We start from the raw sequence: 57,671 nt of genomic DNA on the forward strand, positions 1-57,671 counted from the left end.
GGCGCTTCCCGCAACAAATGCGCTGCGGCCCGAAGGCCGCAACAGCCGCCATTTTGCGCCCCCTCGCAAGGTCCAGGGAAGACCTGGGGTTTGAACCGCTCTGCATCAACGGCCTTTTCCGGGCGCGAGGGTGCCATTTTCAGATTTCTCCTAGCCACCCGCTGCTGCATTCAGCTGCCGGCCAGCACCCCGCGCGCAATGATGCTGCGCTGCACTTCGGACGAGCCCTCGTAGATGCGCAGGATGCGCGCATCGCGCACCAGGCGCTCCAGCGGCATTTCGCGCGTGTAGCCGTAGCCGCCGTGGATCTGCAGGGCCTCGTCGGTGACGAAGCCCACCATTTCCGAGGCATGCAGCTTGGCCATGGCCGAGTGCTGGGTGAAGGGCTGGCCTGCCTGGCGCAAGGCCAGGGCCTGCATGGTCAGCGCCCATGAGGACTCCAGCCGCAGCTTCATGTCTGCCAGCTTCCACTGGATGCCCTGTTTCGTGGCCAGCGGCTCGCCGCCGACCAGGCGCTGATTGGCCCATTGCGCGGCGGCGGCCAGGGCGGCCTCGGCCACGCCCAGGGCGGTGGCCGCCACGTCCAGGCGGCTGTTGTCCAGCACCTTCATGGCCGTCTTGAAGCCCGTGCCCTCGGCGCCCAGCCGGTGGCTGGCAGGCACGCGCACGCCGTCCAGCGAGACCTCGAAGGCATGGCCGCCGCGGATGCCCATGAGTTTTTCGGGCGCCGAGACCTGGATGCCGGGCAGGTCACGCGGCACGATGAAGGCGCTGACGCCGCGTGCACCGGCCTCCATGTCGGTCTTGGCGAAGACCACCATGAAGCGCGCCTCGGCGGCGTTGGAGATGAAGTGCTTGACGCCCGTGATCAGATAGTCGTCCCCATCGCGCACGGCGCGCGTGCGCATGTCGGCCGGGTGGGAGCCGCCGCGCGGCTCGCTCAGCGCAAAGGCCGCCAGCCATTGGCCGCTGGCGCAGCGCGGCAGCCACTGCTGGCGCTGGGCGTCGTCGCCGCCGATGAGCACGGCGTCCGTGCCCAGGTAGTGGGCGCCGATCATGGACGAGGTGGCCGCGCAGGCGCGCGAGATGGCCACCAGGGACAGCAGCATGGCCGTGGGCGTGACGCCGGGGCCGCCCAGGGCCTCGGGCAGATTCATGCCCATCACGCCCAGGGCCGACAGGCCCGGCACATGGCAGGTGGCGGACAGCGCCTCTTCGTCCATGCGCTGCGCCAGCGGGGCGAGTGCGTCGTCGGCAAAGCGGGCCACGGCATCGGCAATGGCGTGGTCGTCGGCGGTGGTGCCCAGTCGTTGGAAGTTCATGTCGGTTGCTCAATGTGATGGGGAAGAGGGGGCTGCGCCTGCGGTGCCCAGGGCACCGGATGCGCGCAGCGCGGCAATCGCTTCGGCACCCCGGCCCAGCCACTGCGAGAGCAGGGCCTCGGTGTGCTCGCCCAGGGCCGGTGCGCGCTCGGCGCGGTTGGGTGCGGCGCCGCTGAAATGCACGGGCTGGGTGGGCAGGCGCAGGCCGGGCAGGCGCGGGTCCTGCACCGCGCCGAGCAGGCCGCGCGCCTGGCTCTGGGGCGACTCCAGCGCCTGGGCAATGTTCCAGATGGGGGCGGCGGGCACGCCGGCCGCATCCAGCGCGGCCACCACCTGCGCCACTTCATGCCGGCCGGCCCAGGCCTCGATGGCCTCGCGCAGCGCGGGTTCGTGGGCCGAGCGTGATTCGTCGCTGGCAAAGCGCGGGTCGCCGGCCAGGCTGCCCAGCTCCATGGCCTGCAGGGCGGCAGCGAACAGCTTGTTGTTGAGCACGGCCAGCGCGAAGTGGCCATCGCCTGCGCGGTACACGCCGAAGGGGGCCGACAGCGGATGGCGGTTGCCCACGCGGCGCGCGGGCCGGCCCGTGAACAGGTAGCGCGCCACCGAGGTGGCCAGAAAGCTCAGCGTGGTGTCGAACATGGCCACGTCCACCTGCTGGCCCTGCCCGGTGGCGCGGGCCTGCAGCAGCGCGGCCAGCGTGGCCCAGGAGGCGAACAGGCCGGCCACCACGTCGCTGACGGCCTCGCCCACGACGGTGGGCGCGCCATCGGGCTCGCCCGTGGCCTCCATGAGGCCGCTCATGGCCTGCACGATGATGTCGTAGGCCGGCCGGTGGGCCAGCGGCCCGGTCTGGCCGAAGCCCGAGACGCTGACATAGACCAGGCGCGGATTGAGCGCCCGCAACTGGCTTGCCCCGATGCCCAGGCGCTCGGCCACGCCGGGCCGGAAGTTCTCCACCACCACGTCGGCCTGGGCCGCCATCTCGTGGACCAGGGCCACGGCCTCGGGGTGCTTGAGGTCCAGCACCAGGCTTTGCTTGTTGCGGTTCATCACCGTGAACAGCGCGCTTTCGCCGTTGTTCATGGGGCCGATGGCGCGGTAGTCGTCGCCCTGCGGCGGCTCGATCTTGACGACCTCGGCGCCCAGGTCGGCCAGCAGGGCCGTGGACAGCGGCCCGGCCAGCACGCGCGTGAAGTCGAGAATGCGCACGCCGTCCAGCGGGCGGGCGGTACTGGCAGGGGCGGGGGGCGAGGCGGATTCGGTCATTGATGCAGCCATGGACAGGTGGTGGATGGCTGCATGCTGGCCCGCAATTGAATCAATGGAAAATATTCAATCCTGATGCAATGCATTCAAAAAGATGATCCATATCAACCTCCGGCAGCTTGAGTACTTCGTGGCCGCTGCACGCCATGGCAGTGCGGCGCGCGCGGCAGAAGCCATCGGCGTGTCCCAGCCGTCCATCTCCAAGGCGATTGCCGACCTGGAGGCGCTGTGGGGCGAGGCGCTGTTCGTGCGCCGCCATGCCAGGGGGCTGGATCTCACGGCGGCCGGCGCGGTGCGCAGCCGCGAGGCCCAGGCGCTGCTGGACGGCGCACGCAGCCTGCAGGGGCCGCGCACGGCGGCGATGGCGGGTGTGCTGCGCCTGGGTTTTCTGAGCACGCTGGGCGCGCGCTGGGTGCCGGCCCTGCTGGCGCAGATGCAGCGCCGCCATCCCGGCATTGCACTGGAGCTGGTGGAGGGCGATATCGCCTCGCTCACGCAGCAGGTGGAGCGCGGCGAGCTCGATGCGGCCCTGCAGTACAACACGGGCCTGGCGCGTCCCCGCATGGAGCTGCTGCCCGTGGCGGCGTTGCCGCCCTATGTGCTGCTGCCGCATCGCCATGCGCTGGCGGCCAGGACCAGCGTGAGCCTGGCCGAAGTGGCGGACCACCCGCTGGTGCTGATCAACCTGCCGCACAGCCGCGAGTATTTCCTGTCGCTGTTCCGCGAGGCCGGCGTGACGCCGCTGGTGGCCCATGAGTTCGCCTCCATCGAGATGCTGCGTTCCATGGTGGCCAATGGCCACGGCCTGAGCGTGCTGACCACGCGACCGATGGTGGACCGCGCCCACGATGGCCAGCGCCTGGCCTGCCGCCGCATCCGGGGCCGCGTGGCCCCCCAGCCCGTGGTGCTGGCTGTGCCGGCGGGCAATGCCTCGCCGCTGATTGCACCTTTTTTGAAGGTGGCGCGGGCTGTGATTGCACCGTAGCGGCGCGCCGTGCGGTGGCCTGCACCACGGTGGTGAATCGCGACCAGGGACTTTCCCCAGCTTGTATGGACAAGATGGGTTGGCACGGTGCTTGCTCTCGCTCTCTGTGTTGACCGCAGATGGATGCAGGTTTCCGCCCTTGCCAGGTTTGCCGGGTAATCCTGTATATACATGTTTGGTCGGCAAAAACACACTTCGGGCTTCCGCACCGGTCTGCCCGCGGACCCCGAAACTGCCATTGCCAACTTGCTTTCCCGACCGAGGAGTGCCACATGAGTTCGATCCCCACGTTCCGCCGCCTGCCCCTGGGGCCGCTGGCCGCCGCCCTCTGCCTTGCCGCCGCACTGCAGCCCGCTGCCGCGCAGGAGACCAAGATCACCCTGGGCATGTCGGGCTGGACAGGCTTCGCGCCGCTGACCCTGGCCGACAAGGCCGGCATCTTCAAGAAGAACGGCCTGGCGGTGGACCTGAAGATGATTCCACAGAAGGACCGCCACCTGGCCCTGGCCTCGGGCGCCATCCAGTGCGCGGCCACCACCATCGAGACGCATGTGGCCTGGAACACCAACGGCGTGCCCATCGTGCAGATCTTCCAGATGGACAAGTCCTATGGCGCCGACGGCATCGCCGTGCGCAATGACGTCAAGGGCTTTGCCGACCTCAAGGGCAAGACCGTGGCCGTGAGCGCGCCGGGCACGGCGCCGTACTTCGGCCTGGCCTGGATGCTGCACAAGAACGGCATGACCATGAAGGATGTGAAGACCGTCTCCCTGGAGCCCCAGCCTGCGGCCCAGGCCTTCGTGGCCGGCCAGAACGATGCGGCCATGAGCTACGAGCCCTACCTGTCCACCATCCGCGCCAACCCGGCGGCGGGCAAGATCCTGGCCACCACCATCGACTACCCCATGGTCATGGACACCGTGGGCTGCGATCCCAAGTGGCTCAAGGCCAACGCCGCCGCCGCCAAGGCCCTGGCCCAGTCGTATTTCGATGCGGTGGCCATGATCGAGGCCGACAAGACCAAGTCCTTCGAGATCATGGGCACGGCCGTCAAGCAAAGCGGCGAGCAGTTCGGCAAGTCGGCCTCCTACCTCAAGTGGTCCGACAAGGAAGCCAACCAGAAATTCTTCGCCAACGAGCTGGTGCCGTTCATGAAGGAATCGGCCGTGATCCTCAAGGAGGCCGGCATCATCCGCTCCATCCCCGAGAACTATGGCGTGATGTACGACGCCAGCTTCATCCAGTAAGCCCGCCAGGGGATGACCATGCAAGCCGCATCCACTTCCGCAGTCCAGCCGGCTAACAAGCCCATGACCCACGCCACACCGCACGCTCCCGCGCCCGCCGCGGCGCCAGCCCCCGTCCGCCGCCGCCGCATGGCGCCGCTGGAGCCCGTCAGCCCCACGGCCAAGTGGGTGCTGGGTGTGGCCTTCTTCGTGCTGTTCTTTCTCGTCTGGGCGGCTGTGACGCTGGGCGGCTTCGTCTCCCCGACCTTCCTGGCCAGCCCCATGACCATGGCGCGCGAGGGCGTGCTGCTGTTCACCGAGTACGGCTTCCTGCACGACATCGGCATGACGGTCTGGCGCGTGATGGGCGGCTTCATCCTGGCCTCGGTCGTGGCCGTGCCCCTGGGCATCGCCATGGGCGCCTGGAAGCCGGTCGAGGCCTTCTTCGAGCCCTTTGTCTCGTTCTGCCGCTACCTGCCGGCCTCGGCCTTCATCCCGCTGCTGATCCTGTGGGCCGGCGTGGGCGAGACGCAGAAGCTGCTGGTCATCTTCATCGGCTCGGTGTTCCAGATCACGCTGATGGTGGCCGTCACCGTGGGCGGCGCACGCAAGGACCTGGTGGAGGCCGCCTACACGCTGGGCGCCTCCAACACCGGCGTGGTGCGCCGCGTGCTGATTCCGGGCGCCGCGCCCGGCATTGCCGAGACGCTGCGCCTGGTGCTGGGCTGGGCCTGGACCTATGTGATCGTGGCCGAGCTGATCGGCTCGTCCTCGGGCATCGGCCACATGATCACCGACAGCCAGGCGCTGCTGAACACGGGCCAGATCATCTTCGGCATCATCGTGATCGGCCTCATCGGCCTGGTGTCCGATTTCATCTTCAAATCGCTGAACCGTCGCATGTTCGAGTGGAGCACCCTGTGATGAATCTGCTGTCCATTCAAGGTGTTTCGCGCACCTTCACCAGCCACAAGGGCACGAGCACGCAGGCCTTGCTGCCTGTGGATTTCGAGGTCCGCGAGAACGACTTCGTCACCATCCTCGGCCCCTCGGGCTGCGGCAAGTCCACCATGCTGCGCATTGCGGCGGGGCTGGATTTCCCGACCACGGGCCAGGTGCTGCTGGACGGCCGCGCCGTGGACGGGCCGGGCGCCGACCGGGGCATGGTGTTCCAGAGCTACACGTTGTTCCCGTGGCTGACGGTGGCCCAGAACATCCGCTTCGGCCTGCGCGAGAAGGGCGTGAGCGAGGCGCTGCAAAAGGAGCGCAGCGACTACTTCATCGCCAAGGTGGGGCTGCGCGGCTTCGAGAACCACTTTCCCAAGCAGCTGTCGGGCGGCATGCAGCAGCGCACGGCCATTGCGCGCGCGCTGGCCAACGATCCCAAGATCCTGCTCATGGACGAGCCCTTCGGCGCACTCGACAACCAGACCCGCGTGCTCATGCAGGAGCTGCTGCTGGGCATCTGGGAGGCCGAGCGCAAGACCGTGATGTTCGTCACCCACGACATCGACGAGGCCATCTTCATGGCCAACCGCGTGGCCGTGTTCAGCGCGCGGCCGGGCCGCATCAAGGCCGACATTCCCGTGAACCTGCCGCATCCGCGCCACTACACGGTCAAGACATCGCCCGAGTTCATGGAGCTGAAAGCCCGGCTGACCGAAGAGATTCGCGCAGAGTCGCTGGCTGCTGCTGCACACTGACGCTTTTCATGACCACTGCCCACACCATGTCTTCCCGCTCCACGGCTTCTCGTCTTTCCGCAACGACGGCGGAGGTGCCCATGGCCCTGTACCAGCAGGTCAAGGACCATGTGATGCGCAAGATCGCCGATGGCTCGCTGTCGGCCGGCGAGCGCGTGCCGTCCGAGCAGGAGCTGGTGCAGGAGTTCGGCGTGGCCCGCATGACGGCCAACCGCGCGCTGCGCGAGCTGGCCGAGCAGGGCGTGATCGTGCGGGTGGCGGGCGTGGGCTCGTTCGTGGCCGAGGAAAAGCCGCAGTCCACGCTGCTGCGCATCGCCAACATCGCCGAGGAAATCCGCCAGCGCGGCCATGACCACCGCTTCGAGCTGATCAGCGTGCGCCGCGAGTCGGCCTCGCCCGAGGCGGCGGCTTCGCTGCAGCTGTCCGCCGGCAGCTCGGTGTTCCACCTGCAGGGCGTGCATTTCGAGAACGACGTGCCCGTGCAGCTGGAAGACCGCCATGTGAACCCGCGCATGGCGCCGGACTTCATGGAGCAGGACTTCTCGCTGATCCAGCCTTCGGTGTATCTGGTGCGCAACGTGCCCTTCGACCAGATCGAGCATGTGGTGGACGCCATGCTGCCCACGCCCGAGCAGGCGCGCTGGCTGCAGATGGACGCCGACCAGCCCTGCCTGACGCTGACGCGCCGCACCTGGTACCTGGGCACGCCCGTGACCTGGGTGCACTGCGTGCATCCGGGCATGCGCTACCGGCTGGGCAGCCGCTTTCGCACAGACGGCGGATCGCACGACGGCTGAGGCCGGAAAGGCGGGGTTCCCGCTCTTGCGCTGTTCCGCTTCGATTGATATTGTATAGACAGGCATAGACATCCATCCTGGCACATCCTTCCAGACACCGACAGGGCATCACCATGAACACCATCACGACTCCCGGCCTCACCTCCCGTCCCGGCACCGCGCTGACGCTGCAGCCCGGCCAGGTCACCCTGGCCCAGCTGCGGGCCATCCAGCAGCGCGGCGTGCGCCTGTCCATGGCGGCGCCCGCCTACGAGCGCATGCGCGCCGCCCAGGCCCATGTGCAGCACATCGTGGATGAGGACCAGGTCGTCTATGGCATCAACACCGGCTTCGGCAAGCTGGCCTCCACCAAGATCGCCCATGACCGCCTGGCCGAGCTGCAGCGCAACCTGGTGCTGTCGCACAGCGTGGGCACGGGCGAGCCGCTGCCCGACGCCGTGGTGCGCCTGGTGCTGGCCACCAAGGCCGTGAGCCTGGCGCGCGGCCACTCGGGCGTGCGCCCCGAGCTGGTCGATGCGCTGCTGGCCCTGGCCAATGCCGACGTGCTGCCCGTGATCCCCGGCAAGGGCTCGGTGGGCGCCTCGGGCGACCTGGCGCCGCTGTCGCACCTGGCCTGCGTGCTGATCGGCGAAGGCCAGGCCAAGATCGACGGACAGGTGGTGTCCGGCGCCGAGGCCATGCGCCACGTGGGCCTGGAGCCCTTCGTGCTCGGCCCCAAGGAAGGGCTGGCCCTGCTCAACGGCACCCAGGTGTCCACGGCCCTGGCCCTGGTGGGCCTGTTCCAGGGCGAGAGCGTGTTCGCGGCCGGCCTGGTGGCGGGCTGCCTGACGCTGGAGGCCATCAAGGGCTCGGTCAAGCCGTTTGACGCCCGCATCCACGAGGCGCGCGGCCAGCTTGGCCAGATCGCCGTGGCCGCCGCCGTGCGCGAACTGCTGGACGGCAGCGCCATCGACACCTCCCACCCCCATTGCGGCCGCGTGCAGGACCCGTACTCCATCCGCTGCGTGCCCCAGGTCATGGGCGCCTGCCTGGACAACCTCAGCCATGCGGCCCGCGTGCTGGTGATCGAGGCCAATGCCGCCTCGGACAACCCGCTGGTCTTCGACAACGGCGACGTGATCTCGGGCGGCAACTTCCACGCCGAGCCCGTGGCCTTCGCGGCCGACATCATCGCCCTGGCCCTGGCCGAGATCGGCGCCATCTCCGAGCGCCGCATGGCCCTGCTGCTGGACACCGGCCTGTCGGGCCTGCCGGCCTTCCTGATCGCCGACAGCGGCGTGAACTCGGGCTTCATGATCGCCCAGGTCACGGCCGCCGCCCTGGCTGCCGAGAACCAGTGCCTGGCCCACCCCAGCAGCGTCACCAGCCTGCCCACCTCGGCCAACCAGGAAGACCATGTCTCCATGGCCACCTACGGCGCGCGGCGCCTGGGCGAGATGGCGCGCAACACCGCCGTCATCGTGGGCGTGGAAGCCATGGCCGCCGCCCAGGGCATGGACTTCGACCGCAGCCTGAGCAGCTCCGAGCTGATCGAGGCGCAGTACGCGCTGATCCGCAGCCAGGTTCCCCATCTCGACCGTGACCGCTACCTGGCACCCGACATCGAAACCATGCGCCAGTGGGCGCTTGCCACGGACTGGCCCCAGGCCATCGTCCGCCACCTGCCCAGCCACCAGGCTGCCTGAACCCCGCAACCGCTCACCCCTCGCATCCAGGAGATCGCCATGAACGCCAACGACGCCATCCTCAACGCCAACGCTGCCACGGCTGCCACCAATCCCCGCTATGACGCCAGCCGCGTCATCCGCGCCCCGCGCGGTAGCGAACTGCACTGCAAGAACTGGCTGGCCGAGGCTGCCTACCGCATGCTGCAGAACAACCTGGACCCCGACGTGGCCGAGAACCCCAAGGCCCTGGTGGTCTACGGCGGCATCGGCCGCGCGGCGCGCAACTGGGAGTGCTATGACCAGATCCTGGAGTCGCTGAAAAAGCTGGAGGCCGACGAGTCCCTGCTGATCCAGTCGGGCAAGCCCGTGGGCGTGTTCAAGACGCACGAGAACGCACCGCGCGTGCTGCTGGCCAACTCCAACCTCGTGCCCCAGTGGGCCAACTGGGAGCACTTCAACGAGCTGGACCAGAATGGCCTGTTCATGTACGGCCAGATGACGGCCGGCAGCTGGATCTACATCGGCGCCCAGGGCATCGTGCAGGGCACGTTCGAGACCTTCGTCGAGGCCGGCCGCCAGCACTACAACAACGACCTCACGGGCAAGTGGATCCTCACGGCGGGCCTGGGCGGCATGGGCGGTGCCCAGCCCCTGGCCGGCGTGCTGGCCGGTGCCTGCGTGCTGGCCATCGAATGCCAGCAAAGCAGCATCGACTTCCGCCTGCGCACGCGCTACCTGGACAAGCAGGCGCGCGACATCGACCACGCGCTGGAGCTCATCGCCCAGCACACGGCCGCGGGCGAGGCCATCTCCATCGGCCTGCTGGGCAATGCCGCCGAAATCCTGCCCGAGCTGGTGCGCCGCGCAAAGGCCGGCGGCGCCCGCCCCGACATCGTGACCGACCAGACCTCCGCCCATGACCTGATCAACGGCTACCTGCCCGTGGGCTGGACCGTGGACGAGTGGCGTGCCGCCGCGGCAGACCCGTCGCGCCATGCCCAGCTCAAGGCCGCCGCCGCCCAGGGCTGCGCCCAGCACGTGCAGGCCATGCTGGACTTCCAGGCCATGGGCATTCCCACGGTGGACTACGGCAACAACATCCGCCAGGTGGCCCTGGACCAGGGCGTGAAGAACGCCTTCGACTTCCCCGGCTTCGTGCCCGCCTACATCCGGCCGCTGTTTTGCGAGGGCAAGGGCCCGTTCCGCTGGGTGGCCCTGTCAGGCGACCCCGAGGACATCTACAAGACCGACGCCAAGATCAAGGAACTGTTCCCCGACAACAAGCACACCCACCGCTGGCTGGACATGGCGCGCGAGCGCATCAGCTTCCAGGGCCTGCCCGCGCGCATCTGCTGGCTGGGCCTGGGCGAGCGCCACAAGGCGGCCCTGGCCTTCAACGAGATGGTGAAGAACGGCGAACTCAAGGCCCCCATCGTGATCGGCCGCGACCACCTGGACTGCGGCTCGGTGGCCAGCCCCAACCGCGAGACCGAATCCATGAAGGACGGCACGGACGCCGTCAGCGACTGGCCGCTGCTCAACGCCCTGCTCAACACCGCAGGCGGCGCCACCTGGGTCAGCCTGCACCACGGCGGCGGCGTGGGCATGGGCTACTCCCAGCATGCGGGCGTGGTCATCGTGGCCGACGGTACGGACGAGGCCGCCGCCCGCCTGGGCCGCGTGCTCTGGAACGATCCGGCCACCGGCGTGATGCGCCATGCGGATGCGGGCTACGACATTGCCGTGGCGGCCGCCAAGCGCCATCAGCTGAACCTGCCCATGGTCAAGTGAGCCGCTTGCAGGACACCACGGCCATGCAGCGTTTCGACCTGAACCAGATCGCCGCCAGCCCCTGGAAGAACGGGGGCGGCAGCACGCGCGAGATCGCCTGCTGGCCGCCCGGGGCCGGCATGGAGGCCTTTGGCTGGCGCATCAGCGTGGCCACCATTGACCAGCCCGGCCCGTTCTCGGCCTTTGCGGGCGTGGACCGGCAGATCATGCTGCTCGATGGCGACGGCGTGCACCTGCGCGGCGAAGGCATCGACCATGTGCTGGACGCGCGCTGGCAGCCGTTTGCGTTCTCCGGCGATGTGGCGCTGGGCTGCTCGCTGCTGGGCGGCACTTCCACCGACTTCAACGTGATGGCGCGGCGCGGCCGGTGGCGGGCGCAGGTCCAGGTGCTGGACAGCGCTGCCGACGCCGGCCGCGCCGACGCCGGCCTGTGCATGGTGCTGCAGGGCGACTGGCAGGCGGATGGCGCTGCGCTCATCCCCGGCCAGGGCCTGTGGTGGAGCGCGCCGCAGCCCGACCCGCAGCAGCTGGTGCCGCAGACCGACGACGCGCGGCTGGTGCAGGTGCTGCTGCAAGCCTGCTGACGACCCACGACATCCAAGGACTCACCCCATGACCGAGCCCCACGCACCCGCTTCTGCACCTGCTTCCGCACTCGCTCCATCCTCTTCGGCCGACGGCTGCTGGCAGAACCTGCGCCTGGCGCCTGACATGTTCGAGGCCGGCCAGGCCGTGGGTGACGGGGAGGATGCCTGCATCGTGGTGCAGCAGGGCCGCGTGGCCTGGGTGGGGCCGCAGCAGGCCCTGCCGCCCGCATATGCGTCCCTGCCGCGCCATGACGGCCAGGGCATGCTGGCCACGCCGGGCCTGGTCGATTGCCACACCCACCTGGTCTATGGCGGCGAGCGCGCCAACGAATTCGCCATGCGCCTGGACGGCGCCAGCTACGAGGAAGTGGCACGCGCCGGCGGCGGCATCGTCTCCAGCGTGCGTGCCACGCGCGAGGCCAGCGAGGACGACCTGTTCGCCCAGGCCCTGCCGCGCCTGCAGCAGCTGCTGGACGAGGGCGTCTGCGCCATCGAGATCAAGTCGGGCTACGGCCTGGCGCTGGAGCACGAGCGCAAGCAGCTGCGCGTGGCCCGGCGCCTGGGCCAGGCCCTGGGCGTGACCGTGCGCACCACCTTCCTGGGCGCGCATGCGCTGCCGCCCGAGTACGCAGGGCGCAGCCAGGACTACATCGACCTCGTCGCCGGCACCATGCTGCCCGCGCTGGCGGCCGAGGGCCTGGTCGATGCGGTCGATGTGTTCTGCGAGCGCATCGCCTTCTCGCTGGCCGAGACCGAGCAGGTCTTCCAGGCCGCACGCGGCCTGGGCCTGCCCGTCAAGCTGCATGCCGAGCAGCTGTCGAACATGGAGGGGGCGGCCCTCGCGGCCCGCTATGGCGCGCTGTCGTGCGACCACATCGAGCACCTGTCCGAATCCGGCATTGCCGCCATGCGCGACGCGGGTTCCGTGGCCGTGCTGCTGCCCGGCGCCTACTACACGCTGCGTGACACCCACATGCCGCCCATCGCGGGCCTGCGCGCCGCGGGCGTTCCCATGGCCGTCTCTACCGATCACAATCCGGGCACCTCCCCCTGCCTGAGCCTTTTGCTCATGGCCAACATGGCCTGCACCCTGTTCCGGCTCACCGTGCCCGAGGCCCTGGCGGGCATCACCCGCCATGCCGCGCGCGCTCTGGGCCTGCAGGACGAGCATGGCCTGATCGCGGCCGGCCGTCCCGCCCACTTCGTGCTCTGGCCCGTGCGCCATGCGGCCGAACTGGCCTACTGGTTCGGCCGCAAGCCTGACTGCACCATCGTGCGACAGGGCCGCATCGTGCGGACCCGCGGGCAGGGGAGCCACTGAAAGCCTGCTCATGTCCCATGCACTGTTTCTCGATGAATTGATTTCCACCCTGGGCGCCGAAGTGGCGCAGCGCGGCGACGATGTGCCCGCGCGCTACCACACCGACTGGAGCGGCACGCCGCCCCAGCGCCCGCTGGCCCTGGTGCGCCCGCGCAGCACCGACGAGGTCAGCGCGCTCATGCGCCTGTGCACGGCCCACCGCGTGCCTGTCGTGCCCCAGGGCGGGCTCACGGGCCTGGCCGGTGCGGCCGTGCCCGTGCCGGGTGCCGTGGCCGTCTCCATGGAGCGCATGAATGCCATCGAGGACGTGAACGCGCGCACCGCGCTGATGACCGTGCAGGCCGGCGCCACGCTGCAGGCCGTGCAGGAAGCGGCCGTGGCCGCAGGCATGGTCTTCGGCGTGGACCTGGGCGCGCGCGGCAGCTGCCAGATCGGCGGAAACGTGGCCACCAATGCGGGCGGCAACGGCGTGCTGCAGCACGGCATGATGCGCGAGCAGGTGCTGGGCCTGGAGGTGGTGCTGGCCGACGGCACGGTGCTGCCCATGCTGCGCCCCATGCTCAAGAACAACACGGGCTACGACCTCAAGCAGTTCTTCATCGGCTCGGAGGGCACGCTGGGCATCGTCACGCGCGTGCTGCTGCGCCTGCGCCCCGCGCCCCAGGCCCGCGCCACGGCCCTGGTGGCCGTGCCGGACTTCGATGCGGCGCTGTCCGTGCTCGCGCGCATGCAATCGCGCTTTGGCAACGGCGTGGCGGCCTTCGAGCTGATGTGGGACAGCTTCATCCAGGCCTCCATCCGCTGGCAGAAGCTGCAGCCGCCGTTTGGCCAGGCGCATGCGCTGCTGGCCCTGATCGATGTGGACGGCAAGGACGAGGCCACGCTGCGCGCCGACGTGGAAGAGGCCCTGGGCGAGGCCATGGAGGCCGGCGAGGTGGCCGATGCCGTCATCGCCCAATCCGTGGCACAGGCGCGCCAGCTGTGGAAGCTGCGCGAGGCGCCGGCCGAGCTCAACACGAACATGCATCCGCCCGTCAACTTCGACGTCAGCCTGCCCCAGGCCGACATCGGCCGCTTCGCCGATGCCTGCCGCGCCGCGTTCGACGCGCGCTGGCCCGGCCACCACTCGCTGTTCTTCGGCCATGTGGGCGACGGCAACCTGCATGTCTCGGTGGACGGTGCCACCGCCAACGGCGACTGCGAAGGCGTCGAGGCCGCGCTGTACCACCTGGTCGGCGAGTTCGGCGGCAGCGTCTCGGCCGAGCACGGCATCGGCCTGCACAAGAAGCCCTATCTCGGCGCCAGCCGCACGCCGGCCGAACTGGCCGTGATGCGCGCCATCAAGCAGGCGCTGGACCCCCTGCATCTGTTCAACCCCGGCAAGGTATTCGACCTATGAACGCTCCCGCCATCCACGCGATCCACACCCTGGCACGCCCCGAAGTGCCGCCGCTGCCGCCCTACAACGCAGGCCTGTCCTCCGAGGCCGTGCGGGCGCGCTACGGCGTCACCGAGATCGCGCGGCTGGCGAGCAACGAGAACCCCTTTGGCGCCAGCCCTGCCGTGGCCCGCGCCCTGGCCGACCTGGCCCTGCACGTGGGCACCTATCCCGATGCGCAATGCACGGCGCTGCGCGCGGCCATCGCAGCGCGTACCGGCGTGCCGGCCGAGGCCATTGCCGTGGGCAACGGTTCCGAGGACATCCTGCAGATGCTGTGCCAGGCGTTTCTCTCGCCCGGCGACCGCGTGCTCACCCAGCGCCCGGCCTTCGGCCTGCACGAGATCTACCCGCGCATGATGGGCGCCCGCGTCGAGCTGCTGGAGCTGACGCCCGCGCTGGGCTTCGACGTCGATGCCTGGTGCCAGGCGCTGGCGCGCGGCCCCAAGATCGCCATGCTGGCCAATCCCTCCAATCCCGTGGGCTGCATGTTCAGCGCCGGCGATTTCGCGCGCCTGCTGGACGCCACGCCGCCGCAGACCCTGCTGGTGGTGGACGAGGCCTACTACGAGTACGCCCTGCACGCCGACGGTTACCCCGACGTGCTGGCCCTGCTGCGCGGCCGCGCCATGCCCTGGATCGTGCTGCGCACCTTCTCCAAGGCCTGGGGCCTCGCAGGCCTGCGCGTGGGCTACGGCCTGGCCAGCGACGCGGCCCTGGTGCAACTGCTGGACCGCGTACGCACGCCCTTCAACGTCAACCAGGCCGCCCAGGCGGCGGCGCTGGCGGCCTGGGGCGACGAGGACTTCATGCAGCGCGGCGTGGCCGAGACCGTGCGCCTGCGCGATGTGCTGGCGCAGCGGCTGGCCGCCCTGCCTGCCCTGCCCGCACTTCGGATAGCGCCTTCGGCCGCCAACTTCCTGTTCATCGACATCGGCCGCCCCAACGGCCCCGTGAACGAGGCGCTGCTGGCCCGGGGCCTGATCGTCAAGCCCTGGAAGGAGCCGGGCTTCGAGCACTTCATCCGCGTCTCCGTGGGCACCGAGGCCGACAACGAACGCTTCGTGCGCGCGCTGGCCGAGATCCTGGAGGCCGTGCAATGAGCGGCATCGACCCGACACCCGACAGCCGCACGCTGTTCGCCGAGCATGCGCTGCTGCCCACGGGCTGGGCGCGCAATGTACTGCTGCGCTGGGATGGCGCAGGGCGCCTGCAGGCCGTACAGGCCGACGCCCCGCCCGGCAGCGCGCCGCGCGCGCCCGGCCCCGTGCTGCCCGGCATGCCCAACCTGCACTCGCATGCCTTCCAGCGCGCCTTTGCGGGCCTGACCGAATACCGCGCCGAGGCCCAGGACAGCTTCTGGAGCTGGCGCGACCTCATGTACCGCTTTGCCGCGCGCATCACGCCCGAGTCGCTGGAGGCCATCGCCACCTGGCTGTACGTGGAGATGCTGGAGGCCGGCTACACCTCGGTCTGCGAATTCCACTACGTGCACCACGACCGGGATGGCCGGCCCTATGCCGACGACGCCACGCTGTCCCTGGCCCTGCTGCGCGCCGCGCGCAAGGCCGGCATGGGCATCACCCTGCTGCCCGTGCTCTACCAGACCAGCGGCTTCGGCGGCAAGCCGCCGCGCGCCGACCAGGCGCGCTTCATCCGCAGCACCGACAACATGCTGGCCCTGCTGCAGCGCCTGCTGCCCGAGGCGCGCGCACAAGGCGCGGCCCTGGGCCTGGCGCCCCACTCGCTGCGCGCCGTGCCGCCCGACAGCCTGCGCGTGGCCGTGGAGGGCCTGACGGCGCTGGACGCGCGCGCGCCCATCCACATCCACATTGCCGAGCAGACCCAGGAGGTGGACGACTGCCTGGCCTGGAGCGGCCAGCGCCCCGTGCAATGGCTGCTGGAGCATGCCCCCGTGGACGCACGCTGGTGCCTGGTCCACGCCACCCACATGACGCCCGGCGAATACGCGGGCGCCGCGCGCAGCGGCGCCGTGGCCGGCATCTGCCCCACCACCGAAGCCAACCTGGGCGATGGCATCTTCGACATGCCGCAATGGCTAGGCCACGGCGGCGCCTGGGGCGTGGGCTCGGACAGCCATGCCTGCGTCAACGCGGCCGAGGAACTGCTGATGCTCGAATACAGCCAGCGCCTGTCGCTGCGCCAGCGCAATGTGCTGGCCGGCCCCGACCCACAGGTGGGCACCGCGCTGTGGACCGCTGCCGTGCAGGGCGGTGCCCAGGCCGCAGGCCGCCCCGTGGCCGGGCTGGCCGTGGGCCAGCAGGCCGACTTCCTGGCGCTGGACGCAGACCATGTGGCACTGGCCGGCCTGCCGGTGCAGGCCATGGTCTCGGCCCATGTCTTCGGCAGCCACCGCAGCAGCGCCCTGCACAGCCTGTGGGTGGGCGGCGAGCGCCGCGTGCAGGCCGGACGGCATGCGCTGCACGAGGCGGCAGCCCGCGGCTTTGTCGCGGCCCGCGCGGCCACCCTGCAATCCTGAGGCCCCCGCATGCCATGGGCCCGCGAAACCCGCCAGAAACGTTCCAGAATCACGCCATGACCGATACCGCTCCCCCTCCCTTCGTCTTCCACCAGGGCACGGCGCCGCTGCTGATCTCCATGCCGCATGCGGGCACCCATGTGCCGCCCGACATCGCCGCGCGCCTGACCGAGGAAGCCCGCCACGTGCCCGACACCGACTGGCACCTGCCGCGCCTGTACGAGTTCGCCAAGGCCATGGGCGCCTCCATCCTCGTGGCCACGCATTCGCGCTATGTGGTGGACCTGAACCGTCCGCCCGATGGCGCCAGCCTCTACCCGGGCCAGAGCGTCACCGGCCTGTGCCCCGTGGACACCTTCGACGACACGCCGCTGTACGCCGACCCGGCCGATGTGCCCACGGACGCCGAAATCGCCGCGCGCCGCGAAGCCATCTGGGGCCCGTACCACGCACAGCTGCGCGCCGAGCTGGACCGCCTCAAGGCCGTGCACGGCACCGTGGCGCTGTGGGACGCGCACTCCATCCGCTCGGTGCTGCCGCGTTTCTTCGAAGGCAAGCTGCCCGACCTGAACCTGGGCACCGGCAAGGGCACGAGCTGCGCGCTGGAACTGGCCGAGCATCTGCTGGCCATTGCGCAGACCGCGCCGGGCCACACCGCCATACTCAACGGCCGCTTCACGGGCGGCTACATCACGCGCCACTACGGCCAGCCCGAGGCCGGCATCCACGCCGTGCAGCTGGAGATGACGCAGTGCAGCTACATGCAGGAAGCCCTGCCCTTCGACTACCTGCCCGAGCGCGCCGAACAGATCCAGCCCACGCTGCAGCGCATGCTGCAGGCGGTGCTGGACTTCGTCACGACACGGCGCGTGTCCTGATCAGCCTTCGTCGTGGCAGTGGCCCGGGCAGGGCCCGCCCATGGCCACGGGCGGCGGGTCGCCCAGCCAGCGGCGCGGCCCCGGGCCGTTCTGTGCGCACAGGTCGCCGGGGTTGTGCAGCACGCAGTGGCGCAGTGAGAGGCAACCGCAGCCAATGCACTGGTCCAGGCTCTCGCTGAGCCGCTGCAGCTCGCCTATGCGGTCGTCCAGCCGCTGCTTCCAGACCCGCGACATCTTCTGCCAGTCCCCGCCCGTGGGGACATGGCGGCTGGGCAGCTTGGCCAGCTGCTCGGCGATCTCCTCCAGCGTGAAGCCGATGCGCTGGGCGAACACCACGAAGGCGATGCGCCGCAGCGACGAGCGGTGGTAGCGCCGGTGGCCGCTGGCGCTGCGCACGGACTCGATCAGGTTCAGCGACTCGTAAAAGCGCAGCGCCGAGGCCTTGACCCCGCTGCGCTGCGCCACGTCGCCGATGCTGAGCAGCGGATCATCCTCGGTTTTCATGGTGGCTTTCCTTCGTGGCTTGACTTCAAGTTCACTTGAACTCGAAGAATGCGGCCATTCTGAGCGAAAGCGCAGGAACAGGGCAACCGGGGCTTGTACCGCCCCTGCAGGCGTCCTGGCCGGACTGCGAAATTCTTTGGCCGAGTGCTGCAATGACGCAGCTGCCGTTCATTCATACAGTAATGGGTCTCATTTGTATTGAATGGCATCGGCCGGAGGTTTCCATGTACATCGACAGCAGCAGCTTTCCCCTGGTCCGCATGGGCTACGAGCGCGACAAGGCCGTGCCCGTGGACCGCTTGCTGGAGGACTTCTCGGCCCTGCTGGCCCGCGGCCAGGCCTTTGTCTTCTTCAGCGACGGCGACATGTCCCAGGAGGAGCGCTCACCTGAGGAGCGCAAGCAGGTCGTGCTGTGGATGAAGGCCCGCCGCCCCGAGCTCAAAAGCCTGGTGCGCGCCCTGGTCCACGCCGAGCCCGATGCGTACAAGCGCGCCGAGGCCGAGGCCTTCGCACAGATGTTCGGCAAGGCCTGGGGCTATCCCATGCTGCTGGTGGCCTCCCCCGAGGAGGCGCAGCAGCGTGCACGGGAGCTGCTCGGGTCCGATTGATGACCGATTGACATGAACTGAGAGAAACACCATGAATGCCGTGGATTCCGCCCTGCTCAAAGTCCTGCCCGAGAGGTGGGATCCCGACCATGTGGACCGTCCCGTGATCGTCCTGCCGATGCGCTCGGGCCCGGGTGACTGGGCAATGGACTTCCATGCCCACCGCAAGAGCCAGCTCATGGTCACCAATGCGGGCCTGATCACGCTGGAGACCGAGGCCGGCGTCTGCGTGGTGCCGCCGCGCAGCGCCGCCTGGATTCCGGGCGGCACGCTGCACCGCGTCAGCTGCAGCGGTGCGGCCAGCGGCCATATCGTCTTTGTGGAATCCGGCGCGGCGCGCCCCGCGCCCGGCCCCTGCCATGCGCTGGCCGTCTCGCCCTTTCTGCATGCCCTGCTGGAGCGCGTGCAGGGCCTGCCGCAGGACTACGAGCCCGACAGCGGCGATGGCCGGCTCATGCAGGTCCTGCTCGATGAAATCCAGAACGCGCAGCCCGAGGGCCTGCACCTGCCCCTGCCGCGCGACCGCCGCCTGCGCCGCATGACCGGCGCCCTGTGCGAGCAGCCCCAGCTGCAGGCGCGGCTGGCCGACTGGGCCCAGCGCATCGGCATGAGCGAGCGCAGCATGACGCGGCTGTTCCTGGCCGAGACCGGCCTCACCGTCAACCAGTGGCGCCGCCAGCTGCATGTGCTCACCGCGCTGCAGCAGCTGTCCCAGGGGCTGCGCATCCAGACCGTGGCCGATGCCCTGGGATACGAAAGCGCACCGGCCTTCGTGACCATGTTCCGCAAGGCCGTGGGCACCTCGCCGCGCCGCTTTCTGGCACTGCGCAGCGCGGTGCGCTGATCGCTACGAAAGCCGCAATCCCAGGCCGACCAGCACGGCCACCACCATCGCCGCCCCGAAGACATCCCAGCGCTGGATGCGCCGGTACCTGAGGATGACGACCAGGACGATGCCGATCAGCGTGATCAGCCGGGCCTGGAACACGGTGCCCAGCAGGAAGCAGATCACGATCTGCGCCCAGTAGGTGAGCAGGCCGGCCATCGGCGGCCTTTTCGATGCGGGCGGATTTGGGTCCGGTGCGGCCGGCGATGGCGATGGAGAGGTCGATGCCGCGGGCAGGGTGCTTGCGGCGCCGGGGGCAGGGCCAGCCGCCTGCCGGGCGGCCTGCCGTTCCTCCTGGCGCTGCTCGCGCCGCTGCTGATCGGTCTTCTCCAGCACGGGCGCTGCAGGTGCGGCCGGCTGCCACCATGGCTTGCCGCTGGCCAGCGCAGGTGCCTGCCCGCCGGCTGCCAGGCGCCGGAACGTGGCGTTTGCGGGGGGCTTGGCGCGCGCGGCGGCGCGGTCCTGCCGGCTGGCCTCGAGCAGGGCGTCGTTCGCCCGGTCCACAGGGCTGCGCGTGAGCTGCCGGGCCTGTGCCAGCAGCGGCCCGCCCTGCACGGGATCGATCTGGTGGACGAACTGCGCCATTCCCAGCAACTGCGAGGCATGGGCCGGCTGGCCTTGCCAGTGGGGCGCCTGGGCAGGCTGGACAGATTGGCCTGGCAGGCCTGTCCCGGCCTGCGTGGCGCGGTGCAGGGCGGCGCGCAGGCGCCTGCGCGTCTGGCGCGATACGCCGGGCTTGTCCGCGTTCACCACCAGCCCCGTGACCTCCTGGCGGCGGCCCTTGCGCATCACGCGCTCCTTGTCGGGGTGGGGCGTGAAGCCTTCGTCGCGCAGTATCCAGCGCACGCGGCCCAGCAGCCGCCCCACGTTGTCGCGCGCGGCCTCGCCCGAGGCCGAGAAGGTCAGGTCGTCCGCATAGCGCGTGTACACAAAGCCCAGCTGCCTGGCCAGGCCCAGCAGGCGGCGGTCCAGGCGGCGGCACAGCAGGTTGGTGAGCATGGGGCTGGTGGGCGCGCCCTGGGGCAGCACGCGCTCGCGCGCCTTGCCGCCAACGAAGAGCTTCTCGCCATCCACCTGCCAGGCCTGGGCGCGGTTTTCGCTGCACAGCAGGGCCAGGAGGGTGGCCATGGCCTCGCCATAGCCCAGATGCCGGAACACGCCCTTGATGCGGCCGAAGGCAATGCTGGGAAAGAAGTCCTTCACGTCCAGGTTGATGACCACGTCGTGGCCCGCATGCGGCGCGGCATTGCTCACGATGGAGCGGCCGGCCAGGAAGCCGTGCGCGGCATCGTGCGCGGGCACCTTGGCGAGGATGTTGTCCAGTACCCAGTACTGCGCGCGCTTGAGGCGCGGCATGGGCGCGGAGATCAGCCGCTCGCCGCCGGTCTTCTTGGGCAGGGTGAACGAGTGGTAGTGGTGGGTGCGGGCCACCTCGCGGTGAAAGCCCAGGAAACGCAGCTCGGCCACCGTGATGCCCATGGCCTGGGCCAGCTGGGCGGCATCGGCCAGCTGCGGCAGGCCGTGCCGGGCGAGCCGCTGCGGATCGGCCTGCCGGCGCTCCGTGCCATCCCGGGCGGCATCCTGCAGGGCCGCGGAGACGCCGGGGCCCAGATAGCCCACGTGCGTGGACCGCCTGGCATGCCAGGCCAGCGCCTTGTCATGGCGTTCCTGGGCCTGGCGGCGTTTGGTTTCCTCGCGCTGGGCCAGCGCCTTTTGCATGCGCTCCTTGCGCATCTGGCGCAATGCGCGCTCGGGGTTCTGGCGCACGGCGATCTGCTGGCGCAGCTCGGCCAGCTCGCGCTGCAGCTCGCCTTCGCGCTGGATGTGGGCGGCGGCCAGCTGCGGCTGTCCCTCGTCCTTGGGCCAGAAGCCCAGGCGCTGCATTTCCTCGAGGATGACTTCCTGTTTGCTGGAGGCCTTGATGCGCTCGTAGATCTCGGCGCGGGTGGGTTGCGGCTGGCTCATGCGGCCACCCCGGCAAGGCGGGCCCGGCCGCTGTGCGGTGGGCAAAGAAATGGAGCGACGCGCTTCTCGTCGAAGAGCCCGCAGGGCTCACGGGACGGGAGCTGTTCGCTCGACGCCACCCCGCGACGGTATGCGTGTTTCGCTTGTGGCAAGCCACTCAGGAAAACGCATACCGTCGCTGGGGTGGCACAGTGAAAACGGCGCCCGTGGTGCATGAAACGGCAGTTCACAAGGGTGGCGAAACACCACCCGGGTTGCAAGAGCCTGCGCGTCGCTCCGCGTGGCAGTGTAGAGCAATTGAGGCGGTTCACGCGATTTCTCCTTGTCCTGCTGCGGCCGTCTGCTGCGGGCCTGCCGGCTGGCGTGCGGCATCGAGCTGGGCCTGCGCCACCAGGCGCAGCGCAATCATGTGCTCGCAGGGCCCCTGGCGCAGCCGGTGCTGCTGGTAGTGGTTGCAGCTGCAGCGCGCATCGGTCAGGCGCTCGTCCGCGTTGAGTTCGAGCTGGGTGTCGAACAGGCGCTTGCCGTCGGCGCGCGGGATCTGGCCGGTGATGCGGCTGAAGCCGTCCTTGCGGTCAATGCGCGGCGGGGCAATGGCCTTGCCGCGCACCAGGGCCAGCGCCTTGTCCTCCTCGGGGTTGGCGGGCTGCAATTGCTGCGCCGTCAGCGGCTCGCGCAGCAGCTCGCGCCAGGCGTAGCGCCCGGCGTCCAGGTCGTAGACGGCACGCCCGGCCTGCATCCAGCGTGTCATGGCCGTGTGCACCTGGGCCGGGGCCAGGCCCGTGGCCTGGGCCAGTTCCTGAGCGCCGGCCTGCCAGCACGACTGCAGTTGCCGGCCCACGGCCTCGACCTGGGCGGGCGTGACCTCGGCCTGCGGTGCCATCAGGTGAAAGCGCGCGCTGGCGGCCCAGTCGTTGGCGCTCCAGCCCGACAGGCCCAGCGTGACCGTGACCTGGCCCAGCTCCACCACCCAGAAGCTGGGCATGCCGCTACCCAGCAGGTGCACGCGCACGCGCGTGGCCTGCGGGATCAGCCGTTCCAGCGTGAGCAGGCGCCGGCGCCCCCACAGGCGGATGGTGCCGCCGCCCGTGCCCAAGGCATCGCTGACGACGTGCGAGCGCCGGGTGGCCAGGCGTTCCTCCCAGGGCTCGAACACCACGGCGGGCGGCTGCCCCGGCGTCAGCTCGAAGCGCAGCGCGCGCGGGCCATGGCGCTCGCGCCGGGCACGCAGCCGCGCGCAGATGTTGAACAGGTCCATGGGGTGCAGTTCCACCACGGTGGCGGGCAGGGCCATGGCGCTGGAGACCTGCACGAAGCCGCGCAGCCAGCTGTCGGGCAGGTCGATCTTTTCCTCGCGCAGTGCCGGATCGGCGCCCACCTGCACGGCAAAGCCGGCCGGGTCCAGCGTCAGCCGCGTGTCCCGGTAGCTGCGGATCTTCTGGAACTCTTCGTAGAGGCTGGCCGAGTAGTCGATGTTGGTGGTGCCGCAGATGCGCTCGCCCGCATGCTCGAAGGCCTCGTGCCGGATGCTGACCGCGCAGTAGCTGGACTCGTCCTGGCTGAAGGCCTCGAACAGCAGCCGGTCCGGGTGCACGGTGATCACGGGGTCGAGCACGTACCAGGCATCGCGGTTGGCCTGGTACAGCCAGTCGAAGTATTTGCGCTGCGCCTTGTAGAAGGGCGCGAGCACCTGGTTGCGGGTCTCGCGCAGGTCCTTGAGTTCGGTGCTGATTTCCTTGGCGCGCGCCTGGGCGCCGCCGGTGTCGGCCATGAAGCCGGCCAGCAACTGGGACTCATGCTCCTGCAGCCATTCGCGGTAGGCCGTCTTGTCGCGGCCGCGCGTGCGCATGTCGCTGTCCACCACGCTGTGCAGCGCGCTGAGGCCTTCGCGCACCTGCAGGAAGGCCGGGCCGTCGCGCCGGAGCAGGCCGTCGAAGCGCGTGGGAGGCCGCAGCAGGTCGGGCGCGAAGGAAAACGCCTGTTGCGTGGCCGTGTCGCTGACCTGCGTGCTGCCGTAGTACTGATAGCGAAATTCCATGTCCGTTCGACTCCGTGCTGTGAACAGGCGCTCAGGTGGAAGACGGGGCCTGGCCGCGCCGCTCCGCCGCCAGGGGCTGCATGAAGCTTTGCGCCAGATGGGGATGGCGCTGCACGATGTCGCGCAGCCCGGCCACATAGTCGGGCTGGTCGGCCTGGCTGGCGCTGACCACCTGCCGCGCGAAGATGGCCGCGACCACGGCCGCAGTCTCGGGCGCATCGACCTGGCCGCGCAGGAAATGCAGCACGCGCGTCTTGCTGGCGCGCGCGCGGTGCACCTGGCTGAGCACGGCCAGGAAGTAGGGCTGCAGCTCCTGCAGGCGCGTGGCGCGCTGGGGCGCGGGCTCGTCGGGCAGGGCCAGCAGCCATTGCGTGACGAACAGCTGCACGCCGGGGGCCGGGTGCTGGGCCAGGCGCGCGAGGTAGAGGCTGGCCTCGGGCGCGCTCATGTGCTGCTCGAGCCGCTGGCGGCCCAGGGCCTGTACCCAGGACTGGGGATGGTCCACCCAGCCGATCAGCAGCTCGGGCGTGAGCGCATTGGCCGGCAGCCGCTGGCCGAACATATCGCGCGCGTACTGCTGGGTGTCGGCAAACAGGGCGTCGGCCAGCGGCAGCAACTGTTCCGCCTGCTCAGGCCGGGTCTGTTCCATGGGCGTGAGGCGCGTGTCGATGCTCTGGCGGCTCAGTGCGCGCACATCGGCATCGGCATGCCGCGCCAGCGTGGACCACTGGCGCAGGGTGTAGGCCTGGATGTCCAGCGCCTTCAGGCCCCAGGCGCCGTAGCGCTGCGCACCCGTGGCCTGGGCCTGCAGGGCGCGCCAGATGCCCGAGGCATCGCGGGCCGGGGCCACGTCGGCCAGCGGGCCGGTGAGCAGGCGCAGCGCCGCGTCGTGGACGCCTTCGGCCTTTTCCGCGCGGAACAGCACCTCGTGCAGGCGTTCGGCGATCTGGGCGTTGCAGCGCGCGTTGTACAGAGGGGTGCCGGCCAGGCGCTCGACCAGGGGCGCGGCCGCTGCGCGCAAGGCGGCATGGGGCGATACCGCGAACCCGGCCAGCATGTCGGCCTGGTCGCACAGCAGATCGTCGGCCAGGCTGCCCATGAGCCGTATGCCGCAGGCCATGCGCGCAGGTTCCTCGGATTCCAGCAGCCCGCGCAGCGCCGCCGCAGGCAGGGTGCGCAGGCCTTGCGGGTGCGCCAGCAGCCAGGCGGTCGCCATCTCCACCAGTGCCGTCACCGAATGCGCCAGCAGGTGGTGCAGCGGCGGGGCCGGAACGCCGGGCGCGTGCGCGACCAGCGGTGCCTTGTCCGCGAAGAGGGCCTGCACCGCATCGCGGATGTCGGCCAGCGCAGCGCCGTCCGCATCCAGCGTGGGCAGCGCCGCCAGCAGGGCCAGGGCCACGGCGGCGCCATCGGCATAGAGCAGCAGGGCCAGTGCCTGCGTGCGCGAGCTGGCGGCGGGCGACAGCAGCAGGGCCGCCACCAGCTCGGCATCGCGCGCGGCGGCTGCGCGGTCGCGCGACAGCCAGGCGCCCAGGTAGCGGGCGGCCGGCCCCTCGCCGCATTGCGCAAGCGCCAGCAGCCAGGGGCGGCGCGCCGCATCGTCGGTGAGAGCGACCATGCGCTGCTGGGCAATCTCCAGGCCCAAGGCGGCGGCGGGCGCATAGGTTTGGTGCAGCAGCGGCGCGGCGGCCGCCGCATCCAGGCTGTCCAGAAAGGCCTTCTGGTCGTGCAGAGCGCGCGTGAGCGACCACAGCAGCAGCGTGGACTGCGAGCGGCCCACCAGCTGCAGCAGCCGCTCGGGGTGGGCGTCCCACAGGGGCGACAGCCCTTCCACGCGCTGCGCGGGCAGCTGCTGCAGGTCCAGCGGCTCGTCGGTGTACCAGCCATGGGCGCGTGCCGAGGCATGCAGCTGTGGCCAGCGCGGCAGCAGCAGCCGGGCGGCGAGCAGCCAGCGCGATTCGGGCAGGCGGCCGGAGCGCGAGGCAGCCTGGCCCGCGCAGCGGCGGTCCATGGCCTGGAGCAGGGCCGTGGCCTGCGCGGCGCCTTCGCTGTGCCCGGCCGAGACCATGCGCCGCAGCTGGCGCCAGCCGCGCAGGCGCAGGTACAGGGAGGTGTCGCGGCTGAAGACGGCACCCTCGTCGCGCGGGCCATCGAAGCGGGCATGCAGCACGGCCAGCAGGGCGTGGTCGCGCCGCCACTCGGCACGCTTGTGGATGCGCCGTATGGCAGGCCACCAGGGGCGTGTGAAAGGGATGCGCTCCATCCAGGCCAGCAGCTGCCGGTGGACGGCGCCATCGTGCGCGCCCAGCGTATCGGCCGCCAGCAGCGCCTGGGGCGTGAGGGCGTTGAACACGGCCTGCTGCGCCTGCGGGCCGTCCTCCGGCGGGGAGGTGCGTGTCTCTTGCTCCCCCTGTGCCCCTTGCTCCCCTTGTACCCACTGCTCCCACTGCTCCCACTGATCCCGGTGCTCCTGCAGCGCCGCATGGCGCTCCTGCGGCGCGAGCAGCGCCAGCCAGGCCTGGTGCGCCAGGTCGCGCGTGGCCTCGCTGGCGCCGCGCTGCGACAGCGCCTGCATGGCCACCGCCGCGCCGCCATCGCCCAGGCGGCCCACCAGATAGGCCAGGCAGTAGTCGAGCAGGTCGTCGCCCGTGCCCAGCAGGGCCACCAGGCGCGGCACCTGCGCATGCAGCAGGCGCTGGGCGCCGCCGCCGCGCGCGGCATCCGCATATTCCGCCAGGCGCCACACCAGGCGCGCCTGCTGGCCTGCGGGCATCAGCCGCCAGGCATTGCCGTCCAGGCGCCGGCACAGGGCCGGTATGGCGGCGGCCTGCACGGGCGACTCCGGCAGCTGTGGCGGCTGCGGCGCCGGTTCCTGGGCGTGGCCACCCAAGGGCAAGGCTTGCACGCCATCCAGCTCGGCAAAACCTTGCTGGGACTGCAGCACATCGCCGGCCGCCAGGCGCTGGCGCAGATAGGCCAGTGCGCGCTGTCGTGCAGGCTCCAGTGCCAGCGGCAACGGGGTCAGCGTGCTGTCATCGACCTGCGCGACGACGCCGGCCTTCCATTGCGTGACCTGCAAGGTCACGACATGGCGCGCCGCCGCGTCGCGCCCCTGCGGGTCCAGGGCCACCAACGTCACGGTGCTGATGCGTTCATTGCGTCCCTGCGGGCGGGACAGTACGGCTTGAGCAAGCAGGTTCATGCGGCAGGCATCCAGTGCTTTTCCATATGGGGTTGGCTGGCGGGAACAACCGGGGCCGCAAAGTGTTCGCGGCCGTCGTTTCCCGCTGGCCAACGCAGGGTCAGATGGCATCGCAGTGTAGTGCCTCGATGCCCTGCGGGCGCCGCCCGCCGCGTGCCCGCCGCAGTACCGATGGCCGCTGCGCTTGTCCGATCCGGCCATTGATTCCCCTGGCAAACCGTCCTCAATTTTCGTGGTGTCTTTGTGGCTGGATCTTGACTTCAAGTTCACTTGAACTTGAAGAATGCAACCCATTGTGAGCAGCCGCCGGCAAGGCCTTCAGAACCTGCGGTACAGCCCCCCTTTTTCCGGCCCTGCACCGACCCCGGCAGCAGGGCCTTGCCCATCCCCCTCAAGGAGAGTCGATCCATGCCAGTTCTTCCCCCGCCGCCGTTGCGGCGTGCCCTGTTCGGAGGCGCCCTGGCGGCGCTGGCCCTGCTTGCCGGCTGCCGCCCGCAGGCCGTGGGCGATGCCCATGCCAGCGACGGCCCGCCGCCTGCGCCCGAGGTGCTGGTGAGCGAGGTCGTGCCGGCCAGCGTGCGTGTCTGGGACGAGTTCAACGGCCGCATCGATGCCGTGGACTCCGTGCAGCTGCGCCCGCGCGTGTCGGGCTATATCGAGCGCATTGCCTTCAGCGAGGGGCAGGAGGTCAGGAAGGGCCAGCTGCTGTTCGTGATCGACCAGCGGCCCTACCGCGCGGCCCTGGCCAGCGCCGAGGCCGAGCTGGAGCGCACGCGTGCCGGCGCCGCCCTGGCGCGCACCCAGGACCAGCGTGCCCGCCAGCTGGTGGCCGAGCATGCCGTCTCGCGCGAGGAAGCCGACACGCGTGCCGGCGCCATGGCCCAGAGCGCCGCCCAGGTGCGTGCCGCCGAGGCCGCGCTGGCGGCCGCGCGGCTCAACCTGGACTTCACCGAGGTGCGCGCGCCGGTCTCCGGCCGCGCGGGCCGCGCCCTGCTCACCGTGGGCAACCTGGCCCAGGCCGACCAGAGCGTGCTGACCACCGTGGTCTCGCAGGACCCGGTGTATGTGTATTTCGATGCGGACGAGCACAGCTTCCTGCGCCACCAGCAGGCCGCCAACGCCGCCAACGGCGGCAAGGGCCGGCCCGTGCGCATGGGCCTGGCCAGCGATGAGGGCTTCCCGCACAAGGGCACGCTGGATTTCACCGACAACCAGCTCAACGCCGGCACGGGCACGGTGCGCATGCGCGCCCGCATGCCCAATCCCGACCGCCTGCTGACGCCGGGCCTGTTCGCGCGCGTGCAGTTGCAGTCAGGGCAGTCCGAGCAGGGCGGCGGCGGGCAGCAGGCGCTGCTGATCGACGACAAGGCCGTGCTCACCGACCAGGACCGCAAGTACGTGTATGTGGTGGGCGAGGGCAACAAGGCCGAGCGCCGCGACCTGGAGCTGGGCCGCATGGTCGATGGCCGGCGCGTGGTGCAAAAGGGCCTGGCGGCGGGCGACCGCCTCGTGGTCGGCGGCCTGCAGCGCATCTACTACCCCGGCATGCCGGTCAGCCCCAAGCCTGCGCCCGGCGATGGGCAGGCGGCGGTGGCCCAGGCGTCGGCCGTGGCCGCGCAGTGAACCGGGACGCACCATGGATTTCTCCAAATTCTTCATAGACCGCCCGATCTTCGCGGTCGTGCTCTCCATCATCCTGTTCGCCGTGGGCCTGGTTGCGATTCCGCAGCTGCCCGTGGGCGAGTATCCCGAGGTCGTGCCGCCCAGCGTGGTGGTGCGCGCCACCTATCCGGGTGCCAATCCCAAGGAGATCGCCGAGTCGGTGGCCGTGCCGCTGGAGGAGGCGATCAATGGCGTCGAAGGCCTGATCTACCTGAAGTCGGTCGCGGCCTCGGACGGCAGCCTGCAGGTGGTGGCCACCTTCCGCGCCGACGTGGACCCCGACACGGCAGCCGTGCGCGTGCAAAACCGCGTGAGCCAGGCGCAGAGCCGCCTTCCCGAGGAAGTGCGCCAGTACGGCGTGACCACGCAAAAGCGCTCGTCCACGCCGCTGATGTATGCGGGCCTGACCTCCAGCGACGGCAACCATGATGCGCTGTACCTGCGCAACCATGCCACGCTCAAGATCAAGGACGAGCTGGCGCGCATCCCCGGCATCGGCGAGGTGGCGCTGTACGGCGCAGGCGACTATGCGATGCGCGTCTGGCTGGATCCCAGCAAGGTGGCCGCACGACAGCTCACCGCCGCCGAGGTGATCGCCGCCATCCGCGAGCAGAACGTGCAGGTATCGGCCGGCCAGCTGGGCGCCGAGCCCAGCCCCAAGGGCTCGGACAAGCTGCTGTCCATCAATGTGCGCGGCCGCCTGAAGACGGCCGAGGAGTTCGGCTCCATCGTGCTCAAGGGTGGTGCCGACGGCCAGGTCGTGCGCCTGTCCGACGTGGCGCGCATCGAACTGGGCGCCAGCGACTACAGCATGCGCTCGCTCAGCGACACGCGGCAGATGGCGGCCGTGGGCATCTTCCTGTCGCCGGGCGCCAATGCGCTGGGCGTGGCGCGGGAGGTCTACGCCACCATGGAGCGCCTGTCCAGGGATCTGCCCGAAGGCGTGAACTTCGAGACCGTCTGGGACCCCACGGTCTTCGTGCGCGACTCCATCAAGGCGGTGCAGAGCACGCTGATCGAGGCGGTGATCCTCGTGGTGCTGGTGGTCATCGTCTTCCTGCAGACCTGGCGCGCTTCCATCATTCCGCTGCTGGCCGTGCCCGTGTCCATCGTCGGAACCTTCGCGGGGCTGTACCTGCTGGGCTACTCCATCAACACGCTGACCCTGTTCGGACTGGTGCTGGCCATCGGCATCGTGGTGGACGATGCCATCGTCGTGGTGGAGAACGTGGAGCGCTACATCGAGGAGGGCCACACGCCCCTGGAGGCGGCGCACCTGGCGATGAAGGAGGTCTCGGGCCCCATCATCGCCATCGCCCTGGTGCTGTGCGCGGTCTTCGTGCCCATGGCCTTCCTCAGCGGCGTGACGGGCCAGTTCTACAAGCAGTTCGCCGTGACGATCGCCATCTCCACAGTGATCTCGGCCATCAACTCGCTGACGCTGTCGCCTGCACTGGCGGCCAAGCTGCTGCAGCCGCGCGGCGCGCCGCGCGATCTGCTGTCGCGCGGGCTGGACCGCAGCCTGGGCTGGTTCTTCCGGCCCTTCAACCGCTTCTTCGACCGCAGCGCGCACGGCTACCAGAACTCCGTGGGGCAGTCGCTGCGCCGCCGCGGCCTGGTGTTTGCGGTCTACGCGGCGCTGCTGGCGGGCACGGCCGTGCTGTTCCAGGCCGTGCCGGGCGGCTTCATCCCGCTGCAGGACAAGCTGTACCTGTTCGGCGGCGCCAAGCTGCCCGAGGGCGCCTCGCTGGGCCGCACCTCCGAGGTGACGCGCCAGATCGTGGAGCTGGCCCACAGCGTGAAGGGCGTGGACAAAGTCGCTGCCTTCGCAGGCTTCAATGCGCTGCAGACCACGACCACGCCCAACCTGACCAGCTCCTACATCATGCTCAAGCCCTTCGGCGAGCGCACGCGCAGCGCCGAGGAGATCAATGCCGAGCTGGGCGCCAAGTTCGCGCAGATCGAGGGCGGCTTCGCCTACGCGCTGATGCCGCCGCCCATCCAGGGCCTGGGCAACGGCTCGGGCTACTCGCTGTTCCTGCAGGATCGCGCGGGCCTGGGCTACGCGGCGCTGCAGCAGGCGCTGCAGGCCTTCCAGGCCGAGATCGCCAAAACGCCGGGCATGACCTATCCGGTCAGCAGCTATCAGTCCAACATCCCGCAGCTCGAAGTCAAGGTGGACCGTACCAAGGCCAAGGCGCAGGGTGTGGCGCTGACCGACCTGTTCCAGACGCTGCAGGCCTACCTGGGCTCGGTCTACGTCAACGACTTCAACGCCTTCGGCCGCGTCTGGCGCGTGATGCTGCAGGCCGATGCCGACCACCGCCAGGCCGTGGAGGACATCGCGCGGCTGCGCACGCGCAATGCGCGCGGCGAGATGGTGCCCATAGGCTCCATGGTCACCGTGGTGCCCAGCTTCGGGCCCGACCCGGTGCTGCGCTACAACGGCTTCCCGGCGGCCGACCTGATCGGCGACTCCGACCCGCGCGTGCTGTCCTCGGGCGAGGTGCTGACCAAGCTCCAGGAGATCGCGCAGCGCACGCTGCCGCGCGGCATCGAGCTGGCCTGGACCGACCTCAGCTACCAGCAGGTGGAGCAGAGCAACGCCGCGGCCGTGGTCTTCGCCATCGCCGTGATGCTGGTCTTCCTGGTGCTGGCCGCGCTCTACGAGAGCTGGACGCTGCCGCTGGCCGTCATCCTCATCGTGCCCGTGTGCATCTGCGCGGCGCTGTTCGGCGTCTGGCTGGCCGGCGGCGACAACAACGTCTTCGTACAGGTGGGGCTGGTGGTGCTGATGGGGCTGGCCTGCAAGAACGCCATCCTGATCGTGGAGTTCGCGCGCGAGCTGGAGCTGCGCGGCGTGGGCATCGTCGATGCCGCGCTGCAGGCCTGCCGCCTGCGGCTGCGGCCCATCGTCATGACCTCCATCGCCTTCATCGCCGGTGCCGTGCCCCTGCTCATCGGCGGCGGCGCGGGCAGCGAGGTGCGCGCGGCCACGGGGGTGACGGTGTTCTCCGGAATGCTGGGCGTGACCCTGTTCGGCCTGTTCCTCACGCCGGTGTTCTACGTCACGCTGCGCCGGCTCTCGGGCCGGGCGCTGACGGGCCATGCGCCTGCACATGCCGCGCCTGCCTCCCCACCCTCCGACAAAGCAGCACCCCTGGAGCCCCACCATGTCTGAAATCCGCAAATCCCTGAGCCGACACGCGCTGGCGCTGGCGTCTGCCGGGCTTGTGGCCGGCTGCGCGGTCGGCCCCGACTTCAAGGCGCCTGCGGCGCCGCAGGCCGGAGCACAGTTCGCGCGGGCCGAGCCTGCACCGGCCACCCCGCAGGCCGAGCCCGATGCCGCCTTCTGGCGCCAGTTCCAGGACCCGCAGCTGACGCGGCTGGTGGAGCAGGCGCTGGGCGGCAACCAGGACCTGCAGGTGGCGCTGGCACGGCTGGACGGCGCCCAGGCGCTGCTGAGCGAAAGCCGCTTCGACCAGTTCCCCACGGTCACGATGTCGGGCCAGGCCACGCAGCAAAAGCGCAGCGAGAGCGAGGCCTTCTACGGGCCGCGCAGCCAGCGCAGCTACACGGCCGGGCTGTCGGCCAGCTGGGAGATCGACGTGTTCGGCCGCGTGCGGCGCAACATCGAGGCGCGGCGTGCCGACCTGCGCGCCGACGCGGCCGATCTCGCGGCGCTGCAGGTGGCCATCGCGGCCCAGGTCGCGGGCAGCTATGCCGACCTGCGCGGCTGGCAGCAGCGCCTGGCCCTGGCCCAGGCCAATGCGGCCAACCAGCAGGACACGCTGCGCCTGGTGCAGCTGCGCCTCACACACGGCAGCGGCACCGATTTCGACCTGGCGCGCGCCCAGGCCCAGCTGGAGGCCACGCGCTCGCGCATCCCGGCACTGCAGGCGCAGATCGCCATGGCCCAGCACCGGCTGGCCGTGCTCACGGGCCAGGTGCCCGAGGCGCTGATCGCCGCGCTGGATGTGCCTGCCGCCCTGCCGCAGCTGCCGCCGGCCATCGACCCCGGCACGCCGGCCGGCCTGCTGCGCCGCCGTCCGGACGTGGCCGTGGCCGAGGCACGGCTGCATGCGGCCACGGCGCGCATCGGCGTGGCCACGGCCGACCTGTTCCCGCGCCTGTCGCTGGGCGGGCTGCTGGGCAGCACGGCGCTGCACGGCGGCGCGCTGTTCGAGGGCGGCAGCGCCACCAGCAGCCTGTTCCTGGGCGTGGACTGGTCCTTCCTCGACGTGGGCCGCGTGCGTGCGCGCATCGCGGCCAGCGAGGCCGGCGCCCAGGCCGCGCTGGCCCAGTACCAGCAGACCGTGCTGCTGGCGCTGGAGGACGCCGAGAACGCCCTGGTGCGCCTGCAGCGCACGCGCACCGAGGATGCCCACCTGGCCCAGGCCGCCGAGCAGCGCCAGCGCGCAGAACAGCTGGCGCTGCGCCGCTACCACCTGGGCAGCGTGGGCCTGTACGAAGTGCTGGATGCGCAGCGCGACCTCTACGCGGCCCAGGACGCCGCCGCCGACAGCCGTGCGCGCGGCCTGCGCGCCGCCGTGGCGCTGTACCAGGCCCTGGCCGGTGGCTGGGACGGGAAGCTGCCGCCAGCCTGAGCACAAGGCGTGCGTTGCAAAAAGGGACGGCCAGGCGCCGTCCCTTTTTTTCTTGTCCGGCGCACCCGGTGAAAACCACGAGGACCAGGGGCTTGCCTCATTTTTTTCTTATCGGATAATTTTCTCATTGGAAAAAAATGGAGCGATGGATGATGGAAAGCCAGGTTCTGGATTTCGCCGTGATCGGTGCCGGCATGGCCGGCGCCTCCGTGGCCTGGCGGCTGGCCGGTGCGGGCGCCTCGGTGCTGGTGCTCGAGCGCGAGCCGCAGCCCGGATACCACGCCACGGGCCGCTCGGCCGCCATGTTCATGGAAAGCTACGGCACCGCGCAGATACGCGCGCTGACACGCGCCAGCCGCGCCTTCTACAGCGCGCCGCCCGAAGGTTTTTGCGAGCACGCGCTGCTGCAGCCGCGCAGCGTGCTCTACATAGGCACGGCCGGCCAGGAGCCCCAGCTGGACGAGGCCCTGGCCATGTACCGCCGCGACGGCCTGCGCGCCGAGCGCATCGACGCGCGCCAGGCCTGCACCCTGGTGCCCTGCCTGGACGAGAGCCAGCTGGTGGGTGCCGTGCATGACCTGGACGCCATGGACATCGACGTGGCCGAACTGCACCAGGGCTTTCTGCGCGGCATGGCGCGTGCCGGTGCGCGGCTGCGCTGCGGCGCCGAACTGTCCGGCGCCGAGCGCGAGGTGGATGGTGATGGCCAGGGCCTGTGGACCCTGGTGCTGCAGGACGGGTCGCAGGTCCGTGCCCGCGCCGTGGTCAATGCCGCAGGCGCCTGGGCCGATGCCGTGGCCCGGCTGTGCGGCGCGCGGCCGCTGGGCATCGAGCCCCGGCGCCGCTCGGCCTTCACCTTTGCCGCACCCGAGGGCGAGGACATCCACGGCTGGCCTGCCGTGATCGGCGTGGACGAGAGTTTCTACTTCAAGCCCGATGCGGGCCAGCTGCTGGGCTCGCCCGCCAATGCCGATCCCGTGCCGCCGCATGACGTGGTGGCCGAGGAACTGGACGTGGCCATGGGCATAGACCGCATCGAGACACTGACCCGCCTGCGCATACGCCGGCCGCGCCATGTCTGGGCCGGGCTGCGCAGCTTTGCGCCCGACGACGACTTCGTGATCGGCTGGGACGCGCACCGTGAAGGATTCTTCTGGCTGGCAGGGCAGGGTGGCTACGGCATACAGACGGCCGCCGGCGCCTCGGCCGCCGCTGCCGCGCTGCTGATGCGCGAGCCGCTGCCCGCCGAGCTGCTGGCCCAGGGCGTCGATGCCCGGCGGCTGAGCCCGGAGCGCTTCGCGGCCTGAGACGCCTGCCTTTTCGCTTTTTCAGCCCCCGCAACACACAACAATCCAAGGAGACAGGCATGGGTGCATTCAAGGAAGTGAGCAGGATTGCCGGCGCCTTCGTCGGCGTCATCGTCGGGGCGGGCTTCGCCTCGGGGCAGGAGATACTGCAGTTCTTCGCGGGCTTTGGCGCCATCGGCCTGGCGGGCTGCCTGGTGGCGGCCCTGGCCTTCGTCTTCCTGTCCATGGCGTTCTCCACCATGGGCCAGCGCCTGCAGGCCGGCTCGCACAAGGAGGTGGTGCAGGCCCTGCTGGGCCGGCATGTGGGCATGGTGTTCGATGTGCTGATAACCTTCTTCCTCTTCGCCATCACGGTGGTCATGCTGGCGGGCGCAGGCTCGCTGCTGCACCAGTGGCTGGGCCTGCCCGAGGTCTGGGGCAGCGTGCTGGCCACCGTGGCCACGGTGCTCATCGTCTGCCTGGACGTGGGCCGGGTGATCGCCTTCATCGGCGCGGTCACGCCGCTGCTGGTGTTCATGACCGTGGTGGTCGCAGGCTACGTGCTGGTGACGCCCCAGGGCGAGCCGGCCGCGCTGGAGGCCGCCACCGCCGCCCAGCCCCGGGGTGTGGGGCACTGGCTGGTGGCCGCGCTGCTCTATGTCTCCTACAACGTGGTGGCGGGCATGCCCTTCCTGGTGATCATGGGCGGCCAGGCCAGCTCGCGCCGCGTGGCGCTGTGGGGCGGCGTGGCCGGCGGGCTGCTGCTGGGCCTGCTGATGCTGCTGATCGCGGCCGCCATGGTCTGGCGCATGGACACGCTGGGCGGTCTGTCCATGCCCATGCTGGCGCTGGCCACGCAGATCTCGCCCTGGCTGGGGCACCTGATGTCGCTGGTCATCTTCGGCATGATCCTCAACACCGCCGTGGGCATGCTCTATGCCTTCGTGGCCCGCATCCTGCCGGCCGGCACGCCGCGTTTTCGTTGGGGCACGGGCGTGGCGGGCGTGGTGGCACTGGGCGGCAGCTTCGCGGGTTTCATCACGCTGGTGGGCATGGTGTACCCGGTCTATGGCTACATCGGCTTCGCGCTCATGGCCTGCGCGCTGGCAGGCTGGCTGCGCATGGGCCGCAGACCGGCGCCCCAGGCCGATCTGCGCGGCACCTGAGGGGGCGGGCCTGACCCTAGAATCGGGCGGTCGCCAGCCCCGATCGCCCGCTTCATGCCCAGCCCCCGTCCTCGCACCAGTCCCGCCCCTGGTCCCGGCCCCAGCCCTCGTTCCAGTCCGCTTCCCACGGCAGACCAGGTCCTTGCCGCCGTGCTGCCGGGCGCTCGCACGGCCGCCGCCCTGCCCGCAGGCAAGCACGAAGTGGGGGCCAAGCTGCGCAAGGCCCGCAAGGAGCGCGGCCTGACGCTGCAGCAGGTGGCCGAAAGCAGCGGCCTGGCCGTGTCCACCATCTCCAAGGCCGAGCGCGGCCAGATCGCGCTGAGCTACGAGAAGGTGCTCATGCTGGGCAATGCGCTGGACATCGACATGACACGGCTGTTCATGGTCGGGGACGCCCAGCAGGCGGCCGGCGACACGCCCACCGTGGTCAAGGACCGTTTCGAGGACGTGCAGCGCTACGAGACCGACCAGTACCTCTACAGCGTGCTGTGCGGCGCCTTCCCGGGCAAGAAGATGCAGCCCCTGGTGGCCGTGATCAATGCGCGCGAGGCCGGGGAATTCTCGGAGACCATCCGCCATGCGGGCCAGGAGTTCGTGATGGTGCTCTCGGGCCGGGTGCGCATCCTGTTCGAGAATGGCGAATCGGTGGAGCTGGGCCGCCACGAGGCCGCTTATTTCGACAGCGGCGTGGGCCATGTGTATGTGAGCCTGAGCCGCCAGCCGGCTCAAGTCGTCTCTGTCTGCAGCTGAAATGGTTAGCACCCCCTGAGCGGCTGCGCCGCTTCCCCCGTGTGCACGGCGCCCTCTCTCGCTACGCGGGAGGGGGACGACACCCTCGGTGCGGGGCGGCGCGGCCGGCATAGGCCCTTCCTCGGTGTCTCTGGCGTGGGGGTGCGCTAGTTTCATAGGTCGCGTCTTTTGTTTGGGGCGCAGGCCGTTTTTCTGGGGGAATCCTCGTGCCCGGCACGGCCGCCCCGGAATTCCTACAATCGCTGCCCATGAGCCTGCCCCAGTACACCCGCGCCAAAGAGCTTCCCGCCATCCTTGCCAAGCGCCTCGTCATTCTTGACGGCGCCATGGGCACCATGATCCAGCGCTTCAAGCTGGGAGAGGCCCAGTACCGGGGCCAGGGCTACACGGGCCCGGGCAGCGTGGGCGACCGCTTCAAGGACTTCCCGCATGACGTCAAGGGCAACAACGAGCTGCTGTCGCTCACCCGCCCCGACGTGATCCGCGACATCCATGAGAAGTACCTGGCCGCCGGCGCCGACCTGATCGAGACCAACACCTTCGGCGCGACCACGATTGCGCAGGACGACTACCACATGGCCGATCTGGCGCGCGAGATGAATCTCGAGAGCGCCCGGCTGGCCCGCGCGGCCTGCGACAAGTACAGCACGCCCGGCCATCCGCGCTACGTGGCCGGCGCCCTGGGCCCCACGCCCAAGACGGCCAGCATCAGCCCCGACGTGAACGATCCGGGCGCGCGCAACGTGAATTTCGAGCAGCTGCGCCAGGCCTACCTGGAGCAGACGCTGGCGCTGATCGAGGGCGGCGCCGACGTCATCCTGGTCGAGACCATCTTCGACACGCTCAACGCCAAGGCCGCGCTGTTCGCGGTGGACGAGGCCTTCGAGCAAAGCGGCGAATGCCTGCCCATCATGATCAGCGGCACGGTGACCGATGCCTCGGGCCGCATCCTGTCCGGGCAGACGGTGACGGCCTTCTGGCACAGCGTGCGCCATGCCAACCCGCTGTCCATCGGCCTGAACTGCGCGCTGGGCGCGGCGCTGATGCGCCCCTACGTCCAGGAACTGAACAAGGCCGCGCCCGAGACCTTCATCAGCTGCTACCCCAACGCCGGCCTGCCCAATCCCATGAGCGACACGGGCTTTGACGAAACGCCCGAAGTCACCAGCCGCCTGGTGCATGAGTTCGCGGCCGAAGGCCTGGTCAACATCGTGGGCGGCTGCTGCGGCACCACGCCGGACCACATCGGCGCCATCGCCAAGGCCGTGGGCAGCACGCCCACGCGCCGCCTGTTCTACCCGGAATCGGCCTGATCGCGCGGGCGGAGCCTCTGACATGAGTTCGCCGCTGCCGCCCGTTCCGTCTCCAGCCGCAGGGCTGCCGCAGCCCGTGGCGGCGCCTGTGCCCGGCCCGGCCGCTGGTGCGCCGGTGGCGCCGGCTTCACCCGCGTCATCCGCCTCACCCTCCGTTCCCGTCACGCCGCCAGCGGCCACGGCCGTGCGCTGGTCGCCCGAGATGCTGCAAAGCCTGCGCCTGCAGGCCTTTGAGCAATTGGTGGCCCAGCTGGCGCGCCAGGTGCAGGCCAGCCCCGGCGCGCCTGCGCCGCAGTGGCCGGCCAGCGGCGTGTCCGAGGCGCTGGGCCGGCTGCTGCAGGCCCTGCTGGCCCAGGTGGGCACCCAGCAGGGCCAGGCCCTGCAATTGCTGGCGGCCCAGCCGGGCTCGGCGGCATTGCTCCAGGCGCTGGCGGCAGGCACGACGGCGCCTGGCGGGCAGGATCCCCGGAGCGCTCCATCGGCCCAGGCCGGACCGCCCATCCCGTCTGCATCGACAACGCCTGCGGCCTCCATGCCGCCCACCGCTGCCGCAGTGACGCTGGCCGTGGCGGCTGCCAAAGGCAAGGTGATGGATGCGCTGCTGGCCGGATCCGGGCTGGCGCCGCAGGCCGGGGCGCGCCCAGCAGGGGGCATTGCAGGCGGCGCTGCCGGGGGGGCCACACAGACCCTGCCCGCCCTGCAAAGCTGGTGGGTGCAGCAGGGCACGCTGCTGACGCCGCAGGGCGAGCGCGGCTTCACGCTGAGCCTGCAGGTGCCCCAGGCCTGGGCCCAGGCGCAGGGCGCGGCCATGGCGCTGGCGGCCGCATCGGCTTGCGCGCCGGGTGCGGCCCCTTTCACGGCGGCGGCCCTGCCTGCGGGCGCTGCGCTGCCCTTGGCGGGCGCGCAGGCCACGGAGCCGGGCCTGCGCCTGCCGCTGGATGCATCGCTGCAATCGCTGGCCTCGGGGCCGGTGGCCGTGGTGGTGCAGCCGCGCGGCGCCGATGCGCTGCGCACCAGCGCCCTGCTGCTGCTGGAGCTGCAGCCGCTGCGCCAGCCCGGTGGCGCCATGGCATCGCCGGCCGGGCTGGCCTCGGTGGCGTCGCTGTCGCCCGCGTTCGCGCAGGAGGTGCAGCAGATGCTGCAGCAGCGCAATGATCCCTGGCTGCACATGGCGGCGGCCCAGGCTTCGGGCGCCCTGCCGCGCGAGCGCCGGGCCTTCGAGCACCAGTCGCATTTCTGTACCACCGAAGGCTGCCAGTACGAGGGCCGCGCGCCCTGTGCCCAGCCCTTTTGCAGCGAGATGAACCGGCTCTGGGACGTGTCGCGCACCGAGCGCAGCCGCTGAGACCGGCCTTGCGAAACTGACCGGGCCTGACGGTGGCGTGGTCATCGCCGGCCCCTGCTTTCATAATGCCGCCTGTTGCCCGCCACCTGCGCGGTTGACGTCTTTGGCCGGGATGTTTGACGAATGTGCAGCGATCATGCTGCGATCTGCATCCTGGCTGCCTTCAAGTCGCGGCTGGCCACCAGCCCGCCGCGCACCTTTCCAGCCACCCCCGTTGTGGCAGCCCCCGTCGCCGTTCGCGCATGCCCCCGGGCCGCGCCGGTGTTGTGCCATCTTTCATTTCAGGAACCCGTTCAGGATGCGTTGTACCTCCCGCTTGACCCTTGCCTCTCTCGCCATCGCTGCCGCCCTGCCGGTGGCCGCCCAGTCATCTGGCGCCGGCTCCAACGTCACCATCAGTGGCTATCTGGACGCGGGTGTGTTCCGGGATTTCGACAAGACCAGCAAGCTGGGAACGATTCAGCGCAGCAATCTGGCCATTGCCGGCTTCGAAGACCTGGGCGGCGGCCTGAAGGCCACCTTCCGCCTGAGCACGCGCTTCGACCTGGACACGGGCCTGACCGAGGACTATCCGAAGAAGCCCTTCTGGCATGACGAGTCCACCGTGGGCCTGCAGGGCAACTGGGGCCACCTGCGACTGGGCCGCGCGCTCAGCGCCATGTGGAGCCAGGAGTGGCAGTTCGATCCCTGGGGCAACTTCAACCGCATCGCCTCGCCGGCCTGGCACATGGCCCACTACCTGACGCCCACCGACCGCGCCAGCAACAACGGCTCGCCCGAATACGGCCGCATGTCCAACGGCGTGTTCTACGACTCGCCCAAGTTCGGCGGCTTTTCCCTGCACCTGAGCGCCTCGCCCGAACGCACCCAGGCGCCCGGCCGCCAGGGCCGTGCGCGCTCGGTATCGGTCAACTACGACCAGGGCGCGGTGGCGGCCATGGTGGCGCACGAGCGCAACGGCAGCGGCGACACCGACCTGTACATGGGCGGCAAGTACCGCATCGGCACGGCGGCCGTGATGCTGGCCTATGACCGCAGCAAGTCGGGCACGCCCGGCACCGGCCCCGACAAATCGCGCATGGTCTCGCTGGGCGCCACCTACGGCATGGGCGCGACCACGCTCAAGGCCAGCTATGCGCGCCAGCGCCTGGACCGAGACACCAACAACATGCTGTCGCTGGGCGCCGAGTACGCGCTGTCCAAGCGCACCATGCTCTACACCAGCCTGGGCCATCAGCGCTACGAGAACCAGAGCTCGCGCACGGCCTTCGGCGTGGGCATGGCCCATTCGTTCTGATCAATGCGCTTCCCAGCGGCCTGACTGGGCTGCGCTGGTGATCCTGGCCAGGTCTGGAGCCGGCATGGGCTGAGGGGTGGCGGGCAGGGCGGTGAGTTCCATGCCGCGCTCCAGCTTGAAGACGCTCACGGCCTGCTGCAGGCCGTAGGCCTGTTCCTGCAGGGACTGTGCTGCTGCGGCGGCTTGCTCGACCAGGGCCGCGTTCTGCTGGGTGACCTGGTCCATCTGGGAGATGGCCTGGTTGATCTGCTCCAGGCCCGCCGTCTGCTCCACGCTGGCAGCGGTGATCTCTCCCATGATGTCGGTCACGTTGCGCACGCTGCTGACGATGTTCTGCATGGTCTGGCCGGCCTGCGCCACCAGGGCCGATCCGGTGCTGACCTTGCCGTTGGAGTCCTCGATGAGGAGCTTGATCTCCTTGGCCGCATCGGCGCAGCGTCGCGCCAGTGCGCGCACCTCGGCCGCCACCACGGCAAAGCCCCGGCCCTGCTCGCCCGCGCGCGCCGCCTCGACGGCGGCGTTGAGCGCGAGGATGTTGGTCTGGAAGGCGATGGCGTCGATCACGCCGATGATGTCGGCGATCTTGCGCGAGGAGGCATGGATGGCGTCCATGGTGTCCACCACCTGGGATACCACCTCGCCGCCTTGCTGGGCGACGGTCGAGGCCGAGGCTGCCAGCTGGTTGGCCTGGCGCGCGTTGTCGGTGTTCTGGCGCACGGTAACGGTGAGCTGCTCCATGGAGGCAGCCGTCTCCTGCAAAGAGCTGGCCTGGTGCTCGGTGCGCAGCGACAGGTCGTTGTTGCCCGAGGCGATCTGGCTGGAGGCCGTGGCGATCGAGTCCGTGCCGTTGCGCACCTGCCTGACGATGTGGATGAGGCTCTGGTCCATGCGGTGCAGCGCGTGCAGCAGCTGGCCTGTTTCGTCGGTGGTAGTGGCCTGGATGCGGCGCGTCAGGTCGCCTTCGGCCACGGCCTGGGCCACGCCCACGGCCTCGATCAGCGGCCGCGCCACGATGCGCGCCAGCGCCAGCGCCAGCGCCAGTCCCAGCGCGATGCTGGCGGCCAGCAGCCCCACCACCCAGGCGCGCGCGCTGCGGTACAGATCATTGGCGTGCCTGTTGGCCTCCTGGCCGGCATCGTGGTCGATCTGCACCATGCGGTCGATCTGGTCGTACAGGCGCCGGCTCAGCTCCAGCGATTCACCCTGCGCCAGCACCAAGGCTTCGTCCTTTCGGCCGTTGCGTGCCAGGGTCATGATCATGGCGTGCTCCCTGGCATATGCGCTGCGCAGCCGGCCCAGCTCGTCGTAGGACGCCCTTTCCTGCTCGGTTTGGATGAAGCTGGCGTAGTTGTCGTAGTTCGTCTGGATCTTGCTCCACAGGTCGCTCATGATGGCGTCGAAGGCCTTGATATCCTGGTCGCTGGTGGAGATCAGGTACTGAAGCTCGTTGGCGCGGTAGCGCGCCGTGGTGGCGCGGATGGTGAGCAGCATGCGCGACGAGGGCATCCAGCGTGTGGCGATGTCGACGGACGCCTGGTTGATCTGGCTGAGCCGCATCACGGCATACAGGCCCACGAAGGTGGTCAGCGCCAGCACGGCCAGGAAGGCCAGCAGCAGCTTGGAGGAGATCTTGAGGTTGCGAAAGGCTTGCATGGCGAAGTTCTGAAGTCGTATCCCTTGAACGGCAAGGGAGCAAAAAAAGGCGTGCAGCAGGGCACACCTGGCCTGCGGTGCAGAGCAAGGTGGAAAGGGATCAACGAAGGCAATGACGAGGGCCGGCGCGTGCGCTCAGGGGGGGAACCAGCCCGAGGTCCGGCAGATGCGGCCCTTGATGCGGGGTCTCATGGCGCAGGCCCTTCCAGGGCGGCAGGACTGCGGCTGGCCATGCGCGGGCCTGAGGCAGGGCAGGGGCGGTGGATGCGGAAGATGCCGAGCCGCCCGCCTACACCTTTTGGCGCCCGGACGCCAGCTGCGGCCCGGTGCTTGGCGGCGGCTGCCGCCTTCTGCGCCCAGGTGCTGCGGATGGGTGTCCTAGGGATTTCGGACAGGAAAGAATTGGCTATGTGCATCTGTGGTGGGGATTATTTCCGCACCGCCAGATGATGAGAATGCTTCCTATCTGATTTTCGATAGGACGTGTCCTAAAAGCGGTTTGCGGGCGCGCGACACGGCCGTCCGCACCGTCTTCGCACCGTCTTCGCACCGGCTTTCGCTCCGTCATTTGTGCCGTCATGTGCGCCGTCATGTGCGCCGGTGCGACGGGCCGGCCCCCAGCCTTCAGGACGTCAGGACAGCCGCGCGACAGCGTGTGCCAGGTGCCTGCCGATGCCGGTCGTTCAGACCACGCCCTGGTCGCGCAAGGCCTGCAGCTGCTGTGCATCCAGGCCCAGGCGCTCGCGCAGCACTTCGTCCGTGTGCTGGCCCAGGGCCGGCGGCGCATGGCGCAGCGTGGTGGGCGTGTCCGACAGGCGCAGCGGGCTGGCCGTGGTCACTACGCGGTTGATGGTCTCGCCGGCAGGCGGCGTGGCGCCCGGGTAGCGTTCCTGCTCCACGCGCAGGCCGCGCGCACGCACCTGCGCATCGTCGAAGGCCTGGCCGATGTGGTTGATGGGGCCGCAGGGCACGGCCTTGTCCTCCAGCAGCGCGATCCATTCAGCCGTGGGCCGGCTGCGCGTGAGATCGGCCATCAGCGGGATCAGCGCGTCGCGGTGGGTGACGCGGCCGGCATTGGTGGCAAAGCGCTCGTCGCTCGCCCAGTCCGTGCCGGCCGCCTCGCAAAAGCGCGCGAACTGGCCGTCGTTGCCGATGGCCAGCAGCATGCGGCCGTCGGCCGTGGGGAAGTCCTGGTAGGGCACGACGCTGGGATGGGTGTTGCCCTGGCGGCCCGGTACATGGCCGGTGTTCAGGAAGCCCGCGCCCTGGTTGGCCAGCACGGCCATGGCCACGTCCAGCAGGGCCATGTCGATGTGCTGGCCGCGTCCCGTGCGGTGGCGGGCCTCCAGTGCGCCCAGGATGGCCGTGGTGGCATACATGCCCGTGAACAGGTCGATCACGGCCACGCCCACGCGCAGCGGCCCGCCGCCGGGCTCGCTGTCGGCGCGGCCCGTGATGCTCATGAGGCCGCTCATGGCCTGCACCAGCAGGTCGTAGCCGGCGCGCGGCGCATAGGGCCCGGTCTGGCCGAAGCCCGTGACCGAGCAATAGATCAGGCGCGGGTTCAGCGCGCTCAGCGAGGCGTAGTCCAGGCCGTAGCGCTTGAGGCCCCCGGTCTTGAAGTTCTCCACCACCACATCGCTTTGCATGGCCAGCTCGCGGATCAGCCGCTGGCCCTCGGCCGTGGCCATGTCCACGGTGACCGATCGCTTGTTGCGGTTGCAGGCCGCGAAGTACACGGCGTTGTCCGAGGGATTGCCTTGCGCATCGGGGAAGAAGGGCGGGCCCCAGTGGCGCGTGTCGTCGCCCTCGCCGGGCTTTTCGATCTTGATCACGTCGGCCCCCATGTCGGCCAGGTTCTGCGTGCACCAGGGGCCGGCCAGCACGCGAGAGAGGTCGAGCACGCGCAGATGGCCCAGCGCTCCTGCGGTCTGGGTGGCCGTGCTGTTGATGGGGCTGGGGGAGGGGGTTTCGGTGTGGTTCATGGGCTGAGGCGGCTATCCCGGGCAGATGGGCCATGCTACGGCGCGGCGGCCCGCCGTGGCTTCGCATTTGTGAAAGCGCGCGTTCGCGCCCGGCCGGCACTGCGGTTTGTACTGACGCGCAGGGCTCAGCCGGGGCCGCTGCGGCTTTCTACAATGCCGGATGGCCATGCATTTCGATCTTGTGGATCTGCGCCTCATGGTGCACATCGCCGACGCCAACAGCATGACGCGTGGCGCGGAACTTTCCTTCATCTCCCTGCCGGCGGCCAGCACGCGCATCAAGAACCTGGAAGAGAGCATCGGCACCAAGCTGCTGTACCGCACCAGCCAGGGCGTGACGCTGACGCCGCCGGGCCAGGCCTTCGTCACCCATGCGCGCATGGTGCTGGGCCAGATCGAGCACCTGCGCGGCGACATGCAGGAGTACGTGCGCGGCATCAAGGGGCATGTGCGGGTGTTTGCCAACACCACCTCGCTGGGCGAGTTCCTGCCGCCCGTGCTGCGCCACTACCTGCGCCGCAATCCCGACGTGAACATCGACCTGCGCGAGCGCCTGTCGCACGACATCGTGCGTGCCGTGACCGAGGGGCAGACCGATATCGGCATCGTCGCCGGCCTGGTGCGCACCGAGAACCTGGAGACCCTGCCCTACCGCCGCGACCGCCTGGTGCTGGTCGTGCCGCGCGGCCATGCGCTTGATGGCGAGATGCAGATGGCCTTTGCCGACACTCTGGACCTGGACCATGTGGGCCTGCACGAATCCAGCGCCATCCACGCCTTCCTGCGCCAGGCCAGCGACCAACTGCACCGGCCCATCAAGCAGCGCATCCAGGTGGGCAACTTCGAGACGGCCTGCCGCATGATCGAGTCCGGCGTGGGCGTGGGCGTGCTGCCCGAATCGGCCGCCAGCCGCCATGCGCATTCCATGGACATCGCCATCGTGCCGCTGTCCGATGCCTGGTCGGTGCGCGAGATGCAGATCTGCGTGCGCAGCCTGGAGGCCCTGCCGTCCTTCGCCCAGGAGCTGGTGGAGCTGCTGGTGGCCGACGCACAGGGCCGGCTCACGCTGGAGTAGGGGCCCGCCGACCGCCGACCGCCGCCGGTTCAGTCGGCCTGGGCCGTGCCCCGGTCCAGCGTGGTCGGTGCCAGCCAGTATTTGAAGGTGCCGGTGGCCGTGGCCACGAGCTTGCCGTCCTCGTCCAGCAATTGCGCCGCGCAGCTGCACAGGCTGCGGCTGGCGTGCACCACCCAGCCTTCGGCCAGCAGCGCGCCCTTGCCCGGGCGGTGGAAGCGGCTGCTCATCTCCACCGTCACGGCGGTCTGCGATGGCGCACCGGGCAGTTCGCCGGCGGCGCGCGACATCACGGAGTCCAGCAGCGTCATGAGCACGCCGCCGTGCGCGGCGGGCAGCTGGTTGAGCAGTTCCTCGCGCATGTGGGGCAGGCGCACATGGACCTTGCCGGGCGGCGCGGGCACCTGCGAGGCGCCGATCAGCCGCATGAAGGCATTGCGGTCGGGGGGCGGTGCACTCATACGGCTCATGTGGCTCATGCGGCGCGCGCCTCGCGCACCATGTTGCGCGCGATGATGACCTGCTGGATCTGGGTCGTGCCTTCGTACAGGCGGAACAGCCGCACGTCGCGGTAGAAGCGCTCGATGCCGAACTCGGCCAGGTAGCCCGAGCCGCCCAGGATCTGCACGGCCCGGTCGGCCACGCGGCCCACCATCTCGGTGGCGAACATCTTGCAGCACGAGGCCTCGGTGGAGACGTTGCGGCCCTCGTCGCGGCGGCGCGCGGCGTCGATCACCATGCACTCGGCCGCATACAGCTCGGCCTGGCTGTCGGCCAGCATGGCCTGCACCAGCTGGAACTCGCAGATGGGCTGGCCGAACTGCTTGCGCTCCAGCGCATAGTTCAGCGCGTCGCGCAGGATGCGCTGCGCCACGCCCACGCTCACGGCCGCGATGTGGATGCGGCCCTTGTCCAGCACCTTCATGGCGGTCTTGAAGCCCTGGCCTTCCTTCAGGCCGATGAGGTTGGCCGCCGGCACGCGCACGTTGTCGAAGAACACGTCGCAGGTGTGCGCGCCCTTCTGGCCCATCTTCACGTCGTTCTTGCCGAAGCTGATGCCCGGCGACTTCGCATCCACGATGAAGGCCGAGACGCCGCCCGCGCCCTTGTTGGCCGGGTCGGTGCGCGCCATCAGCGTGAACATGCCCGCATGCGGCGCATTGGTGATGAAGCGCTTGTTGCCGTTGACCACATAGTGGTCCCCGTCCCTGATGGCGGTGGTGCGCAGCGAGGCCGCGTCCGAGCCCGCCTCGGGCTCGGTCAGCGCGAACGAGGCCATGATCTCGCCCGTGGCCAGCTTGGGCAGCCAGGCGGCCTGCTGCTCGGGCGTGCCGTCGATGAGGATGCCCTGCGAGCCTATGCCCACGGTCGTGCCGATCACCGAGCGGAAGGCCGGCGCGGTCTGGCACAGCTCGAAGAGCACGCGCACCTCTTCCTCCATGGTCAGCTCCAGCCCGCCGAACTGCTCGGGGATGGTCATGCCGAACAGGCCCAGGTTGCGCATCTCCTGCACGATGGACTCGGGAATCTCGTCGGTCTCGGCCACCTCGTTCTCGGCGGGCACCAGGCGCTCGCGCACAAAGCGGCGCACGCTGTCCAGCAGGGCTTCGAGGGTTTCTTGGTCGCGGATCATTGCGGTGTGCTTCCTGTGCGGTTCAGAGGGTTTCGGCGGTTCCCAGCACCGCCGTGGATTGGCTTGACAGCGTGCCGCCGTTGCCGTGCACCACGGCCGTGCGGTGGCGTCCCAGCTGGCGCTGGCCGGCCTCGCCGCGCAGCTGGCGCACGGCCTCGATCAGCGCAAAGATGCCGTACATGCCCGGGTGCACGCAGGACAGGCCGCCGCCGTTGGTGTTGACGGCCAGCCGCCCGCCGGGCGCGATGCCGCCCCCGGACACGAAGGCGCCGCCCTCGCCCTTGGCGCAAAAGCCCAGGTCCTCCAGGAACAGCAGGGTGTTGATGGTGAAGGCGTCGTAGACCTGGGCCATGTCCATGTCGGCAGCGGTGAGCCCGGCCATGGCAAAGGCCTGGGCGCCCGACTGCGCGGCAGCCGTGGTGGTCAGGTCGGGCATGCAGGAGATCTGGCGGTTCCAGATGGCCGTGGCATTGCCCAGCACGTAGACGGGGGGGCGCGGCAGGTCGCGGGCGCGCTCGCCGCGCACCAGCACGATGGCGCCTGCGCCGTCCGTCACCAGGCAGCAGTCGCGCACGCTCAAGGGGCTGGCGATGGGGCGGGCCGAGAGCACGTCCTCGATGGTCAGCGGGTCGCGCATGAAGGCTTCGGGGTTGAGCTGCGCCCAGGCACGCGCGGCCACGGCCACCTCGGCCAGTTGCTCGCGCGTGGTGCCGAACTCGTGCATGTGGCGCGCGGCCGCCAGCGCATAGGCGGTCACGGGCAGCACGGGCTCGTAGGGGAACTCGTAGGGCTGCGGGTCCAGGAATCGCCGCGCCGCCTGGCCTTCCTTGCGGCCGAAGGTGGCCGAGCGCTGGGCGCTGCCGTAGCACACCAGCACGGCCTTGCACTGGCCGGCCTCCAGCGCGCGGATGGCGGGCAGCAGGTGGGCGATGAAGCTGCTGCCGCCGATCATCGTGCCGTCCACGTAGGTGGGGTTGATGCCCAGGTGCTCGATCACGGGCATGGTCCACATGCTGGCGTTGACGCTGCAGGTGGCCAGGCCGTCGATGTCCTGCATGGTCAGGCCCGCATCGGCCACGGCCGCATGGGCGGCGCGCACCAGCAGGGTCATGTCGTCCATGCCAGGCGCCTCGCCGCAGCCATAGGTGGCGGCGCCGGCAATGGCCACGCGCCCGCGCAGCGGGCGGTTCACGGCGGCGGCGTCCAGGGTGGATTGGGGGATGCGGGTGTTCATGCTGCACCTCCACGGGAAGCCTGTGGAGCCGGTTGCAGCGCGGGCTGGAACAGCACCAGGCCGCGTCCGTCCTTGCTCGCCACATGGGCGCTCACGCGCTGGCCTATGCGCACGTCGGCCGGCGCAATGCCTTCGACGCGGCCCATCATGCGCACGCCTTCGTCCAGGTCGATCAGGGCCACGTTGTAGTCGCCGCCGGCATCGCTCTTGCGTGCGACGGTGGAGGTGGAGTAGACCGTGCCCTGGCCGCTGGCGCGCACCCAGCGCAGCGGGCTGGCACCGCAGTGCGGGCACAGCTCGCGCGGGGTGAAGACATGGCGCGTGCATTGCGGGCACTGCTGTATGCAGAAACGGCCGGCATCGAGTTCGGCCTGGTAGTGGGTCTGTGCGCTCAGGTGCATGGGCGGTGTTTCCATTCTTTGTGTTCTTGGCGCTGCGCCCGGCGGCATGCAGGGCAGCGGCTGTCCGCCAGCATGCCCGCATCGCGGGGCCGCTTCAATTCGCCAATCTGGAAGGGTGGCTTCACCAGCGCCGGCGTCCGGCTGTCAACCCAGGGTTGCTGCCTAGGCGGGCCGGCAGGCACGGCTGCTATGGTGTTTATGCATTCCCGGCCTTTTCTTCATACCCGCCCTGCGCCGCCTGCCGGCGCACCGAGGGCGCGCCGCCGCTTTGGCACGGCGTGGCGCCACAGGAAGGCCGGCAATGGCGTGCCGCACCCCGGCCCGTTCTCCGCTGTCGATCCCCACCCACCCAGGAGGTTTTTGCACATGACGGATACGCTGATCAAGGTGGACCTGAACCGCCCGCCCACCGACAACGAAAGGGTCCACAACCGCTGGCACCCGGACATTCCCATGGCCTGCTGGGTCCAGCCCGGCGACGACTTCATCCTGGAGACCTACGACTGGACCGGCGGCTTCATCAAGAACAACGACAGCGCCGACGATGTGCGCGACATCGACCTGACCACGGTGCACTACCTGTCCGGCCCCGTGGGCGTGAAGGGCGCCCAGCCCGGCGACCTGCTGGTGGTGGACCTGCTGGACATCGGCGCCAAGCCCGACAGCCTCTGGGGCTTCAACGGCTTTTTCTCCAAGAACAATGGCGGCGGCTTCCTGACCGACTATTTCCCCTCGGCCCAGAAATCGATCTGGGACTTCAAGGGCATGTTCACCAGCTCGCGCCATATCCCGGGCGTGAACTTCCCCGGCCTCATCCATCCCGGCCTCATCGGCTGCCTGCCTGACCGGCCCATGCTGGAGATGTGGAACGAGCGCGAGCGCGCCCTGATCGCCACCGATCCCGAGCGCGTGCCCGGCCTGGCCAACCCGCCGTCGGCCGGCACGGCCCACATGGGCCAGATGCGCGGCGAGGCCCGCGACAAGGCCGCCGCCGAAGGCGCACGCACCGTGCCGCCGCGCGAGCATGGCGGCAACTGCGACATCAAGGATCTGTCGCGCGGCGCCAAGGTGTTCTTTCCGGTCTATGTGGACGGCGCCGGCCTGAGCGTGGGCGACCTGCACTTCAGCCAGGGCGACGGCGAGATCACCTTCTGCGGCGCCATCGAGATGGCCGGCTGGGTGCACATGAAGGTCAGCCTCATCAAGGGCGGCATGGCCAAGTACGGCATCAAGAACCCCATCTTCAAGCCCAGCCCCATCACGCCGCGCTATGACGACTACCTGATCTTCGAGGGCATCTCGGTGGACGAGAGCGGCAGGCAGCACTACCTGGATGTCAACGTGGCCTACCGCCAGGCCTGCCTGAACGCCATCGAATACCTGAAGAAGTTCGGCTACAGCGGCGCCCAGGCGTATTCCATCCTGGGCACGGCGCCCGTGCAGGGCCATATCAGCGGCGTGGTGGACGTGCCCAACTCCTGCGCCACGCTGTGGCTGCCCACGGGCATCTTCGACTTCGACATCAACCCCAACGCCGCAGGGACCGTCGTCCAGTTCGACGGCAGCGTGGACATGCCCCTGTCCCCCGACCTGCGCTGACGCCAAGGAGCCCGCCCATGCCCACCTACGACTACGACTGCGCGCAATGCGGCGGCTTCGAGGCCCTGCGGCCGCTGCGCCTGCGCGACGAGCCCGCAGCCTGCCCCGGCTGCGGCACGGCGGCTGCGCGCGTGCTGGCCGCCGCGCCCCGGCTGGCGCTGATGGCCGACGGCACGCGCCGCGCCATGGACACCAACGAGCGCGCGCGCCACGAGCCCGCCAGCTCGCGCGACTATGACCATGGCTATGCGCGCTTCAAGCACCCGGCAGGCTGCGGCTGCTGCGGATCGGGCCGGCGCAGCGCCACGGTGACGGCACCCAACGGCGCAAAGTCCGCGCCCTCGCGGCGGCCCTGGATGATCAGCCACTAGGCTGCATCGGAGTGGACCGCTTCCCAGGGTTTCCACCGCTTGGGAGCCCTGGAAGCGCGCCTTCCACATTCGCGAAACACGGCGCAGGCCGGCTTGCCCAGAATGGGCCGCGCGGCAAGCCGCCGCCCGTTGCCCGGAGTTTCGCCATGCCCCCGTCTTCCCTCCCATCCTCTTGCCCGTCTTCCTTTTCGTCGCAGCGCCGCCGCCTGCTGTCCGCCGGCGGCGCGCTGGCTGCCAGCAGCCTGTTTCCCGCAGCCCGGGTGGCGCATGCGGCCGATGCCTGGCCCTCGCGGCCCGTGCGCTTCATCGTGCCCTTTCCGCCCGGCGGTCCCGTGGACACCACGGCGCGCGCCTTCACCCAGAAGCTGGGCGAGATCTGGCAGCAGCCCAACCTGGTGGACAACCGCGCGGGCGCCGGCGGCATGGTGGGCGCTGCCCTCGCAGCCAAGGAGCCTGCCGACGGCTACACGCTGTTCGTGGGCTCCATCCACCATGCGGTGAACCCGGCGCTGCAGCCGAAGATGACCTACGACATAGAGCGCGACTTCGCGCCCGTGAGCTTTGCGGCCATGTTCCCGGTCTTCCTGGTGGCCCATCCCTCGGTGCCCGCCAGCAATGTGCGCGAGCTGATCGCGCTGGCCAAGTCCGGCAACGGCCTGAGCTTCGGCTCCTCGGGCAATGGCGGCGGCACGCACCTGGCCGGTGAGCTGTTCAACATGCATGCAGGCATCAAGCTGCAGCACATTCCCTACAAGGGCAGCGCGCCGGCCATGAACGACCTGCTGGGCGGCCAGGTGCAGCTGATGTTTGCCGATGCGCCCAGCGCGCTGCAGCACATCAAGTCCGGCCGCATCAAGGTGCTGGGCGTGGCCAGCCGCCAGCGCTCGGCCATGCTGCCCGAGGTGCCCACCATTGCCGAGTCGGGCCTGCCCGAGTACGAGGCCTATTCCTGGGCCGCGCTGTTTGCGCCGGCCCGCACGCCGCCCGCCGTGCTGGCGCGCATCAACGCCGACTTCAACACCGCGCTGCGCGATGCCGCCGTGCGCCAGCGCCTGCTGACGGCCGGCGCCGAGGCCGACCCCGGCACCCAGCAGCAGATGCGCGAGCGCCTGAGCAGCGAGTTGCGCAAATGGGCCCAGGTGGTCAAGGTGGCCGGCATCCAGGCGGACTGAGCGCGGCGGCGGGCCGGACTCGGGGCAAACCCGGCTTCGCAGCGCTGCAACCCCGCCTTTCGCAATTGCGCATAGGCGGGCCGCCATGGCCTGCTTAGGCTTGCCTTCGGTATCCAGAAAAACAACCCCGAGACAAGGAGACGGATATGCGGAAAGGCTTGATGCGAGGCGGCTTGACCAAGGCGCGCGCTGCCGGCTGCGCGCTGGGCGCCGGCCTGCTGTGGACGGCGGCGGCGCAGGCGCAGCAGATATCGGACGATGTGGTGCGCATCGGCGTGCTCAGCGACATGTCGGGCCTGTACGCGGACACGGCGGGGCGCGGCTCCGTCGAGGCCGCGAAGATGGCCGTGGCCGACTTCGGCGGCCAGGTGCTGGGCAGGAAGATCGAGGTGGTCTGGGCCGACCACCAGAACAAGGCCGACGTGGGCGCCACCCATGCGCGCACCTGGTTCGACCGCGACGGCGTGGACCTGATCGTGGACATCAACAACACGGCCGTCGCCATCGCCGTCAACAACCTGGCGCGCGAGCGCGGCAAGATGGTGATCAACACCGGCGGCGCCTCGGACATCCTCACCAACGAGCACTGCGCGCCCACGGCCATCCACTACACCTACGACAGCTATGCGCTGGCCAATGGCGCGGTGCGCGGCATCCTGGCCCAGGGCAAGAAGGACTGGTTCATCCTGGGCGTGGACTATGCCTTCGGCAAGGCCATGACGGCCAATGTGACCGACTTCCTGAAAGACGGCGGCGGCAAGCTGGTGGGCACCACCTTCCATCCGCTCAACGCCAGTGATTTCTCGTCCTTCCTGCTGCAGGCCCAGGCGTCCAAGGCCTCGGTGATCAACCTGGCCAATGCCACCAGCGACACGGTCAACGCCATCAAGGCCGCGCACGAGTTCGGCATCGCGCCCAGGCAGACCCTGGTGCCCAACCTGCTGTTCATCAACGACGTGCATGCGCTGGGCCTGCGCTACGGCCAGGGCATGGTGCTGACCACGGGCTTTTACTGGGACCGCACCGAAGCCACGCGCGCCTGGTCGCGGCGCTTCTTCGAGAAGATGAAGAAGATGCCCTCCATGATCCATGCGGGCGCCTACTCGGCCGTCACCAACTACCTCAAGGCCGTGCAGGCCACCAGGGGAGACGACGGCAACGCGGTGGCGCGCCAGCTCAAGCAGATGCCCATCGAGGACTTCTTCGCCCAGAACGGCAAGGTGCGCGAGGACGGCCGCATGGTGCACGACATGTACCTGGTGCAGATCAAGAAGCCCGAGGAATCCAGATACCCCTGGGACTACTACAAGGTGCTCTCCACCATCCCCGGTGACGAGGCCTTCCGCCCGCTGTCCAGGAGCAGCTGCAAGCTGGTGAAGACATCATGAAGACACGCGCCGCCGTACTCACGAGAACGGGCGCAGCCGCGCCCTATGCCGACAGCCGCCCGCTGGAGATCTGGGAGGTGGACCTGGCGCCGCCCGGCCCCGGCGAAGTGCTGGTCAAGGTGGCCGCCGCAGGCGTGTGCCACTCCGACCTGTCCATCATCAACGGCGACCGTCCGCGCGACACGCCCATCGTGCTCGGCCATGAGGCCGCAGGCGTGATCCAGGCGCTGGGCGAGGGCGTGACCGACCTGGAGGTGGGCGACCACGTGGTCATGCTCTTCGTGCCCGGCTGCGGCAACTGCCAGCCCTGCGCCGAGGGCCGGCCCGTGCTGTGCGAGCCCGCAGGCCAGGCCGGCGTGGCGGGCACCCTGCTGTCGGGCGCCAGGCGCCTGTCGCGCAATGGCCAGCCCATCTCGCACTTCGTCGGCGTCTCGGCCTTTGCCGAGCATGCCGTGCTCTCGCGCCGCGGCGTGCACCGCATCGACAAGTCGGTGCCGCTGGAGCTGGCTGCGCTGTTCGGCTGCGCCGTGATGACCGGCGTGGGCGCGGTGGCCAATACCGCCAGGGTGAGCCCCGGCCAGAGCGTGGCCGTGGTGGGGCTGGGCGGCGTGGGCCTGTCCTCGGTGATGGGCGCGGCGGCGGCGGGCGCGGCCCGCGTGGTGGCCGTGGACCTCAATGCCGACAAGCTGGCCATGGCGCGCGATTTCGGCGCCACCGACACCGTCAACGCCGGCGACGAGGATGCCGTCAAACAGGTGCGGGCGCTGACGGGCGGCGGCGTGGACCATGCCTTCGAGATGGTGGGCTCGGCCAAGGCACTGGAGATGGCCTACCGCATCACGCGGCGCGGCGGCCAGACCGTGACGGCGGGCCTGCCCTCCAGCGCCCAGGCCATCAGCCTGCCGGTCTGGCACCTGGTAGCCGAGGAGCGCACGCTCAAGGGCTGCTACATGGGCAGCTGCGTGCCGCGCCGCGACATCGACCGCTACCTGGCCCTGCATGCGGCCGGCAGGCTGCCCGTGGACCGGCTGGTGACCGGCCACCTGACGCTGGACCAGATCAACGAGGGCTTCGACCGCCTGGCGCGTGGCGAGGCCATACGCCAGATCATCCGCATGGAGGCCTGATAGGAGGTCAGGCCGACCAGCGAGGACCGGGACTGCTGCTGCTGCGGCTGTGTCCAAGCCAAGCACGGCGGTCAGGTGCCGTCGGGCAGCAGCTGGTTTTCCCAGCCGGTCAGCCGCTCGATGGCCCGGGCCACCTGCAGGATGCGGGCCTCGTCGAAGTAGCGTCCCACCACCTGCACGGCCAGCGGCAGGCCCTGGGGTGACAGGCCCACCGGCACGCTGACGGCCGGGTGCCCGGTCACGTTGAAGGCATGGGTCTGCACCGGCCAGTGGCGGAAATGCGGCATGGGGTCGAAGCGCGGCGCCGTATCCAGGGTGATGGCGGTCAGCAGCACGTCGCAGCGGTCCAGCGCAGCGTCCACGCGCGCCGCCAGCATGCGGCGCACACGCAGGGCGTTCAGGTAGTCCTCCGAGGACACGGTGGCGCCCAGCAGCAGCCGCGCCGCCGTGAGTTCGCCATAGTCCAGCGGGCGCGAGCGCAGGTCCTGCGCATGGATGGTGAACATCTCGGCACTGAGGATGACGCGGCCGGCCGCCAGGAACTGCTGGCTGTGGGGCAGGCTCACGTGGATGGGACGGGCGCCGGCCTCGGCCAGCAGCGCGGCCGTGCGGTCGAAGGCCGACAGGAACGTGGGCGACGCCTGGGGCGACGACTGGAAGTGGTCCTGCGGCACGCCGATGGTCAGGCCCTTCACGCCCTGCTCCAGCCCCGTGCAGTAGTCGTCCACGGGTTCGGTGGAGCTGGCCGGGTCCAGCGGGTCGTGCCCGGCCAGCACCTGCAGCGCGATGGCCGCATCCTCCACGCTGCGCGACAGCGGGCCGCAGTGGTCCAGCGTCCAGGCCAGGGGGAACACGCCGTGCTTGGAGACGCGGCCGTAGGTGGGTTTCAGCCCCACGGCGCCGCACCAGGCGGCCGGTATGAGGATGGAGCCGCCCGTGCAGGTGCCCAGGGCCAGCCGCGTGAAGCCTGCCGCAATGGCGGCGCCCGAGCCCGACGACGATCCGCCCGGGATATGGGCCAGGTCCCAGGGGTTGCGGGCTGCGGGAAACGGCAGGTCGGGGCTGGGCGCGCCGATGGCGAACTCATGCGTGGCCAGCTTGCCCAGGATGACGGCGCCCGCATCGCGCAGGCGCCGCACCGGCGTGGAATCGTCTTCGGGCACATAGTCCAGGCTCAGCCAGGACTGGCAGGTGGTCGGCAGGCCGGCCACGTCGTAGACGTCCTTGATGGCCACGGGAATGCCGTGGAGCAACGGCAGATCGGCGCTTTCTCCGCGCGCCATGTCTGCGTTGCGCGCAGCCTCCATGGCACCGCTGGCATCGAGATTGGTGAAGGCATGGATGTCGATGTCCATGGCGCGGATGCGTCCCAGCGCCGCCCGGGTCAGCATCTCCGAAGTGGTCTTGCCGGCGCGCAGCGCGCTGGCCATCTGTCGTATCGAAAGTTCAGGACTGCCGCTCATGCTTGCTCTGACGGGAGATGGTGGTGTGGATCTGCGAGGGTCCCGCCTCATGCGCCAGTTCGTTGACGAGGCCGCGGTGCTCCATCAGCAACTGGTGCTCCGCCAGGATGGGTCCCAGCCGCTCGAAGGGGATGTCGATGCCGTGCTTTTTCAGCGCATTGAGCAATTCGTGCAGCGCATTGACATCGGGCCCTGCCAGTTTCTGCGGCGAAGGGGGTATTTCAGATTTTCGCGATGCCGGCATCACTGACCACCTTTCTCCATTTTCTGGCGTCGTCGGATACGAATGCCTTGGTGCTGTCCACGGATTTCCAAAGGGGAATGCTGCCAAGCTCCATGAATTTCTTCTGCACCTTTTCGTCGGTCAGGATATTTTTCATCTGTGCATTGATGGCGTTCACTATCGCGGCCGGCGTGCCCTTGGGTGCCATGAGCACATTCCATGAGGTCTCGTTGAAATTGCCGAGCCGGGCCGGGCTTTGCTCGCTGAGCGTCTGCCAGTCGGGCATGAGGGGCGAGCGCTCGCGCGTGGCCACGCCCACGCGATTGACCTTGCCCTGGTGCACATACTGCTTGGCCGTGATCAGCAGGTCGAAGGCGATATCGACCTGGCCGCTCACCAGGTCGCTCATCATGGGCGCGGCGCCCTGGTAGGGGATGTGCAGCATGCGTATGTCGGCGGCCAGGCTCAGGGCCTCGGCCGCCATGTGGCCCGCGCTGCCGTAGCCCGGCGTGGCGTAGGTCAGCTTGCCGGGGCTGCGCCGCGCCAGCTCGATCAGGTCCTGCACCGACGCCAGCTTCAGGCCCGGGCGTGTGATGAGCACCAGAGGACCGTCGTTGATGGTGGAGATGGCTTCGAGGTCGTTGACCACGTCATAGCCGGCCTGCGTGTACAGCGCGCCCGAGATGGTCTGGGCCGTGGAGCAGATCAGCAGCGTATATCCATCGGGACGGGCCTTGGAGACCTGGCGCGCACCGATGTTGCCCGAGGCGCCAGGGCGGTTTTCCACCACCACGTTGACGCGCAGGCGTTGTGCAAGCTCCTTGGCGATGATGCGCCCCACGATATCGGTGCCACCGCCTGCCGGGAAAGGTACAACCAGCGTGATCTGCCGGTCTGGCCAGGCCGCATGAACCAAGCTGGCAGCGATCAGGAAAATACCTCCGAAAATCAGATTGAGGATTTTTTTCATTCGCTTGATTCAAATGGTTGCGGAAATGGGGCTTGTCTTTTTGCAGACGTGAGCAGGCACATGGGATGTGCACCACTGCGGCTGCCTGCAGCCCGGGCCTGGCAAGCGTTCAGTTAATGAATCTTTTTAAACTATCGAGATATTAAGTTCCATAGTTTTACATCATGAAAGAAGGGGTGCAAGGCCTGCGCCACGCTTGGCGTAGGGGTGTTGCATCGATGCCGCAGATAAGGGTTTCCGACGGCGATGGCCTTGGCGCGCGTCGGGATTCAGGGCAGGGAGGGTGAAAGGTTGCACCGGCAGTGGCACCGGCGCAACGATTCAGCGGGCGTGTTGGCTCAAACGCGCAGCGCCTGTTCCTGCAGCAGGCGCTTGAGCACCTTGCCGTTGGGGCTGGTGGGCAGCTCGGACAGGGGCACGATGCGGGCGGGCAGCTTGTAGGGCGCCAGCCGTTCTCGCAGGTGGGCACGCGCGGCAGCGTTGTCCAGCGTGGCGCCGGGCTGCAGTTCGACGAAGGCGATGACCTCCTCGTTGCCATCGGTTTCGGGGCGGCCGACCACGGCGCTGCGCTGCACGCCGGGCAGCTCGTTGAGCGCCAGTTCCACCTCGGCCGGATACACGTTGAAGCCCGAGCGGATGATCATTTCCTTGAGCCGCCCCACCACGAAGAGCGCGCCGTCGGCATGCAGCTCGCCCAGGTCGCCGCTGGCGTACCAGCCGCCCTCGCGCATCACGGCGGCCGTGGCCTGGTCATCGCGGAAGTAGCCGTGCATCAGGCCGCGCCCGCGTATCCACAGCTCGCCGCGCTCGCCCACCGGCAGGGGCCGGCCCGTGGCCGGGTCCACGGCGCGCACCTCGGCGCCTTCCACCACGTAGCCGGCGCTGGTGTCGGGCCGCTGCTCGCCCTGTCGCGTGAGGTGGACCGACCCTGCGTATTCCGACAGGCCGTAGCCATGGTGCAGCGCCTGGCCGAAGGCGGCCTCCACGCGTTTCTTGAGCGTCAGGTCCAGCGGGCCTGCGCCTGTGTAGACATAGCGCAGCGCCGGCGCCTGAGGGTGTGCAATGCCCTGCTCCTGCAGATGGGCCAGCAAGCGCGCGTACAGCGCAGGCGGCCCCTGCAGTTGCGAGATGCCGTGGCGCGCCAGCGCATCCAGCAGGTCGGCCGGGTCGAACTGCGGGCGCATCACCATCTGCGCGCCCGCATGCAGCGAGGCCAGCAGCACCGTGCCCAGCCCGAAGATATGGGTCATGGGCACGAAGGCGTAGCTGC

The 57,671-nt window shown here is 69.8% G+C and carries 46 protein-coding genes (1 of these 46 only partly in view); 30 read left to right on the forward strand and 16 right to left on the reverse strand.

Annotated features, from left to right (window positions below; all coding sequences use genetic code 11):
• Positions 1-170 precede the first annotated feature (170 nt).
• Together U6958_RS02545 and U6958_RS02550 are read right to left on the reverse strand one after the other, a co-directional pair.
• Positions 171-1,322, reverse strand: coding sequence for an acyl-CoA dehydrogenase family protein (locus U6958_RS02545; RefSeq protein ID WP_074921196.1), 1,152 nt, complete (start codon positions 1,320-1,322; stop codon positions 171-173).
• A 9-nt stretch (positions 1,323-1,331) separates the two neighbouring features.
• Positions 1,332-2,588, reverse strand: a complete 1,257-nt coding sequence (locus tag U6958_RS02550; protein WP_074921197.1) for a CaiB/BaiF CoA-transferase family protein — start codon at positions 2,586-2,588, stop codon at positions 1,332-1,334.
• A gap of 94 nt (positions 2,589-2,682) precedes the next feature.
• Between U6958_RS02550 and U6958_RS02555 the strand changes: the two genes are divergently transcribed.
• From U6958_RS02555 to hutG, 13 genes are all read left to right on the forward strand, one after another.
• A complete protein-coding gene (locus U6958_RS02555) occupies positions 2,683-3,573 on the forward strand; it encodes a LysR substrate-binding domain-containing protein (protein ID WP_074921198.1) in 891 nt (296 codons plus the stop codon).
• A gap of 272 nt (positions 3,574-3,845) precedes the next feature.
• The gene (locus U6958_RS02560) at positions 3,846-4,820 is read left to right on the forward strand and encodes an ABC transporter substrate-binding protein (protein WP_013800043.1); all 975 of its coding nucleotides are present in this window, start codon (positions 3,846-3,848) and stop codon (positions 4,818-4,820) included.
• Between the two features lie 18 nt (positions 4,821-4,838).
• Entirely contained in the window at positions 4,839-5,723 is an 885-nt protein-coding gene (locus U6958_RS02565; RefSeq protein ID WP_016447378.1) for an ABC transporter permease, read from the forward strand.
• Entirely contained in the window at positions 5,723-6,502 is a 780-nt protein-coding gene (locus tag U6958_RS02570) for an ABC transporter ATP-binding protein (RefSeq protein WP_012202086.1), read from the forward strand. The genes U6958_RS02565 and U6958_RS02570 overlap by 1 nt, the downstream gene beginning before the upstream one ends.
• Positions 6,503-6,528: 26 nt before the next feature.
• Positions 6,529-7,299 (forward strand): histidine utilization repressor, encoded by a 771-nt coding sequence (gene hutC / locus U6958_RS02575; RefSeq protein ID WP_074921257.1) that lies wholly within the window; start codon positions 6,529-6,531, stop codon positions 7,297-7,299.
• 113 nt (positions 7,300-7,412) lie between these two features.
• Positions 7,413-8,984, forward strand: coding sequence for a histidine ammonia-lyase (gene hutH / locus U6958_RS02580; protein ID WP_074921199.1), 1,572 nt, complete (start codon positions 7,413-7,415; stop codon positions 8,982-8,984).
• 39 nt (positions 8,985-9,023) lie between these two features.
• Complete coding sequence (hutU, locus tag U6958_RS02585; protein WP_074921200.1) at positions 9,024-10,757, forward strand: urocanate hydratase; 1,734 nt, start codon at positions 9,024-9,026, stop codon at positions 10,755-10,757.
• A 23-nt stretch (positions 10,758-10,780) separates the two neighbouring features.
• Positions 10,781-11,341, forward strand: coding sequence for a HutD family protein (locus tag U6958_RS02590; protein ID WP_046982624.1), 561 nt, complete (start codon positions 10,781-10,783; stop codon positions 11,339-11,341).
• A 28-nt stretch (positions 11,342-11,369) separates the two neighbouring features.
• A complete protein-coding gene (hutI, locus tag U6958_RS02595) occupies positions 11,370-12,665 on the forward strand; it encodes an imidazolonepropionase (RefSeq protein WP_074921201.1) in 1,296 nt (431 codons plus the stop codon).
• A gap of 10 nt (positions 12,666-12,675) precedes the next feature.
• Entirely contained in the window at positions 12,676-14,064 is a 1,389-nt protein-coding gene (locus U6958_RS02600) for an FAD-binding oxidoreductase (RefSeq protein ID WP_034397627.1), read from the forward strand.
• The gene (locus U6958_RS02605) at positions 14,061-15,206 is read left to right on the forward strand and encodes a histidinol-phosphate transaminase (protein ID WP_074921202.1); all 1,146 of its coding nucleotides are present in this window, start codon (positions 14,061-14,063) and stop codon (positions 15,204-15,206) included. Before U6958_RS02600 ends, U6958_RS02605 begins: the two co-directional genes overlap by 4 nt.
• Positions 15,203-16,603 (forward strand): formimidoylglutamate deiminase, encoded by a 1,401-nt coding sequence (locus U6958_RS02610; protein ID WP_074921203.1) that lies wholly within the window; start codon positions 15,203-15,205, stop codon positions 16,601-16,603. The genes U6958_RS02605 and U6958_RS02610 overlap by 4 nt, the downstream gene beginning before the upstream one ends.
• Before the next feature lie 14 nt (positions 16,604-16,617).
• Positions 16,618-17,481, forward strand: coding sequence for an N-formylglutamate deformylase (gene hutG / locus U6958_RS02615; protein WP_074921204.1), 864 nt, complete (start codon positions 16,618-16,620; stop codon positions 17,479-17,481).
• Here the strand turns inward: hutG and soxR are convergent, their stop codons facing one another.
• Positions 17,482-17,985 (reverse strand): redox-sensitive transcriptional activator SoxR, encoded by a 504-nt coding sequence (gene soxR / locus U6958_RS02620; RefSeq protein ID WP_012202096.1) that lies wholly within the window; start codon positions 17,983-17,985, stop codon positions 17,482-17,484.
• A gap of 224 nt (positions 17,986-18,209) precedes the next feature.
• Here soxR and U6958_RS02625 point away from each other — a divergent pair, with 224 nt between their 5' ends.
• Both U6958_RS02625 and U6958_RS02630 read left to right on the forward strand, forming a co-directional pair.
• The gene (locus tag U6958_RS02625; protein WP_074921205.1) at positions 18,210-18,593 is read left to right on the forward strand and encodes a hypothetical protein; all 384 of its coding nucleotides are present in this window, start codon (positions 18,210-18,212) and stop codon (positions 18,591-18,593) included.
• 31 nt (positions 18,594-18,624) lie between these two features.
• On the forward strand, positions 18,625-19,437 hold the full coding sequence (locus U6958_RS02630) for a helix-turn-helix domain-containing protein (protein WP_016447389.1): 813 nt from the start codon (positions 18,625-18,627) through the stop codon (positions 19,435-19,437).
• A gap of 3 nt (positions 19,438-19,440) precedes the next feature.
• Here U6958_RS02630 and U6958_RS02635 read toward each other — a convergent pair whose 3' ends face one another.
• The 3 genes from U6958_RS02635 to U6958_RS02645 form a co-directional block, all read right to left on the reverse strand.
• Positions 19,441-21,444, reverse strand: coding sequence for a reverse transcriptase family protein (locus tag U6958_RS02635; protein ID WP_074921206.1), 2,004 nt, complete (start codon positions 21,442-21,444; stop codon positions 19,441-19,443).
• 307 nt (positions 21,445-21,751) lie between these two features.
• Complete coding sequence (locus U6958_RS02640; RefSeq protein ID WP_074921207.1) at positions 21,752-23,482, reverse strand: SWIM zinc finger family protein; 1,731 nt, start codon at positions 23,480-23,482, stop codon at positions 21,752-21,754.
• A gap of 31 nt (positions 23,483-23,513) precedes the next feature.
• Entirely contained in the window at positions 23,514-26,684 is a 3,171-nt protein-coding gene (locus U6958_RS02645; RefSeq protein ID WP_074921208.1) for a hypothetical protein, read from the reverse strand.
• A 408-nt stretch (positions 26,685-27,092) separates the two neighbouring features.
• On the opposite strand from U6958_RS02645, the gene U6958_RS02650 reads away from it, so the two are divergent.
• From U6958_RS02650 to U6958_RS02690, 9 genes are all read left to right on the forward strand, one after another.
• Positions 27,093-28,307 carry an efflux RND transporter periplasmic adaptor subunit gene (locus U6958_RS02650; RefSeq protein ID WP_016447393.1) on the forward strand — a complete coding sequence of 405 codons (1,215 nt, stop codon included), beginning with the start codon at positions 27,093-27,095 and terminating at the stop codon, positions 28,305-28,307.
• Positions 28,308-28,320: 13 nt separating this feature from the next.
• Positions 28,321-31,527, forward strand: coding sequence for an efflux RND transporter permease subunit (locus U6958_RS02655; RefSeq protein ID WP_074921209.1), 3,207 nt, complete (start codon positions 28,321-28,323; stop codon positions 31,525-31,527).
• Entirely contained in the window at positions 31,520-32,953 is a 1,434-nt protein-coding gene (locus U6958_RS02660) for an efflux transporter outer membrane subunit (RefSeq protein ID WP_074921210.1), read from the forward strand. Before U6958_RS02655 ends, U6958_RS02660 begins: the two co-directional genes overlap by 8 nt.
• Before the next feature lie 152 nt (positions 32,954-33,105).
• Positions 33,106-34,260 carry an FAD-binding oxidoreductase gene (locus tag U6958_RS02665; protein ID WP_279627012.1) on the forward strand — a complete coding sequence of 385 codons (1,155 nt, stop codon included), beginning with the start codon at positions 33,106-33,108 and terminating at the stop codon, positions 34,258-34,260.
• Between the two features lie 59 nt (positions 34,261-34,319).
• Positions 34,320-35,405, forward strand: coding sequence for a hypothetical protein (locus tag U6958_RS02670; RefSeq protein WP_074921212.1), 1,086 nt, complete (start codon positions 34,320-34,322; stop codon positions 35,403-35,405).
• 54 nt (positions 35,406-35,459) lie between these two features.
• Positions 35,460-36,155: a helix-turn-helix domain-containing protein gene (locus tag U6958_RS02675; RefSeq protein WP_016447398.1), complete on the forward strand. Its 696-nt coding sequence runs from the start codon at positions 35,460-35,462 to the stop codon at positions 36,153-36,155.
• Between the two features lie 248 nt (positions 36,156-36,403).
• Entirely contained in the window at positions 36,404-37,468 is a 1,065-nt protein-coding gene (locus tag U6958_RS02680; RefSeq protein WP_017406622.1) for a homocysteine S-methyltransferase family protein, read from the forward strand.
• A gap of 22 nt (positions 37,469-37,490) precedes the next feature.
• Positions 37,491-38,813, forward strand: a complete 1,323-nt coding sequence (locus tag U6958_RS02685) for a Fe-S oxidoreductase (RefSeq protein WP_074921213.1) — start codon at positions 37,491-37,493, stop codon at positions 38,811-38,813.
• A 298-nt stretch (positions 38,814-39,111) separates the two neighbouring features.
• On the forward strand, positions 39,112-40,110 hold the full coding sequence (locus U6958_RS02690) for a porin (RefSeq protein ID WP_026062702.1): 999 nt from the start codon (positions 39,112-39,114) through the stop codon (positions 40,108-40,110).
• On the opposite strand, the gene U6958_RS02695 is transcribed toward U6958_RS02690, so the two are convergent.
• The gene (locus U6958_RS02695) at positions 40,111-41,763 is read right to left on the reverse strand and encodes a methyl-accepting chemotaxis protein (protein WP_034365601.1); all 1,653 of its coding nucleotides are present in this window, start codon (positions 41,761-41,763) and stop codon (positions 40,111-40,113) included.
• Between the two features lie 683 nt (positions 41,764-42,446).
• The gene (locus U6958_RS02700; protein WP_074921214.1) at positions 42,447-43,748 is read right to left on the reverse strand and encodes a CaiB/BaiF CoA-transferase family protein; all 1,302 of its coding nucleotides are present in this window, start codon (positions 43,746-43,748) and stop codon (positions 42,447-42,449) included.
• A gap of 160 nt (positions 43,749-43,908) precedes the next feature.
• Between U6958_RS02700 and U6958_RS02705 the strand changes: the two genes are divergently transcribed.
• Positions 43,909-44,823, forward strand: coding sequence for a LysR family transcriptional regulator (locus U6958_RS02705; protein ID WP_012202113.1), 915 nt, complete (start codon positions 43,909-43,911; stop codon positions 44,821-44,823).
• Between the two features lie 29 nt (positions 44,824-44,852).
• On the opposite strand, the gene U6958_RS02710 is transcribed toward U6958_RS02705, so the two are convergent.
• The 4 genes from U6958_RS02710 to U6958_RS02725 are packed head-to-tail and all read right to left on the reverse strand — an operon-like array spanning position 44,853 to position 48,088.
• Positions 44,853-45,281 (reverse strand): PaaI family thioesterase, encoded by a 429-nt coding sequence (locus tag U6958_RS02710; protein ID WP_017406618.1) that lies wholly within the window; start codon positions 45,279-45,281, stop codon positions 44,853-44,855.
• Positions 45,282-45,295: 14 nt separating this feature from the next.
• The gene (locus tag U6958_RS02715; protein ID WP_013800068.1) at positions 45,296-46,453 is read right to left on the reverse strand and encodes an acyl-CoA dehydrogenase family protein; all 1,158 of its coding nucleotides are present in this window, start codon (positions 46,451-46,453) and stop codon (positions 45,296-45,298) included.
• A gap of 22 nt (positions 46,454-46,475) precedes the next feature.
• Positions 46,476-47,687, reverse strand: coding sequence for a thiolase (locus tag U6958_RS02720; protein WP_017406617.1), 1,212 nt, complete (start codon positions 47,685-47,687; stop codon positions 46,476-46,478).
• Positions 47,684-48,088, reverse strand: coding sequence for a Zn-ribbon domain-containing OB-fold protein (locus tag U6958_RS02725; protein WP_026062701.1), 405 nt, complete (start codon positions 48,086-48,088; stop codon positions 47,684-47,686). The genes U6958_RS02720 and U6958_RS02725 overlap by 4 nt, the downstream gene beginning before the upstream one ends.
• 366 nt (positions 48,089-48,454) lie before the next feature.
• Between U6958_RS02725 and fmdA the strand changes: the two genes are divergently transcribed.
• From fmdA to U6958_RS02750, 5 genes are all read left to right on the forward strand, one after another.
• Positions 48,455-49,687 (forward strand): formamidase, encoded by a 1,233-nt coding sequence (fmdA, locus tag U6958_RS02730; protein WP_074921215.1) that lies wholly within the window; start codon positions 48,455-48,457, stop codon positions 49,685-49,687.
• A gap of 17 nt (positions 49,688-49,704) precedes the next feature.
• Positions 49,705-50,058 carry a zinc ribbon domain-containing protein gene (locus U6958_RS02735; protein ID WP_034397657.1) on the forward strand — a complete coding sequence of 118 codons (354 nt, stop codon included), beginning with the start codon at positions 49,705-49,707 and terminating at the stop codon, positions 50,056-50,058.
• Positions 50,059-50,204: 146 nt separating this feature from the next.
• Positions 50,205-51,230, forward strand: a complete 1,026-nt coding sequence (locus tag U6958_RS02740; RefSeq protein WP_074921216.1) for a tripartite tricarboxylate transporter substrate binding protein — start codon at positions 50,205-50,207, stop codon at positions 51,228-51,230.
• Positions 51,231-51,376: 146 nt separating this feature from the next.
• Positions 51,377-52,618, forward strand: a complete 1,242-nt coding sequence (locus U6958_RS02745; protein WP_074921217.1) for an ABC transporter substrate-binding protein — start codon at positions 51,377-51,379, stop codon at positions 52,616-52,618.
• Positions 52,615-53,745: a zinc-dependent alcohol dehydrogenase family protein gene (locus U6958_RS02750; protein ID WP_016450258.1), complete on the forward strand. Its 1,131-nt coding sequence runs from the start codon at positions 52,615-52,617 to the stop codon at positions 53,743-53,745. The genes U6958_RS02745 and U6958_RS02750 overlap by 4 nt, the downstream gene beginning before the upstream one ends.
• A 71-nt stretch (positions 53,746-53,816) precedes the next feature.
• Here the strand turns inward: U6958_RS02750 and U6958_RS02755 are convergent, their stop codons facing one another.
• The 4 genes from U6958_RS02755 to U6958_RS02770 form a co-directional block, all read right to left on the reverse strand.
• Positions 53,817-55,208, reverse strand: a complete 1,392-nt coding sequence (locus U6958_RS02755) for an amidase (RefSeq protein WP_016450257.1) — start codon at positions 55,206-55,208, stop codon at positions 53,817-53,819.
• Complete coding sequence (locus U6958_RS02760; protein ID WP_016450256.1) at positions 55,192-55,452, reverse strand: hypothetical protein; 261 nt, start codon at positions 55,450-55,452, stop codon at positions 55,192-55,194. Before U6958_RS02760 ends, U6958_RS02755 begins: the two co-directional genes overlap by 17 nt.
• Positions 55,430-56,401, reverse strand: a complete 972-nt coding sequence (locus tag U6958_RS02765) for a tripartite tricarboxylate transporter substrate binding protein (RefSeq protein ID WP_016450255.1) — start codon at positions 56,399-56,401, stop codon at positions 55,430-55,432. The genes U6958_RS02760 and U6958_RS02765 overlap by 23 nt, the downstream gene beginning before the upstream one ends.
• 338 nt (positions 56,402-56,739) lie before the next feature.
• Positions 56,740-57,671, reverse strand: partial view of a class I adenylate-forming enzyme family protein gene (locus U6958_RS02770; protein ID WP_074921218.1) — the 3' portion only. The gene runs 577 nt beyond the window's last position; the window shows 932 of its 1,509 coding nt (coding positions 578-1,509); its start codon lies off the right edge, out of view — the gene reads right to left on this strand; its stop codon occupies positions 56,740-56,742.

It is taken from the genome of Delftia lacustris (assembly GCF_040267515.1).
GTDB classification, from domain to species: domain Bacteria; phylum Pseudomonadota; class Gammaproteobacteria; order Burkholderiales; family Burkholderiaceae_C; genus Comamonas; species Comamonas tsuruhatensis.

Coding starts and splice junctions, on each gene's coding strand:
- U6958_RS02695 (WP_034365601.1), bottom strand. CDS start 41,763: ATGCAAGCCTTTCGCAACCTCAAGATCTCCTCCAAGCTGCTGCTGGCC.
- hutI (WP_074921201.1), top strand. CDS start 11,370: ATGACCGAGCCCCACGCACCCGCTTCTGCACCTGCTTCCGCACTCGCT.
- U6958_RS02765 (WP_016450255.1), bottom strand. CDS start 56,401: ATGAAAAAAATCCTCAATCTGATTTTCGGAGGTATTTTCCTGATCGCT.
- U6958_RS02745 (WP_074921217.1), top strand. CDS start 51,377: ATGCGGAAAGGCTTGATGCGAGGCGGCTTGACCAAGGCGCGCGCTGCC.
- U6958_RS02605 (WP_074921202.1), top strand. CDS start 14,061: ATGAACGCTCCCGCCATCCACGCGATCCACACCCTGGCACGCCCCGAA.
- U6958_RS02630 (WP_016447389.1), top strand. CDS start 18,625: ATGAATGCCGTGGATTCCGCCCTGCTCAAAGTCCTGCCCGAGAGGTGG.
- U6958_RS02650 (WP_016447393.1), top strand. CDS start 27,093: ATGCCAGTTCTTCCCCCGCCGCCGTTGCGGCGTGCCCTGTTCGGAGGC.
- U6958_RS02720 (WP_017406617.1), bottom strand. CDS start 47,687: ATGAACACCCGCATCCCCCAATCCACCCTGGACGCCGCCGCCGTGAAC.
- U6958_RS02680 (WP_017406622.1), top strand. CDS start 36,404: ATGAGCCTGCCCCAGTACACCCGCGCCAAAGAGCTTCCCGCCATCCTT.
- U6958_RS02670 (WP_074921212.1), top strand. CDS start 34,320: ATGGGTGCATTCAAGGAAGTGAGCAGGATTGCCGGCGCCTTCGTCGGC.
- U6958_RS02675 (WP_016447398.1), top strand. CDS start 35,460: ATGCCCAGCCCCCGTCCTCGCACCAGTCCCGCCCCTGGTCCCGGCCCC.
- hutH (WP_074921199.1), top strand. CDS start 7,413: ATGAACACCATCACGACTCCCGGCCTCACCTCCCGTCCCGGCACCGCG.
- U6958_RS02565 (WP_016447378.1), top strand. CDS start 4,839: ATGCAAGCCGCATCCACTTCCGCAGTCCAGCCGGCTAACAAGCCCATG.
- U6958_RS02610 (WP_074921203.1), top strand. CDS start 15,203: ATGAGCGGCATCGACCCGACACCCGACAGCCGCACGCTGTTCGCCGAG.
- fmdA (WP_074921215.1), top strand. CDS start 48,455: ATGACGGATACGCTGATCAAGGTGGACCTGAACCGCCCGCCCACCGAC.
- U6958_RS02550 (WP_074921197.1), bottom strand. CDS start 2,588: ATGACCGAATCCGCCTCGCCCCCCGCCCCTGCCAGTACCGCCCGCCCG.
- U6958_RS02600 (WP_034397627.1), top strand. CDS start 12,676: ATGTCCCATGCACTGTTTCTCGATGAATTGATTTCCACCCTGGGCGCC.
- U6958_RS02700 (WP_074921214.1), bottom strand. CDS start 43,748: ATGAACCACACCGAAACCCCCTCCCCCAGCCCCATCAACAGCACGGCC.
- U6958_RS02690 (WP_026062702.1), top strand. CDS start 39,112: ATGCGTTGTACCTCCCGCTTGACCCTTGCCTCTCTCGCCATCGCTGCC.
- U6958_RS02740 (WP_074921216.1), top strand. CDS start 50,205: ATGCCCCCGTCTTCCCTCCCATCCTCTTGCCCGTCTTCCTTTTCGTCG.
- U6958_RS02755 (WP_016450257.1), bottom strand. CDS start 55,208: ATGAGCGGCAGTCCTGAACTTTCGATACGACAGATGGCCAGCGCGCTG.
- hutU (WP_074921200.1), top strand. CDS start 9,024: ATGAACGCCAACGACGCCATCCTCAACGCCAACGCTGCCACGGCTGCC.
- soxR (WP_012202096.1), bottom strand. CDS start 17,985: ATGAAAACCGAGGATGATCCGCTGCTCAGCATCGGCGACGTGGCGCAG.
- U6958_RS02750 (WP_016450258.1), top strand. CDS start 52,615: ATGAAGACACGCGCCGCCGTACTCACGAGAACGGGCGCAGCCGCGCCC.
- U6958_RS02655 (WP_074921209.1), top strand. CDS start 28,321: ATGGATTTCTCCAAATTCTTCATAGACCGCCCGATCTTCGCGGTCGTG.
- U6958_RS02635 (WP_074921206.1), bottom strand. CDS start 21,444: ATGAGCCAGCCGCAACCCACCCGCGCCGAGATCTACGAGCGCATCAAG.
- hutC (WP_074921257.1), top strand. CDS start 6,529: ATGTCTTCCCGCTCCACGGCTTCTCGTCTTTCCGCAACGACGGCGGAG.
- U6958_RS02665 (WP_279627012.1), top strand. CDS start 33,106: ATGGAAAGCCAGGTTCTGGATTTCGCCGTGATCGGTGCCGGCATGGCC.
- U6958_RS02555 (WP_074921198.1), top strand. CDS start 2,683: ATGATCCATATCAACCTCCGGCAGCTTGAGTACTTCGTGGCCGCTGCA.
- U6958_RS02735 (WP_034397657.1), top strand. CDS start 49,705: ATGCCCACCTACGACTACGACTGCGCGCAATGCGGCGGCTTCGAGGCC.
- U6958_RS02715 (WP_013800068.1), bottom strand. CDS start 46,453: ATGATCCGCGACCAAGAAACCCTCGAAGCCCTGCTGGACAGCGTGCGC.
- U6958_RS02590 (WP_046982624.1), top strand. CDS start 10,781: ATGCAGCGTTTCGACCTGAACCAGATCGCCGCCAGCCCCTGGAAGAAC.
- U6958_RS02705 (WP_012202113.1), top strand. CDS start 43,909: ATGGCCATGCATTTCGATCTTGTGGATCTGCGCCTCATGGTGCACATC.
- U6958_RS02645 (WP_074921208.1), bottom strand. CDS start 26,684: ATGAACCTGCTTGCTCAAGCCGTACTGTCCCGCCCGCAGGGACGCAAT.
- U6958_RS02725 (WP_026062701.1), bottom strand. CDS start 48,088: ATGCACCTGAGCGCACAGACCCACTACCAGGCCGAACTCGATGCCGGC.
- U6958_RS02710 (WP_017406618.1), bottom strand. CDS start 45,281: ATGAGTGCACCGCCCCCCGACCGCAATGCCTTCATGCGGCTGATCGGC.
- U6958_RS02545 (WP_074921196.1), bottom strand. CDS start 1,322: ATGAACTTCCAACGACTGGGCACCACCGCCGACGACCACGCCATTGCC.
- U6958_RS02570 (WP_012202086.1), top strand. CDS start 5,723: ATGAATCTGCTGTCCATTCAAGGTGTTTCGCGCACCTTCACCAGCCAC.
- U6958_RS02560 (WP_013800043.1), top strand. CDS start 3,846: ATGAGTTCGATCCCCACGTTCCGCCGCCTGCCCCTGGGGCCGCTGGCC.
- U6958_RS02660 (WP_074921210.1), top strand. CDS start 31,520: ATGTCTGAAATCCGCAAATCCCTGAGCCGACACGCGCTGGCGCTGGCG.
- U6958_RS02760 (WP_016450256.1), bottom strand. CDS start 55,452: ATGCCGGCATCGCGAAAATCTGAAATACCCCCTTCGCCGCAGAAACTG.
- U6958_RS02685 (WP_074921213.1), top strand. CDS start 37,491: ATGAGTTCGCCGCTGCCGCCCGTTCCGTCTCCAGCCGCAGGGCTGCCG.
- hutG (WP_074921204.1), top strand. CDS start 16,618: ATGGGCCCGCGAAACCCGCCAGAAACGTTCCAGAATCACGCCATGACC.
- U6958_RS02625 (WP_074921205.1), top strand. CDS start 18,210: ATGTACATCGACAGCAGCAGCTTTCCCCTGGTCCGCATGGGCTACGAG.
- U6958_RS02640 (WP_074921207.1), bottom strand. CDS start 23,482: ATGGAATTTCGCTATCAGTACTACGGCAGCACGCAGGTCAGCGACACG.